Below are 57,671 nucleotides of genomic sequence, written 5' to 3' on the forward strand. Positions count from 1 at the left end.
AAGAGTTCGTTGTTTATACTACCTCCAGACATTTGGAGAATTGAGTTAATAATAGCTTTAAAAGAAAGCTTACGCGTTCTAGAGTGGTCAGTTGGATTTTTTACATAAGATGCTTTGTTAAGTAAAATTTGGTCAATAGAATCAAATAAATTTCTACGTAGTGTGTTAGGTTTTAAATATTTCATGCGGTTCCTCCTGTGAAAAAATGAATGTACTTAATCACAAGGGATTTTTTGCTAAGTAATTAGCAAAAAATCCGCACACTATGAAATATTTGTCAAGCTATTTTAAATTTTTTTCTTAACTTAATGCCATTGCGTTAGAGCGCGCCCATGGCGCGCAAACCTAAAAAAGAGCTCTTGGATAAACCAAGAGCTCTAAAATACAATATAACAATGACAGTCGGGCTCATTTAAAGAAATCTCCTTTGGAGATTTGAGCCCTCCAGTACATTTTTGTGAAAGCTTTCAGCTTCCCCAAAAATGTAATTTAGAACTTACCAGCAGTAGCAGCTTCCTCAACTGAAACTGCAACTTACATTATTCATGTCATTGTTTGAAACAATTGCATAGATAATAAATGCAGCTAGAATAACTGCATTTACAACAATATTTTGGAAGGTAATTGAAATCAATTACTAAATCTTTGTAAAAATAGCTGTTTCCTCTTCAAGCTCTCCAGCTATCTTCTGGTTCTCGTCCATACGTTTAGAAATATTATCCATATCATATACCAGATTCTGAGTGCTTTCGGCTGCAGAAGAAACGCCCTTAACACCATCTTCTATGGCCGAGGTAATACTACTAATGGATTCTGCTATCTCAGTGAATGTATCTTTAAATCCTTCTGTTATATCAGTAAAATCAGCCATAACCGATTCAATATAATCAGCATTATCCTTATACTTTTCACCATCTTCTACGAAACGTTCAAATTCTGGAAGAATAGAATTCTGCATGTAATCTACCAACTCATTTGCATTATCTGCGAGGTTATGAACCGCATTAACTACTACAGAGTTAATCTCCTGAATATTAGCAGCAGTCTGACGGCTGTTTTCTGCAAGACCACCAATCTCATCTGCAACAACAGCAAAACCTTTTCCTGCCTCTCCCGCTCTGGCAGCTTCAATTGAAGCATTTAAAGAAAGCAAATTGGTCTGGCTTGCGATACTCATAATATCATCTGTAAGTGAGTTTACCTGATCTACACTTTGGCTATCTGTAATAGCCTGATTTAAAGCTGCAAGAATGTTATCAACCTTTTTATTTGTTTCATCCATGTTCTCTCGAGCATTCTGTTCCATAACATCAGCATGCTCCTTCATAGTCTTAGAATATTCGTTGATTTCACGGCTCTTATTCGCCATCTCATCAACTTCGATTCTTACCTGCTCTGTGTTGTTATTTATCATGCCAGCACTATTTGCCACCTCCTGCATGGTAGCAGAAAGCTCTTCTGTTAATGCTGACAAATCCGAAGCACTGTCATTTGATGTTTTGACACTTCCCATAACATCATTAACTACCTTGTCCATGGCTGTTGAATTGTTAGTAATCATGATAAAAATACCCTGAAGACGTTCTATAAACTCATTAATACCACGACTAAGCATTCCTATTTCATCGTTGGACTCAATAGTTAATCTTCTTGTCAAATCACCTTCTCTACTATTTATACCATCAATAATTTCATGGAGTTCTGATTCTGCCTTAGTAACAGGGCGCAATATTTTTCTTGCAACAACTATAACAGCCGCAATTACTGAAATTATACTTATAATTACAATTATCAAACTTGCAAAACTTGCAACCATGTTTGCGGTAGATAAAGCCTGTCTTTGAACATCTGATTCAGTGTGAATTGCTGCAATGACATTATCTATATCCTGATTAAGTTTCTGTGCACTTTCAGCTACCTGTCCGTTTGCAGTAGCATATGCATCCTTCGTTCTCTGATTAGCACTCTGTGCCAGAAGAATCATTATAGAATCCTTAAAGCTTTGGAAGTCAGCTTTCATAGTTTCAAAATTTGTATCTTCAGCCGCAAACTGATTTCCATACTCGACCATGGCATTATCTAATACAGCTTCCTCTTCTTCTATCTTTGATACCACTGAAGTCATTGTCTCAAAATCAGTAGCAACAATATGAGAAAGAGCAAGTGAATGAATATCCTTTGCTGTTTGGCCAATTGTATCAAGTTCTGTAATAGCAACCATATATTCATCTGCAATTTTTGTAGCAGTATGATTAACCTTGCTCAAATTATAGAGTGCCATAACATTTGAAAAAATAGATAGAATTCCCAATAAAAGGACTGGGATTAAAATATATAATCTAATACTTGTTTTCTTACTCATCCTGACGCCCTCCTATTGCTTATTTTCCTCTGAATTTTCTGTTGTAGTTTCTTCTATAATTTCCTCTGTTGTTTCTTCTGTTGTTTCTTCTGTTGTCTCTTCTGTAGCTTCTTCTACAACATCTTCAGTTGCTTCTTCTTTATTTTCTTCTGGAGCAGCTTCACCTTCTTCTGTTACCAGGTCACCAGTAGATTCCTCTCCAGTAATTTCTGTTACCATTTCATTTAAAAGAACCTGAACATCTTTACCCGAAGGATTACCCTGGCTCATAAGCGTTCCAAAGTTAGCTGCCGGATCCCAATAGGTTCCGCCAACTCTCTGCAAGCTTGAATATTCTGCCTGCTGTTGTAATGCCTGAATAGCTTTAGATTCTGCAACAGCACCTGAGCCTGAAGCATTTGTATTAGATGGTCCCTGTCCTCTCATTTCAAATCTTAAAGTCTGATTTTGCTCATTGGTCATCCAATCTGCAAATTTCGCTGCCCAAGCCTGATTTTTAGAATAAGAATTAACGCCTACAAGCTTATATCCTGCATAGCTGGACATCTGAACCTGCTGTCCTGCCACAGTATACGTAGGAAGCTTGCATGCAGCATAATTATCACCCCAAGCTTCCTTTATTCCATTTTCATCCCAAATACCACTAACACCAGCAGCAAAGGTGCCATCAGCTGCCCCACCTACAAATCCATCATTACTCTCACATGTAAATGCTGGATTTCTACCAATTGCAGCCATAGCCTCTGCAACATCTCGACCAGTTATATTTGTGTATTTTGCATTCCAATTGCAGTAGGTAGAAATTCCGTCATCATTAAGACCAATCTCCATGTCTGTGTTTCCAAAAAACGCATACATGTACCAACCAGAATTCATCTCCATAAATACCTTTTGTCCTGCAGCACCTGCAGCTGCCATAAGACTATCCATAGACTGAACTGCTTCATCACTTATAACCGCTTTATTATAAAATAAGAAATATCCATTATCTGCTGTCAATGGGTAAGCATATAATGTTCCATTTACGGAAGCAGCGTCACTTGCAGCTGCTAAATTTCTACCTGAAATCTCACTGTCATTTTCAACTTTTTTAAGGACACCAGAAGCAACTAAAGCCATGAGCTGATCATCAGCAAAAGTGAATACATCTGGAGCATTTAACACATCTCCAAGTATTTCATCCTTAGCACTGGATTCACTATGAGCCTCAAAGGTAATTTTGAAATTTGCCATACTACCATACTCTTTAATGAAGCCACTAATTATTTGATTAACCAGCTCTTCATCTTCATCGGCTCCCCAAACTCTTAGAGAAACATCACCCGATGGCAATCCAGTCTCTTCCTCAGGAGCTTCGGCTGTTGCTGCAGTCTCCTCCTTGGAACCACATCCTGCGAAAAGAGCTGTGATTAACAATAAAGAAACAAAAAAACTAAAAAACCTTTTGCTCATAGAAAAACCTCCTACATGCATAAATCAATTGATAGCAATACACTAGCATATAAATGTTACAGAATTGTCAACAAGGGCAATAAAAAAGAGCCCTCAGGAAGCCTGAGAGCTCTTTAAAAATTTAAGTATAATTAGAACTTACCAGCTGTAGCAGCTTCCTCAACTGAAACTGCAACTGCAACTGTAGCACCAACCATTGGGTTGTTACCCATACCGATAAGACCCATCATCTCAACGTGTGCAGGAACTGAAGATGAACCAGCGAACTGAGCATCTGAGTGCATACGTCCAAGAGTATCTGTCATACCGTATGAAGCAGGACCTGCTGCCATGTTATCTGGGTGAAGTGTACGTCCTGTACCACCACCTGATGCAACTGAGAAGTACTTCTTACCCTGATCTACGCACTCCTTCTTGTATGTACCAGCTACTGGATGCTGGAAACGTGTAGGGTTTGTAGAGTTACCAGTGATAGAAACACCTACGTTCTCGTGGTGCATGATAGCAACACCTTCCTGAACATCGTCAGCACCGTAGCACTTAACTGTTGCACGAAGACCATTTGAGTATGCCTTCTCAGAAACGATGTTAAGCTTAGCATCATGATAATCGTACTTTGTCTCAACGAATGTGAAACCGTTGATACGTGAGATAATCTGTGCAGCGTCCTTACCAAGACCGTTAAGGATAACACGAAGAGGCTTCTGGCGAACCTTGTTAGCCTTCTCAGCGATACCGATAGCACCCTCAGCAGCAGCAAATGACTCGTGACCTGCGAGGAAGCAGAAGCACTCTGTCTCCTCCTCAAGGAGCATCTTTCCAAGGTTACCATGACCAAGACCTACCTTACGGTGATCAGCAACAGAACCTGGAATACAGAAAGACTGAAGTCCCTCTCCGATTGCAGCAGCTGCATCAGCAGCCTTACGGCAATTCTTCTTAATAGCGATTGCAGCACCTACAGTGTAAGCCCAGCAAGCGTTCTCGAAGCAGATAGGCTGAATCTTCTTTACCTGCTCGTATACATCAAGACCAGCGTCCTTTGTAATCTTCTCAGCTTCTTCGATTGAGCTGATACCATACTTATTAAGAACAGCATTGATCTGATCAATTCTTCTCTCATATGATTCAAATAAAGCCATTTTAGTTTCTCCTTTCCTTTATTATTCCTGACGTGGATCGATAATCTTAACAGCATCGTCAACACGTCCGTACTGGCCCTTTGCCTTCTCCCATGCTGTGTTAGGATCATCACCCTTCTTAATGAAGTCTGTCATCTTTCCAAGAGAAACAAACTGGTATCCGATAACTTCGTTATCAGCATCAAGTGCGATACCTGTTACATAGCCTTCAGCCATCTCAAGGTAACGAACACCCTTTTCCTTTGTTGCGTACATTGTACCAACCTGTGAACGAAGACCCTTTCCAAGATCCTCAAGACCAGCACCAACTGCAAGTCCGTCATCAGAGAATGCAGACTGTGTACGTCCGTAAACGATCTGAAGGAAAAGCTCTCTCATAGCTGTATTGATAGCATCGCAAACAAGGTCTGTATTAAGAGCCTCAAGGATTGTCTTACCCTGAAGGATCTCTGCTGCCATAGCAGCTGAATGTGTCATACCTGAGCAACCAATTGTCTCAACAAGTGCTTCCTCAATAACACCATTCTTAACATTTAAAGATAATTTGCAGGCACCCTGCTGTGGAGCACACCAGCCTACACCGTGTGTGAAACCGCTAATATCAGAAATCTGCTTAGCGTGTACCCATTTTCCCTCCTCAGGGATAGGAGCTGGTTCATGCTTTGCGCCCTTTGCTACAGGACACATGTTTTCTACTTCTTTTGTGTAAATCATTGTAGAACTCCTTTCTTCGTTCGATATAATGACCATTAAAATGTAATTGCTACTTACATTAATGACATAATTTGGAACGTGCTTATGTACATAAGCACGCTATCGAGAATATTTTCTCATTTTTTGTTTATTTAGTAAAGTACTCTTTTGCACTTTTTGTTAAAAATTTGACTAAGAGTTATGCATAGAACCTAACTCATCATTCTATTCATAAATTCTAATGTCCGTAATGGCACATTGGTCACCTGTAATAGAAAAATATAGTTTTTCTGGCATAAGAAGAAACATAGTTTTATTCTTGATTTTAAAATCAGAATTTTCAATGGCCATCTCCAGAGTGTCGCCAGATATCCTAAACGAAATATGGCAGTCCATTCCCTTTTTATTTTTCTCTTTCCAAGTATCCCAATTCTTAAACTCCCTAGTTTTTTTAACTGTAGGATCATTGGTAGCAAGTGTTGAATCACTCTTTAGTTCACCATTCATTTGAATAAGAGCATATTCCAAATAATTTTCCCCATCAACCTTGCCATCATCTGAAGAGTACACGACTATAAAAGGGCAATTCCAAATGAAATTTGCCATTGGAAGGCTCATTGTATGGAATTCACAATTCAATCCATCCGTTATAAGAGTACCAACAGACGATGCCGATCGGAAACGATCAATCTGAAGATTAGGTAAATCTCCTTCAAGTCTGTTAATGTAATTGTTGGCTGGAGCAATTCGTGTGAACTGATCATCTGTAAATATCTCTTCTGTACGTTCTATATTAATGTTACTAATATTACAATATTCACCTGTGATGCCTATATAAGCGTACTTTGAATTCTCAGGTAAAGCCATAATAACATCTATAACTTCAGAATCACTTGATATGCTTATCTTTAGATGATCCCCACATTTAGCTGCAGTCATCTCATAGGCAGCACCGTAAAACTCCGAAATGCTTCCACTTTTTTGAGAAATTGTAACTTCCATGTTCTTAGCCTTAGTGGAATTATAGTGCCCATTAAACCAAATCTCCCCAAATTCTAAATACCCAAACGCGCTTATACTCTTCTCATCAGAATGGATTCTTCCATCGTAAGCATCAAAAACAATAATTGAAGGTGCCGAAAATCCCGTTGGCGAATCGCTATTAAGGCTCCATTCAAAACCGATTTTTGTAATCTTATCATCAATAAGAATTCCCTTTGTAACATTACTTCTATATTCATTAACAGAGAGGTATTCATCAGGCTTATTATCTATATCTTCCACATTTTCACGCAACTTATAGTCCTTATCGCTGTCAATAAGACTAATCATAATAGCTGCAAAACGTGGATCAAATGTTGTTCCTGATTTTTTTAAAAATTCTTCTCTAACAATCACTTGAGGATACGCATCCCTGTCACTTTTTCTTGAAGTCAGATTGTCATAATAATCTGCAACAGCAATTATTCTGGCTATCTCTGGAATCTCGTCTCCTTTTAAATTTTCAGGATATCCGCTTCCATCATATTTTTCATGATGAAAATGAGCACCATCCTTTAAAAAAGGATATTCTGTGATATTAGACAATATATCCGCACCAATAATTGTTTCTCTTCTATAAATCTTCAATTCTTCTTCATTTAGATTGTTTCTTTTGTTTAAGATGCTTTCAGGAAGACCAACTTTTCCAATATCATGTAACAGTGCAGCATAATATATTTCATCACATTCTTTGTCACTCTTCCCACAGGTTTTTGCTATTGCCTTTGCATAATTTGCAACACGAGTAGAATGGCCCAATGTAAATACATCCTTTGCCTCTACAGCCCCCATGAATGCAGAAGATGTTTGTTCAAAAAGACGTTGCATACTCTCCTGCTCTTTTTTCAAAAAGTCAATCTCGCTACGCTTGCCCTCCTCCATTTCTCGATTAAGATTAAATAAAGCTACTACGTAAATAAATATGCAAGTAATAATAATTCCTATATTGGTCATTGATGTTCCCGCTATAAATAATTGAGCAATGGAGCAGATTAAAGGAACAACAATAAAAAGAGTATTTGAAAGATTAATTATCCAATCTAAATATCTTTTATATTTTATAATTGCAGTCAATTGAATCAAAGGCACGAAGAATGGGAAAATATAACTTATAATATATCCCGGTCCTCTGCTATAAATATTATTTGAATCAAATGTATAATATATTCCTGATAAGCCACAGAAAATACAAAGTATAATTCCAATAATCATAAATATCGTGCAAAAATCCAGTCGTAGCGGAGTCTTCTTCATCTTTCCTTCATTCTTATATAAATCAATAAGATATAGATTGAATGCCAATACAATAACATCAGTAAATAGGTAATCCATGAAAATAGAAAGACGATGCATGAAAAGACCTAATTGGGATATATCACCATTGTAGAAGTATGAAAGTCTATCAGAATAAAGCAAAGCCATTGCGCTTAATTCCAGAAACAGCAGCACAATTCTTCTGCTTAATGGCAAAGCTCTAGCTACAACAACAAAAATTGCTATTGTTCCGCATATACTGCTTAGAGCCAGCATCAGATCCAATTGATGTTTGATAAAAAATTCTAACATCCTTCTTTCATCCTCTCTACAATGAGTGTAATTTTGTAAGCTTGGTATATAGACTTCTACATTCAGATAGGAAACTGTTTGTATTATCTGCTATATAATCTAAATCATTACGATTTCCTGCAGCCTCCAAAGACTCTGCAACTGCCACCAAATCATTAGCGCCTACAATTGAACAGGAGGTTCTTAAACTATGCATTTTAATAGTGTATAACTTGATATCTAAATTCTTATAAGCATCTTCTATTCCGTTAACATATTTATTTATGGCATCCATAAATGTAAGCAATGATGTCAGATATTGACCAGCCCCACCATTATCTCTAATTCCATCTCGTACATTAAGTTCCTTAATGTTATAAAGCCATTCTTTATCTTTTGGAAGTTCAGAATCCTCTTCATAACCTTCCGTATCAGATAGCTTCATGTAAATTTTTGTAGGAATGTGCTTTAAAATTGTTTTTTCCAACAATTTGCTATCAACAGGTTTTAACAATACACCATTAAAACCTTTAGACTGATAGAATTCTTCATCCTCCATTGGTATGGAAGAAATAGCATAAACAGGAATATCGGGAACAATATCACGTACACGTATTAAAAGTTCTGAAGCAGTTATATCAGGCATATGACATTCCATCAATACAAGGTTATAGCTTCCAAATTTTATTTTCTCAAGGCATTCTTCACCTGTTGTGGCTGTTCCTACAAACATCTTTGTTTCTTTCAGAATGTTCTTGATAATATTCAAGCTTTTCATATTGTTATCTACAACAAGAACTTCCGCCTCTGGAGCAACAAAACTAGGAATATAAAGTCCATGGGTTACCCTGTCCTCTTTTTCCTTAAATACACTTACTGGTGTTGAATTAACTATTTTTTGTCTAACCTTAAAAGTGAAGGTTGCCCCCTGCCCCTCTTCACTGGAAACCTCGATTGTTCCATTCATTAGATTAGCGAACATTCTAGATAAAGTAAGTCCCAATCCAAATTCATAAGGAACACCTACCGTCATATATCCAATAGTTTCAAAGGAGTTAAATATATCATCCTTGAATTCATCACTAATTCCTGGTCCTGTATCCTTTACAGAAATGTTCAAATCACAATAATTATTCTCTATTGAATCAACTGTTGCCCGTATAGTCACACCGCCATCAGAAGTATACTTAACCCCATTATTAATCAATGTCCAAATAATCTGGCTTAATTTATCAACATCTCCAAAAAGGCGGACTGGCATCTTTTCATCCACTTCGAACTCAAAAGATAGGCCTTTTTCATTGCAAAGATGTCTCGTTATTGATATTGCGCTTTGCATAGCCTCCACAGTATCGTATTCCTTTTCATTAACTGTAGCCTTTCCTGATTCTATATTGGATATATATATTAACGAATCAATTAACTCCAATAGATTTTCAGATGCATTTTTTATTTCAATAGCATCATTAATAACTGAGAAGAAATATTCATTAGAAGAAACTGTAGGATCTCTTCTAAGAATCATTTCATCGGCACCCATAATCGTAATCAATGGGGTCCTAAGGAAATTTGAAATATTAGCAAGGAATCGTTCTTTTACGCTATTTGCTCTTGCCAGTTCATCAGTGGTTTCCTGTAATTTTTCATACTGTTTACTTATAGTTGTTTTAAACAATATTCTCCATGCCAAAACACCACCTATAATTAGGAACAATAATAAAATAACAGCCTGAACAAAAGCCATTTCATAAAGTAATGGTTTCTTTTCAATGAGAAACTTTTTTTCCCGAAGAATTTCGTTTCCACTTTGATTCAACATTTGAAGATGTAGATTGTATGTTCCATATCTAAGACCGGTAAATTCCAACGGTCTAAGTTTATTAAGAAGCTCAGTTGCCCCCTGATCCTTCACTCCCTCTAGACATATATGTATTTTAGGATTAGTTTCAGAATAATCCAAAATAGCTGGAACAAAAGCAATTCGATTAGCCCCTGCTGGAATGATATATTTTCCATTTTTATCGGGATAAATGAATTTTCCGTCACATATAACCGAACGTAATTCAAAATTTAAATCAACATGTTCTTCCACAAACTTTTCTATGTTAATTTTACAAACACCCTTACGACTTGATACATATAAATTTGAATTCTCATCTAAAGAACTGTAACTATTTCCCGTAGGAATACTTGGCAAGCCATTCAAAAGATTATAATGTTTATATTCATTAACATTATCATCAATCATACTCTGAGCATTTACGCAATAAATACCATCAGAAGCAAGAACCCATAAGTCCTTACCATTTTCTTTAAAATATACATCATAACAATTGTTGTAAGGGAAAGATGTTACATTAACAATAATGTCATTTTTAATATATTGTATGGAGTTTGAAGTAATTACCCAAAATACTTCCCTTGTTTTGTCCCAGATAATTCGCATAACAATATCAGAGGTCAAACCATTGTTGATACTATAATGTCTTAGACCTCTTTCGTTCAAAATATATATTCCGTTTCCATTTGTGCCTATATATAAATCTTTATCTTTTTCATAAAGAGACAAAATACTGTCATCTATTCTTAAGCTTTCAATATTCTTCTTCGATTGGACTTTAAAATCCTTAATATAACTTATTCCTTTATTACCACCAACTACTATTGTGCCATCGGATAACTCTAATGAGCAGCGAACCTGCACACTAGGTAATCCCTCTTTCGTAGTAAAGTTTATAATTTCACCACTTTTTTTCTGACATACAAGGCCTAATCCATTGTTGTATACGCATAACCATAAATTATCCTGTGAATCACTCATTATATGCCGAACACAAGATTTTCCTATATACTCTGTTAGTTTATTTGTAACTTGATTTCCATAAATATCTAATATATAAAGGCCTTCCTCTGTTCCCATATAAAAGTAACCTTTATTTATATAATTTGCGTAAACCACAAGATTATTAAAATCATAACGACTGGTAACGCTGGTAAAATTGCAGGTAACTATTTTCATAACACCTGCTGTAGATGAAGCAATCCAAAGATTCCCCTGGTAATCAGACGTGAGCATTTCTATATCCGTATTCAGCGGAAGATCTTTTATTTCCTTGAAATTTTTATGTTCATCTATATAACCAATAGAAGTGTGTGATGCTGCCCATACCCTGTCGCAATCAATACTAAGCCAATAAATGTAATCTAGTGACCTGGCATTAATCTTTCGTAAATCCGAATAGGAATCACCAAAATTTCCGTAGTAGATTAATCCCGATTCTGTACCTATATATACCTTTCCAACATCATTAGGATCAGCAATAATTGTGGTAATAAAATCCAAATCTAAATCTGAAGCTCTAAGAATTTGTTCTACTTTTCCATCTATAAGTTTGAATATATTACCATTATCGCAATATCCATATATATCGCCATAATAATCTCGTGTAAGTCTGACTATCCTTCCAGAATCTAATCTACTGTCATCAATATATTTAATATTGTCATCTTTATCGATAACAGCAATACCTTTTGAGGTTCCAATAATAAAGTTTCCTCTACCATCCTCAATTATGGACATAATGCATCGGGAAGGCAGGCCGTCTTCATCTGTAATATGTCTTCTATTCCTCTGTTCATCAAGAATAACCAAGCCATTATCATTTGTACCCACCCACATACGGCCATTTCTGTCCTGATACAGGGTTCTACTATTAGTAAGTCCATCGTATGAATCGAGCCTTTCAAAATCAGCTCCGTCATATCTTATTATTCCACTATATCCTCCTATCCAAATATAACCAGAATCAGAACACAAAATATAATTAGCATCTGAAGTAGGTAGACCATTTGTCGAATCATATACTTTTGCCGTATATCCAAAACCGTTGAGCTGATTAGAGGCAGCATATCCACCGCCGCCTTTTTTCTCCGTTTTCTCCTGCTTTGTCTCAGTATCTTTTCCATAGACATAAGGTTTCTTTTCGAAAGAAACCATCAAAGCAAAAATCAATATTAATAATGGCAATACTTTTATTCTTCGACTCATACTATAAATTGCCCCCATCAATATCTTCTAAAATTACTGTTGTTTATAACTGTTTTAACATCACTGATACATTCCAATAATGCATCAACACATTTAGGATCAAACTTTTTTCCCGACTCAGATTTAATAATCTCTATAGCTTCATCCAATGTGCAGGAGATTTTAAAGCCTCTAGGTGAGATTAATTCATCAAGCTCATTAGCCAGTCCCATAACTCTTGCTGACAGTGGTATAACTTCTCCGTGAAGTCCCTCAGGAAAGCCCTTTCCATCCCATCTTTCATGGTGATAAGCTGCCATATTTCTGGCTTCTTTCAGATACGTATCATCATTTACTATTGTTATAGCCTTTTCCATAATGCGTCTTCCGTAAACCGTATGTAATTTGTATATCTCCTCTTCCTCATTAGTAAGTTCATCTCGCTTATTTATAATAGAATCTGAAATCTGAATCTTTCCTATATCATGAAGAGGCGCAGACATTTCAACCTCCTCCATATACTCATCAGAAAGTTTCTCAGAATAATAGCCCTTTTTCTTTAAACCATTTAATATAATTCGAACATATGCTGCTGTATTATGAACATGATAAGTAGAATTGATGTCTCTACTCTCAACAATACCTGCCAAAGTAATAATAAGCCCCGTCTGAGTTTTTCTTGTTGTATCCGCAAAATGCCGTAAATCTCTAACATATTCAGCCATTTCTGATTCCATTTGACATATAGTTCTATAAAGCTGTTCTACCTCATCACCTGTGCAAATGCCTATTGAACGTGTCTTTCGAACATTTTCATCTAATGCATTTTGATCGCCATGGCTATCCAGGAACTCACATGCAGCCTTTGTAATACAATTAATAGGAATAACAAGCTCATATCCTGCCTGAGTAAAACCAAAAATCAAAATCATAACAACAAATCCGGAAAAACATAGGAAAATTTTTATCAAATAATCCCTGGCATATTCGGAAAGAAATGACATATACACGTCAGAAATAGCATAACAAACTATTTCCCCATTGGAATTTCTTACAGGGTAAGAAGCAAACATAACGGATTTATCACTATTAAACATAATCTCATTGATTACTTCTTTATTTTTAAAATAATCATTGTACTTAGAAAACTCATCATAATAAGGAATGATTATTCCATTATCTGAAAGAGTAACCCCTTCTTTTCCTACCTGAAATAGGTATAAAAAACCATTCTGTTCAGGAATAAAAAATGAAAGTTTTACAACACCCTGTGTGTTGTTTAACAGCATATTCATTTGATTTTCTACATCATGATACCCTTTGGCTTTGTCACCCCACTTTACATATTCATATATTTCATCACCATCTAAGATTGATGCAGCGTTTTCTACTATTGCAAAAGCCTCATCTGAATACTCTTCTTTACAATCTTCATAATAGAAAGTAATACTAATCCAAATCATAATAATGCTTAGTAAACAAATTGTTGTAGAAAGCATAACACTTATTTTTTTATGAATAGCTTTATTGGTACTTATATTTCTGGCTTCTTTGATTTCCTGTAATGTTAATGGTTTTTGTTTCCATCCATAATTTGCAATATAGTCTCTCGTTCTTTCTGGAATAAGATGGAAAAATAAGGTAGCCAATCCAATAGCAATACCTTTATCAACGATATTTAGTAAAAAAACAGCAAAAATAACAACAAGCATATAGCTAAATTCATTTTTCACATTTACATACTGGAATATTTCTTCAACATATTCTTCAAAAGGAAGGCCAGAAATGTAGTTCTGAATAAAAACTCCGAAAACAGAACATACCAGTGCTGCCGTTAGAACAGAATATAGAAATTTTAGAATTTTTGAAGACTTTGAGTAACGGAAAAACCATCCTGCTAAAATAGCGATAATGACTGTAATTAAAGAATAATATAGATATCCAGGAGAAAAAATATTTAAAAGCATGCTTGTTATCAAACTAACAATAATGCCAGGCAAAACGCCTCCAAGAAATGTGACAAAAATGGTTCCTACAGTATCTAAGTACATAGGAATATCCATTTTTAAAGCAAGATAATTTAAGCAGACATTCAATAATATACCTGCAACACTAAAGATAATAAGATAATATTTGCTATAGTTTCTTTTAGTATAGTGAAAGCTCAAAACCACACCCCCGCAAAAAACCTAGAGTACACAGTACATAAATATCTTATAACAATAATATGTTTATTTTGTTTATTAAATATTAAAAATGCCTGTCCAAGAGATTGGTATCCTTCTCCTAATTTATTAGTGGAAGGATTCAATCACCTGGGCAGGCGTATTAATATATTAATATTGATTTAGTTTAATTCTTTTTTACAATATTATCCTGTGACTTAAAAATACTGTCAGATTCGATGACACCACGAACTGGTGAAAGAGGATAAATATTAGAACGAGGACAAACAACTGTGCCAGGATTAAGTACAGAATTGCAACCAACCTCTACATTGTCTCCAAGCATAGCTCCAAATTTCTTAAGACCAGTCTCAATCTGCTCTCCATCACGAGCCTTTACTACAACTAATGTCTTATCAGACTTAACGTTTGAAGTAATAGAGCCAGCTCCCATGTGAGATTTGTAGCCTAATACTGAATCACCTACGTAATTGTAGTGAGGAACCTGAACATTATTGAAAAGAACAACATTCTTAAGCTCTGTAGAATTTCCTACTACGCAGTTTTTACCAACAATTGCTGAACCTCTAACAAAAGCACACTGACGAACCTCAGCATCCTCATCAATAATAAGTGGGCCATTAAGATATGCTGAATCAAAAACCTTTGCAGACTTTGCAACCCAGATATCCTCTCCACGCTGTTCAAACTTCTCTGGATCAAGAGTAGGTCCTAACTTCTTAATGAAATCAGAAATCTCTGGAAGAACCTCCCAAGGATAATCCTTGCCCTCGAATAAATCTGCAGCAATAGTTTCATTTAAATTATACATAGATTTAATTTTAGCTTGTTCCATTGTAAACTCCTATCTTAATTAGTTTTGACCATTAAAGTTCTCAAAATCAAACTCTGTTCTAAACTCATCATTAAGTTTTAATCTCGCATCAAAGAATAAACCTTTTTTGCTTAAAAATCCAGTAATAACATCAGTACGTTTTTCCTTGATTAATTTTGTAAACTGATCTTCTGGAATATCTACACCTGCTACCTTACCTACAAAGAAGCTGCAGCTGTCCACGTTTCCTTGAACATTATTCTTACATTTATATCCAAAATGATTCTTGATAATAGGACTGCCGCACTTAGGACATGTTAATCCTGGCATCTCTTTTGTTTCATCTTCAAACACAAATCCTATTCCAGTTACCTTGCCATTTTCATCCTTTGATAATGTAAGCTTGGCATCAAACTTAGTACCCTTTTTAGATTTGAAACCAGAGATAGTCTCAGTAATGCCATTGGTAAGAAGCTCCTTAACCTGAGACTCTTTAAGCTTCACACCAGCTACCTGACCAATATTAAATTTGCAGGAATTATCTGGGTCGTCTTTATTGTAATTGCTGCATCCGTATCCAAATGGAGTAACCACAATCTTACCACCACAGATTGGGCAGGCAACATCCTTGATTTCTTTTGCCTCCACATTGTCAAAATCAAAAGAGATTTCGTGCTTTCCTGATTCTTCATTCTTCTTTAAAACAAGGCAGGCGTCAAACTTTTTACCAGACTTCCCCTTAAATCCTCTGACTGTCTTTGTACTTCCTGTTGAAAGCAACTCCTTAACATCAGCATCTGTAAGCTTTTTAGATGCAATTTCACCAATTACAAAATCACATTTGTTCTCTTTATCAAAATACTTTTCGCATGCAAATCCAAAATTAGTCTTTACTATTTTGCTTCCGCAATCAGGACAAACAATATCAGGAACAAAATTAGGCTCAGCATTATCAAAATCAAACACAACCTCAGTCCTACCAGACTCTTCATTCTTTTTAAGAATTAGTATCGCATCAAATTTCTTTCCAGATTTTCCTTTAAAGCCTCGTAAAGTATCTGTTTTGCCTTCTGTCAAAAGCTGTGTAGCAACCTGTGGGCTAATATTCTTTCCTGCAATAGTCTTTCCAATGTAGAATTTGCAGGAATTTTCATCTGAAGAGCTGTAGTTTACACAGCCATAGCCTGACATTTTTACAGCAATATCTCCGCCACAGTCTGGGCACTTGCAGCCTTCCAGCTTGGTAGCTTCAATTCCATCAAAATCGAAGGAAATTACCTTTTTCCCTTCTTCGTTAGTTTTAATTCTAAGCTTTGCATCAAATTTTTGATTAGTCTTTGATTTAAAACCACTAAGTACAGGTGTAACCCCTTCTTTAATAAGAGCACTGAACTCATCTACAGTAAGCTTTCTTCCTGCAACCTCTCCGATTGAGAAATAACATTGATTTTCCTCCTGGAATCTATGCTCACAGGCAAAACCATAAGCCGTCTGGAAAATTCTTCCACCGCAGGCAGGGCAATTTAAGCCTTCTATGAATTCTGTAGGTGTCTCAGAAAAATCAAATGAAGTAACAAATTCTCCATCTTCGTTCTTTTCCATTTTAAGGACTGATTTAAAAGGCTTACCTGATTTACTCTTAAAGCCTTCTATTAAATCTGTCTTACCTTCAGTGACTAATTTCTTAAATTGTTCTTCTGGAACATCAACTCCAGCAACCTGTCCTAAATTAAATTTACATTTTATATTATCATCGAAGTAGTTTGTACAGCCATATCCGAAGGATGTGGTCGTAAGCTCTCCTCCGCATTTAGGACACTTGATTCCAAGCGGCTTTCTAGTAGCCACTCCCTTAGAATCCTTGCCAGTAAACTGATTAATGTTCATAGCAATGGTCTGTGTCAAATCCTGATCAATCATATTCTTTGTTTCATTTCGAATATAATCTTCCAGCTGACTGCGATAATCTGTAAATTCTACAGAACCATTTATAATTCCTTCCAATCCCTTTTCCCAGTTTGCTGTCTGCTCTGGCTTTAAAAGTGATGGTGTTGTAAGAAGAACAACCTCGTAAATCATTTCACCAAGCTTTTCTGGTGTGATGACCTGAGTCTTATTATTTTGATTAAGGTATCCAATACGTACTAATTTTTCGAGGATTTCACCTCTTGTAGCTGAAGTACCAATACCTGTAGTCTTTATCTGCTCTCTAAGCTCTTCATCCTCTATAAGCTTTCCTGCATTTTCCATTGCAAGAATAAGTGAACCCGAAGTATATCTCTTAGGTGGTGAAGTTTTGCCTTCTTTTAGATCAAAACCATTGACAGAAACTTCATCTCCGATATTTGCAGATTCTACAAATTTAACGAAATCTTCCTTAGAAAAGCTGTCTTCACTTTCCTCAGAATCCTCTCCATCATTATCTGCGGAATCCTTCGCCTTTGGAATACCTGCAATTTCTAAATAGCCAGGCTTAACAAGTACCTTTGCGCCAGCAAAGAACTTTTCATCTCCCACCTGAACAGTAACCTTTACGTTCTTGTACTCTGCAGGAGGATAAAAGATAGATAAGAAACGACGTACTATCAAATCATATACTCTCTGACTAAGTGGAGATAGTTTATCAATGCCATTGCACTGACCAGTAGGTATAATAGCGTAGTGATCAGTAACCTTGCTGTCATCAGTATATGAAGTCTTTTCTATACCAACAAACTTTTGATTACCTATAATGTCTTTAACGAAATTTGCTGTAGGGCCATAATTCTGAAGGCCATATAGATTCTTTCTGATTTCCTTTGCTACAGCTGTAGTAAGTACTCTGGCATCAGTTCTAGGATATGTAGTATATTTCTTTTCGTATAATTCCTGAATAATATCAAGAGTCTGTGCAGGAGAAATCTTGAATCTCTTGGAACACTCAGACTGAAGCTCCGCAAGGTTAAATAAAAGAGGAGCTTTTTTCTTTGAAATACCAGTATCTTTATCTACTAATTTGGCAGGAAGATTTGTTAATTCTGCAATTAATTTCTCCGCACTTTCCTTTTCTTTAAAGCCAGTTCCTTTGTCTCCGTATAACAATGGTGACTCGAAATATTTAGATCCATCTACTGCCTTCCACTCCGCTGGGAAAGCACCTTCTGAAAACTTTCCAATAACCTTAAAGAATGGATCTTCATTGAAATTACGGATTTCTCGCTCACGTTCTACTACCATGCCAAGAACACATGTCATAACGCGGCCAATAGCAATAGCTGAATAACCTGAAGTAGCAGCTGCATCATTTATTAATCTTCCATATTTAACTGAAAGAGCTCTGGAAAAGTTAATACCAAGACTATAATCCTCGATAGTACGCATAATACCAGACGCTCCAAGCCTTGCATAATCGCTCATAGGCTTTGCTTCTCGAATTCCACGAAGGATTTCATCATCAGTCTGCGAGTCAATCCAGACACGAAGCTCTGTCATTCCTTCACGAACGCCACCATAATTACGGATATTTTCCTCAATAGTCTGTCCTTCTTTTCCCGAGTCACCTGCCCAATAGACAGTATCAATATCCTCACGATGTAAAAGTCCGTTAACGACCTTATACTGATCCTTTGCAGACTCTACAACGCCATATTTATACTCCTGAGGAAGGAATGGTAAATCCTCAAGATTCCATTTTTTATATTTAATGTCGTATTCCTCTGGATATACCATCTGCACAAGATGTCCATAGCACCAGCTAACGACATAATCACCATTTTCAATATAACCATTATTGTTTCCGCTGACTTTTAAAACCCTGGCAAAGTCTCTGGCAACTGATGGTTTCTCAGTGATGATAAGCTTCTTTCCCAAGACATAACTCCCTTAAAATTAAATTCAAATTAAACAAAACTTAAAGCCTCTGCAAATCAGATTTGCAAAGGCTTCTACCTGTAAAATTCTATATAATTATATCAATTATAGCTCTGTCATGTCTACCAGAACAACAGATTTATTTTCATTAGAAAGCTCTACCAGCTTATCGTCAAACTTGGTAGCTGAGAATAGATAAACAGTGTTAGCTGTAATACGAGCCTTCTTCATAGACTCAAGCAATTCCTCATATCTCTTATAGCTCATCTGCTTATCAGCCCAGTTGCAAATACCAACTACATTCTCTCGGTTTGAGCTCTGACCGATGACATCGATATTGCCCTCTTTTCCAACCCAGGTACCAATCTTCACAAGCTTGATTGGAAGCTGATCTACCACATTGAGCAGGTGTAAGTACTCACGACAAACATCAATAAAGTAGTTCTGTAAGTATTTATCAAGATGAGGATAGATAAACTCATTGTAGAAAGACTCTGGTGTGCGAGAAATAAGTTCTGATAAATGTGGGTAAACAAATGTGAACCAGAAATTAATGTATGGATCCACAATTCTGTATACACCCTTCTTTGTATTGTCCCATCCGCCTGTTTCAAAAGAAACAACCTTATCAACTACATCAAAGGCAGCTAAATTCTTCATGTAAACAGAAATCTTGGCACGGGAATATCCTGTATCCTCAAACAAATCATTAAGTTTTTCATTTCCGCTGGCTATGGATCCAAGGATTGTGTTATAGCATGATAATTCGCGAAGCTCTGAAGAAATATATCCTTCTGCCTCTTTATAAAGAAAACCTGTAGGGCTGAGAATATGCTCACAGACATTTGCCTTGATATTCTTTCTGCCATCCCATCTTTCGACATAATCAGCCACACCTCCGATAATACCGTAGGTGCTGACACACTGTGCAACTGAATAGTTTGGAAAAGCACGGACTACATCAAGGAATGAAAGATTTTCCAGCTTAATAGAGTCATCCACTGATGACTTCAGAGAACCAACCACCTCAGGGAAGGTATTCTCTGCCCATACAATAGATGAGCTGACTACAATAATCATAACCTTACCAGGGTAGAGTTTACGGTTCTTTAAGGAAACAAGTGCATAGAAAAGTTCGGTGTTTTTCTTAATAGCAAATTGAGCTTCATCGATAATTACAACGAGCTTTGAGCCATCCTTTGAGCGGAAGTTCTTAAAGCTCTCTTCGAAGCTTGCGCTAGCCTTGAGAAAACTATATGTTTCACGCATCTGCTTATCTAAATAGAAAAGCTGCTTAGCATCTGAACACTGTCTGCTTCTGTAATAGAAATAAGACTTGCCTGTTGTAAAGGAATCCAAAAGGGCTTCCTTAGCGCTACCAGTTCTACCATACATAAGAACCAGATTATTAGCATTACTTTGGTAAATAGCATCTAACTTCTTGAGTTCGTTTGTTCTAGTAACCATAACAATTCTCCCTAGCAATTTTTTCACAAAAATATTTGTACGGCTACTATCATAACACATTTCACTTTAGCAGACTACACCAAAAAAGAATTTTATTCAAATTTAATAATTTGTAGATTTTTAATAGCTCTTTGCCTTCTCCTTCTCAAAGAATTCATTAATGGACTTAAGGACTTCCATAGGCTTCATTGTCTTTAATAAGTACTTTTCTGGCTTTAAATCAACTGCTGCCATAACAGATTCCCTGTCACTTTTATTTGTAAGGAACATAACTGGAATATGTGATGTAGCAGGATCTGACCTAAGCATCTCTAGAACCTGTGGTCCTGGTGTTACTGGCATTTCATAATCCAGCAAAATCAAATCGACTTTATTCTTTGCCAAAAATGTAATGGCTGCCATTCCAGAATTAACCATAAACACCTGATAGTATCCTTCCAACCAGCTCTTAATGGTTCTAAGCATGGTACCGTCATCATCAACAACAAGAATTTTCTTATTTTGAAGACGCTCATCCTCAGCCTGTAATACTTTATCCATAGCCAACGCCATATCTTTTACGTTAATTGGACGTAAGAAAGATGCAGCAAGAGGAGTATTTGGCATAAGATTCTTAACACTGTCTATATCATTTTGGGAACCAATAACAGACAGTGATATGTCTCCTTCTAGGGTGCTGTCCTTCAAATAAACAAACAAATCCTTTATTTCTCCAAAGTCATCGATATAAACAAGAAATACCGAAGGACGATTGGCGATCTGACTCAAAGCATCCACGTTATAGGATGCCTTAATGACATCAAAGCCATTGTCTGTCAGCTCCTTTGCAATTGATGAAACCATAAAGCTTTTTGAATCACCAACCAGAACAAGTCTCTTTTCCATAGTCAAATCCTCTTAAGAAAACAATAGTTACAACAACTCTAAAATTCTATCTCTATCTACCGCAACTGTTAATTGTTTGATTTTATTATAGGTATCCTTATAATCCTCAGGAATACTGTATTCTCCAAGCATTGAAAGAATATAATCTATAGCGTCATAATTATATGCTTCAGCCAATTCTTTAATATCCTTAAATGCTCGCTTCAAATCATCCTCTGGAATCAGTGGTTTGTCTGTATTATCCTCATCTTCCATAGCAGCCTTTAAATGTTCTTTATAGCTTCTGTATTTTTCAAGTAAAGCAGGTGTCCTTTCATGAAGAGCGATAAAATTACCTTCATTTCCTTCTGCCTCTAAATCTGCAGCCATCTTTGAAAGCTCCATAGCTCCGATTAATCTTGCCGAGCTCTTTAGGGCATGGACATAAACTGTATAATTTCTTAAATCACCATCATTCAAATATTTTTCAATAGCATCCGCTTTATTATCCAGAGAAACAAGGAAGTCTTTAACAACATTTTCAAGCACCTCTGCCCCACCGCAATTAGTGATAGCTTCCTTCAAATCAATTTCTTTAAGGTTAGCAAGGAAGCTTCCTTCCGGAATATCTAATTTTCCATCAGAATACTTTTCAAAACCATTGTCGATAGCTACGGATTCTATCTTTTCTGGAGGTAAATAAAACTCCATCATCTTTTCCAGCTCTACGGAGTTAACAGGTTTTGCCAGATAGTCATTAAAGCCTATATTCTGATACTCCTGCTTTGCACCTGATACAGCATTTGCGGTAAGGGCAATTACAGGTGTTGCCTTATTAATATTTCCATTTAAAACCTTCATCTTTTCAAAGGTTTCTATACCATCCATTTCCGGCATTCGATGATCCAGGAAGATGATATCATATTTCTTTTCTTTAACCTTATCTAAGGTTTCAAATCCACTAATAGCTGTATCTACATTTACAAGGGTCTTCTTTAAAAGACTCTTTATAACAGTAAGGTTCATTTCAGTATCATCTACCACAAGAATATTGGCAGTAGGTGCCTGGAATCTCTGATGATATTTTTCTGCTGAATTAATAAATTCCTTGTATTTGTCTTTGAAATCACCGATTTCATTCCAAGAAACAACCTCCTGTTTAACGAAAAATCTAAAGGATGAACCTTTGCCGTACTCACTTTCAACAATAAGCTTTGTATCCATCAAAGCTAAAAGCTTACGAACAATACTCATACCAAGGCCAGTGCCTTCGATTGTTCTATTTCTAATCTCTTCAATTCGCTCGAATGGGGAATAAAGCTTTGCTAAATCACTTTCTTTAATACCTATACCTGTATCACTTACCTCAAAGTGAAGAATTATATTGTTCTCATCACTCTTTTCATAGGAAATACTTAATGCTACAGTTCCTTTTTCTGTATATTTTACAGCATTAGTAAGCAGATTTGTAACAACCTGCTTTAGTCTAATTTCATCTCCAATGAGAATTGAAGGTATAGAACTATCTACATTTATTTCTAAATCAAGGCCCTTTTCTTCCGCTCTTGCCGCAATAAGATTTACCAAATCATTTACCACGGAAGCAAGATCGTACTGAACTGCTAAAATCTCCATTTTGCCAGCCTCAATTTTTGAAAAGTCCAAAATATCATTTACAAGAGAAAGAAGCGAATTTCCAGCTGATTTGGCATTATTGGCATACTCCAGTATCTGTTCATCAGTACATTCCCTGATAATCATCTCATTCATACCGATGATAGAATTAATAGGAGTACGTATTTCATGAGACATATTTGATAGGAAGCTTGATTTAGCTTCACTAGCCTGTTTTGTAATCTCAAGCTCTGTCTCCAGCTTTTGCTGTTTCTCATATCTTTCAATATAATCGGCCATTTCCAGAAGTGTAGACTTTGCATAATCCGACAACACCTCTATCTCATCGCCTGTTTTTATTTCCATATTGCTAATCTGTCTTATGACCTTCAGTTTGTCCTCATCCTTGGTAAGAACAAAAGAATGCATAAAGTCAGACATGAGCCCCAATGGTCCACCTATAGATGTCTTTGTATAGTAATTTGCAATGGCTGCCAGAGGAACACCAACACACATCATCAAAAGGCTCATCTTTATATCAAATACGATAGCCATATCATTCATTTTGTAATTGGCATCTGAAATATATGAGTAAACATCACCATTCATATTATCTATAGTTTCACTATTGTTTTGGACATCAATGGTATCAATCATCATTGCCTTCAAATCCGGAAATAAAATCGGTATAAAGAAGGCTACTGATATGCTCAATACTAACTCAACTGCAATAATAATTGTTGTTATTTTAATACTTACTTTTGTTTTTCTGTGGTATCTATGATAAAACTCATTTCTTTGATACTCCTTTGTATATCCATAAGCTAATGGAAAAAGAGTTTTAGAGGTATCTGATCCAAAATTAAAAAAAATAGCTAATATAAGAGTTGCAGTAGATACTAATATAAAGGTTCCACAAAAATAGCCTAAAATAACCATCCAAAATGGATCTGATAAATCATTTCTACTTACAACCGGAAAACAGAGTATTGCTATAATTGTTGTCAAAGTGGATGTTATCAGTACCGCTAAAACAGATTTGACAGCACTTTTAAACCAAAAATATTGAGAAAAAAGAGAATAACCAAACATAGCTATTAAAAAAACGGCCATAGAATATGCTTGTTCACTATTAAAAATCAAGGAAACAAGAAAACATACTATAAAAGAAAACATGCTTATAAGATATCCATATAAGCCTGCAATAAGCAAAAAAGGAAAAAGAAAAATTATTATATATATATACCCCAATTTGTACACAGGATGGGAATGAAAAACAATAGAAAGCACACAAATAAAAGTAAAAAAAGCCCATATAGTCGAACTAATTATTGTTAAATTTTTGTTAGCTACATATTTGCTTTTAATTGTCCCCATAAAAACCTCTTAAACCGCAGTCAAAAATACCCCTTCTTATCTTAGCATAAGAAGGGGTAATAACTTGTGAATTAGCTGTTAAATAAGTGTCAACAAACAAGTGCTAATATTCTATTTCTTTGTGATGTAGCCCTGAGCCTTAAGAAGCTCTGCGCAAAGTACAGCGCCGCCTGCAGCACCACGAACTGTGTTGTGTGAAAGTCCAACGAACTTCCAATCGTAGATGCTATCCTCACGGATACGTCCAACAGAAACGCCCATACCGTTCTCGTAATCAACGTCGAGAGATACCTGAGGGCGATTGTCCTCTTCCATGTAACGGATGAACTGCTTTGGTGCGCTAGGAAGCTTAAGCTCCTGTGGAACACCTGAGAAATTGTTGATTGCATCGATAAGCTGCTGCTTTGTAGGCTGCTTCTTAAACTTAACGAATACTGCAGCTGTGTGACCATTGAGAACTGGTACACGGATACACTGGCATGTAATCTTTACATCGTCAGCTGGAACGATAACGCCGTCCTCGATGTGGCCCCAAATTCTAAGTGGCTCCTTCTCTGACTTCTCTTCCTCACCTGAGATAAATGGGATGATATTGCCTTCCATCTCTGGCCAATCCTTAAATGTCTTACCTGCACCTGAGATAGCCTGGTATGTTGTAGCTACTACCTCATATGGTTCGAACTCCTTCCATGCTGTAAGAACTGGTGCATAAGACTGGATTGAGCAGTTTGGCTTAACTGCAACGAAACCACGTGTTGTACCAAGTCTCTTCTTCTGGAACTCGATAACTTCCATGTGCTGTGGATTGATTTCAGGCACTACCATAGGAACGTCTGGAGTCCATCTATGTGCTGAGTTGTTTGAAACTACTGGAGTCTCAGTCTTTGCATAAGCTTCCTCGATGGCCTTGATTTCGTCCTTAGACATATCAACAGCTGAGAATACAAAATCAACCTCTGAAGCTACTTCCTCAACCTCATTTACGTTCTTTACGATGATGTCCTTCACTGCTTCTGGCATTGGAGTAGTCATTTTCCATCTTCCACCTACTGCATCCTCGTATCTTAGTCCGGCACTTCTTGGGCTGGCAGCAATTGTAGTAACCTCAAACCAAGGATGGTTCTCTAATAGAGAAATAAATCTCTGACCAACCATACCAGTACCACCAAGAATTCCGACTCTTAATTTCTCGCTCATTTCAAACACTCTCCTTAAATTTGTTTTTCTGTCGCGGACATTTGTCCGCCACAGTCATTACATGGCATTATAAACTATTAAGGAACTCCTTGCAAGCCTTAATTTCCCCAGTCATAGCATCATGTCCAGGAGCACCTGTTGTAAGTCGCTTATTTACGCAGGTTTCCATAGAAATTGAATCGTAAATATCTTCTTCAAAAACTGGAGAAATCGCGTTTAATTCATCTAATGAAAGCTCATCGATAGACTTATCTTTGTCTATGCAGTAAAGAACAAGCTGTCCGATGATTCCGTGTGCGTCTCTGAAAGGCACACCTCTGTTAACTAAATAATCGGCAGCATCAGTTGCATTTGTGAACCCTTTCTTTGCAGATTCAGCCATAACCTCTTTATTAAAAGTCATTGTGGCAAGCATTCCATCAAAGAGAACTATACAATTCTGTACTGTCTCCATGGCGTCAAATGCCATCTCCTTGTCCTCCTGCATATCCTTATTGTAAGCAAGAGGGATTCCCTTCATTGTAGTGAGAAGTGATGTAAGGGCTCCATAAACGCGTCCTGTTTTTCCTCTTACGAGCTCTGCAATATCAGGATTTTTCTTCTGTGGCATGATAGATGAGCCTGTAGAATAAGCGTCGTCAATCTCTACAAAACGATATTCATTGCTATTCCAGATAATAACCTCCTCTGAAAAACGAGAAAGATGCATTTGAATAGTGGCAAGGGCTGATAAAAACTCAATGAGGTAGTCCCTGTCAGAAACACCGTCCATAGAATTAAGAGTAGGACCATCAAACTCCAAAAGCTCTGCTGTCATATCTCTGTTGAGAGGATATGTGGTACCAGCAAGGGCTCCCGAGCCAAGTGGACAGTAATTCATGCGAACTCTGATATCGGAAAGACGAAGCACGTCTCTTCTGAACATCTCAAAGTAAGCACCCATATGATGTGCCAAAGTGATAGGCTGAGCCTTCTGAAGATGTGTGAAACCAGGCATAATAGTATCAATATGCTCTTCCATAATCTTAAGTATGGTCTCAAGTAAATGTGTAAGAGCCTGTGATGTAGCATCCACCTGGTCACGTGTGTAAAGACGCATATCAAGAGCAACCTGATCATTACGACTACGACCTGTGTGAAGCTTCTTTCCTGCATCACCGATTCTATCAATAAGATTAGCCTCTACAAAGCTGTGGACATCCTCATACTCAGAAGTAATTTCCAGTGCCCCTAAATTAACATCAGCTTCAATACTATCAAGACCAGCTAAAATCTGATCACGCTCTTTATCAGTGATAACGCCAACAGAAGCAAGCATCTTAACATGTGCTCGGCTACCGCGGACATCCTGAGCAAAAAGCTTTTTATCAAAACTGATAGAAGCATTGAAATCATAAACCATCTGATCGGTAGATTTTGTGAATCTACCTCCCCACAACTGTGCCATAACTAATCCTCCGTAATTCTTAATTCTGCTTTTTTTGTAACTGTCTTTCATTATATGAATAAACGCATCCACAGTAGTCCTGTCGATACATATCATATTCTGCTGATAACTCAGTAGAGCGTTTGAAGCCCTCCTTCTTTTTGAAGTCAGAAGGAAGCCATGACACTCCCGCTTCTTCGCCTATACGAATTCCGATTTCATTGAGAACCTGAGAATCTTTCATTGGAGATATTGTAAGTGTTGTCGTGAAAAAGTCAAAGCTTTTTTCAGCTGCAACTTCAGCTGTCCGTCTGAGACGGAGTTCGTAGCACTTATGACAACGTGCTCCCTTCTCAGGTTCGTGCTCCAAACCTTTTGCTATATCGTAAAAACGATTCTTATCATAATCACCCTCGATGAATTCGACCGGATGCTTTGTAGGAAAAGCTTTGATAAAACGCTGCTGTTCCTTCACCCTGTGATAATATTCCTCGTCTGGATATATATTAGGATTGTAGTAAAAAACCGTGATATTAAAGTACTGAGATAAATACTCAATACAATAACTACTACATGGCCCACAACAGCTATGTAGTAATAAAGAAGGCACGCGGCCTTCTTTTTCAAATTGATCTATTAACTTATCTAATTCTTTTTGATAATTAATCTTTACCATCTATTTGCCCAAATAAATAAAAATGCAATGGCGAAAACATAGATAAACGCCATAAGTACCATGAATCCAACCTGTGAAGCAAGGATACCTATAACAATCTGCGCAATGAACACAAGACCGTGAATCCAGATTGGAATTCTGTTAAGACATGCCGCAAGAGCAGCCTCAAGAACTACCATTACACAAGCAATAACAACATTAATATCGAAAGCTACACAAGAAACTACAATGGCAACTACCGAAAAAACTACCAGCCATATAAGTGATATTAACGGGAGATTCTCCTTGTTAACATACTTAGTTAACGCAGATGAAGGTATTGTTCTTTTAGTATTTCTAGCCATGATATTCTCCTAACCTTTTTATACAAATTTTTACAAATGTCATTATAATAAAACGGCATGATTTTCTCAACAATTTAATTGATTTTTTTACCTAATTATATTAGACTAAAAACCGCAGAAATTTCAGTTTCATAAAGGTTTACTTGCGCATTGTTTTTGCTCCGATAGCTCAGTTGGTAGAGCACCTCACTCGTAATGAGGGGGTCGTCAGTTCGAGTCTGATTCGGAGCTTTTTTCATATATATAAGGAGGATATAATTTTGGAATTCATTCAATTTGATCACGTATCAAAAAGCTACGATAAACAGCTTGTTTTAGATGAGCTGGATTTATACATTAAGGAGAACACTTTCGTGACTCTTCTTGGTCCATCAGGTTGTGGTAAGACTACTACCCTTCGCCTTTTAGGTGGATTTGAAAAGCCAGATTCAGGACGTATCTATCTTAATGGAAATGATATCACTATGCTTCCAGCAAATCTTCGTCCTATAAATACAGTATTCCAGAAGTATGCGCTCTTCCCTCACATGACTATCGAGGAGAACATCGCCTTTGGTCTTAATATCCAGAAAAAATCAAAGGAATACATTTACGACAAAATCAAATATGCTTTGAAGCTTGTTAACCTTGATGGTTTTGAGAAGCGTTCCATTGATTCACTTTCAGGTGGTCAGCAGCAGCGTATCGCTATTGCCCGCGCCATCGTAAATGAGCCAAAGGTACTTCTTTTGGATGAGCCTCTTGGCGCCCTTGATTTAAAGCTTCGTCAGAATATGCAGTACGAGCTTATGAAGATTAAGCAGGAGTTAGGCATTACCTTCCTTTACGTTACTCACGATCAGGAAGAGGCCCTCACTATGTCTGATACTATCGTTGTTATGAACCAAGGATATATTCAGCAGATTGGTTCTCCAGAGGATATTTACAATGAGCCAGAAAATGCTTTCGTTGCTGATTTCATTGGCGAAAGTAATATCATAGAAGGAATCATGATTAAGGATGAGCTTGTTTCCTTCCTTGGTGTTCAGGTTCCTTGTGTTGACCGTGGTTTTGGAACTATGAAGCCAGTCGACGTTGTCATCCGCCCTGAGGATGTAGAGCTTGGAGCTCCAGGTAAGGGCTTCATGGATGGTGTCATTACAGACTGTCTCTTCAAGGGTGTTCACTACGAGCTTGATGTTCAGTGTGGTGAATACGAGTGGCTGGTTCACACTACCAAATATTTCGAGGTTGGCCAGCACGTTTCTTTAAATGTAATACCATTTAACATCCAAATTATGAACAAGCCTGAGTCAGAGGACGAGGAGGTAATGAAGGAAGATGATTAATCGCTTTAGAACAAGCTTCCTTGCAGCCCCTTATGCAGTCTGGGTACTGATATGCACTATCCTTCCACTTTTCTATATATTAGGATATGCACTGACAAACGATGCAGGAAGCTTCACACTTTCTAATCTTTTAGCAATCACTGACGCAGTACATTTGAAATCACTTTGGCTGTCTATCGAGGTTGCTTTTGTCACAACAATAATCTGCCTGATTATTGCTTACCCTGTTGCGCTTATTTTGCACAACCTGAAAATCACAAATAAAGGCTTTGTAGTTTTCCTGTTTATCCTTCCAATGTGGATGAACTTCATGCTTCGTATCTTGGCATGGCAGATTATCCTTTCCAACAACGGAATCTTAAACAGTATTCTTTCAGCTGTTGGCCTTCCAACAGTACACATTTTATATACTAAGGCAGCCGTAACACTTGGTATGGTTTACGATTTCCTGCCTTACATGATTCTGCCTATTTACAATGCATTATCAAAGGTAAGTGATTCCGTAGTAGAGGCTGCTGCCGACTTGGGCGCCAACTGGTGGACCACCTTTATTAAGATTACAGTTCCTCTTTCAAAGGATGGAATCATTTCGGGAATCATCATGGTATTCGTACCTGCCCTTTCATCTTTCGTTGTTTCCAACCTTTTAGGTGGAGGAAAGGTTCTGCTTATCGGTAACGTAATCGAGCAGGAATTCACACTTGCCAGAAACTGGAATTTAGGTTCTGGACTTTCAATCATCCTCATGATTTTCGTACTTCTTTCTATGTCTATCATGAACAGGATTGATGATTCTGAGAATGGAGGTATGCTTGTATGACAAAGGTTAAAAAAGGCGCATCCTACTTCTATCTCGGACTTGTGTTTTTGTTTTTATATGCACCAATTTTAGTGCTTATTGTTTTATCCTTTAATGATTCTATGTCACGTACTGTGTGGGGCGGCTTCACTTTTAAGTGGTACATGAACCTCACTTCAAACGACAATATTATGGGAGCCCTTGGCACCACAATCAGAATCACACTTACTTCTTCTATACTGGCCACCTTACTTGGCACCTCAGCTGCCATCGGTATCCACTACATGAAGAAGAGACATGCAGCTATTATGCTTGGCGCTACTAATATTCCACTTTTAAATGCTGATATTGTTACAGGTATTTCACTGATGCTTCTGTTCACCAGATTCACTCCACTTGGAGAGTTTTCAGTAGTACTTGCACACATTGCGTTTTCAGTGCCGTATGTAATCTTTAATGTACTACCAAGACTACAGTCACTTTCTGAGGCCTGCTTTGAAGCAGCCATGGATTTGGGCGCTACACCATCTTATGCATTTTACAAAGTAGTATGGCCAGAAATTTTCCCTGGAGTTTTATCGGGATTTTTAATGGCTCTTACAATGTCACTTGACGATTTCACCATCACCTATTTCACAAAAGGTGCCGGTGTTAATACCCTTTCAACAATGCTTTACACACAGCTCAGAAAGGGAATTCAGCCAGAGCTATATGCCCTGTCTACTATCCTGTTCTTACTTGCATTTATTCTTTTGCTTGTAATGAACTTCAAAAAGGATGTTAGAAAGGAGGCTGTTAAATAATGAGACATAGATTAATTAGCCTTCTTAGTGTTTTTGTTTTATGTACTGCTTCTGTGCTTAGCTTCACCGGTTGCGGTTCTGATGCAGACGCCACAGATACACTTGTTGTTTTAAATTATGGAAAATACATCGAAGCTGATGTTCTGAAAAGATTCCAGAAGGAAACTGGAATTAAGGTTAAATATGAGGAGTATGAATCTGTTGAAGATATGTACGCCAAATATAAAGCAGGCTCCATCAATTATGATGTTATCTGCACTTCCGACTATATGATTGAGACTATGCGCCAAGAGGGGGAACTGATTCCTATCGATTACAACTCTCTTCCAAATTACGCTAACATTGATCAAGATATTATCGAAGCATCAGGAGCCTTCGATCCTACTCACAAATACACCGTTCCATATTTCTACGGAACTGTTGGTATCCTTTACAATACCAACATGGTAGACAAAGAAACTGTTTCATCCTGGGACTGTCTTTGGGACCCAGCATATAACAACCGCATCGTAATGATTAACTCACAGCGTGATGCATTTATGGTTGCCCAGAAGAAGCTTGGTTACGACATCAATACTACTGATAAAAAACAGCTTGATGACACCTTCAATCTTCTCTGTGATGAAAAGAAATATGTATATGCCTACCTTCAGGATGAGACTTATGAATGCATGATTTCCCAGGACGCTGCCATGGCAGTATGCTACTCTGGAGAAGCAGCCATGGGTATGGAGTACAATGAAGATTTAGATTACATTGTACCTAACGAAGGTGGAAATCTTTGGATTGATTCATGGTTTGTGCCTCGCACCTGTAAGCATTATGATGCAGCCATGAAATGGATAGACTTCATGTGTGAGGAAGAAGCTGCTACAGAAAACTTTGAATACGTATGGTACGCTACTCCAAATACAAAGGTAGCACAGCATGAGGATGAAGAAACTTTAGCTGATGAGACTGTGTTCCCAACTAAAGAAACACTCTCACGCTGCAAGCTTTATGAAGCCTACGATAAAGAAACACTCGACTATACCACTACTCTGTGGAAGAAATTAAAAGCTTACTAAAGAATACGCAGGTTACGCTCTCAATCCTTAGTAATTACTCCGTCGAGCTGAAGAAAGCTCTCCTTGAGTAATTCTAAGAGATTGATAGCTACCTGCTTTTTTTGTGTGATTTATTTACTTTACAATAGTAACCTCGTCGTTATGTACGTTATAAAAGTAGAGATTATCCGAAAGGAAATCTTCCTCCTTCAATTCATTGCGGTTTACGTAAAAAATCAAATTCTTTATTTCTACTGGATCAATATTTGGACACTCAACCGATGGAATCATTATGAGTTCATGGACTGAGCAAGGGATGATATAAACATCCGACTTCTTACGGGCCGCAAAAGCCTTAAGCAAATCTCTGTAAATAAGTACTGCAGCTCCATGCATTGCTATATTATTTGTAGCAACATATAGTGGCAAGTCGTTATCCTCTTCCTCTGCTACAGACTGAAGTTCTTCATTATCTGTATAAGATGCTATAGTATTTAATATTCCACGAATCTTCAATCCTAGTAATCTTGGAGTGTTCTCTAGAGCTAAGCCCATAAGTGCATCTACATCTACACCCCAGGATGTCATCAACTCATTGGTAATAACCTTACATTTCAAGGAGTCGTCATCATTGGTATGTGCGATATAAAATACCACTGCCAAATCCAAATATTCCTTATAAGGAACAGTCTCTAACAGTTCTACATTTTTGTCTTTATTTATAAGCTTAAAGACAATATTCTTATTAAATTTTTCGTATGTCATTTAGCCTCCGCTATATGACACAAATCAAATGGGAATAAAAAACGAAAAAAGTCTGCATGTGACCATGCAGACTTCATTATATCATCTAAAAAATATAAATCAAGCTCTTTCTTTATAACTTTTCGCCATATCTTTCATTTCCTTGGCATTAGTCATAACCGCCTCTGTAATAGCGCTTCCGCCAAGCATTCTTGCAAGCTCATCTACTGTCTCATCACCAAGAAGCTTCTTGATTCCTGAAATAGTATGTCCATTAGCTACACTCTTTTCAATAAGGAAATGTGTATCAGCCATAGCTGCAATCTGAGGTAAATGTGTTATACAGATAACCTGATGATTAGCGGCAACTGTAGAAAGCTTCTCCGAAACAGCCTGAGCTGTACGACCTGAAATACCAGCATCAATCTCATCAAAGATGAGAGTGTCAATTCCTCCATCAGAAGCTAATACTGTCTTTATTGCAAGCATTATACGGCTCATTTCACCGCCTGAAGCAATATCCTTAAGAGGACGAAGTGGCTCACCTGGGTTGGTGCTGATTACGAACTGACCATCATCAACACCATTATCGGTGTATTTATCCAAGCGAGTGAGCTCCATATCAAACTCACAATTTAGGAAATTCAAATCACTCATGGCAGCCTGCATTTTCACTGCAAGCTCCTTAGCTGCCTTGTGACGAATATCAGAAAGTTTTCCTGATAAAGCATCAAGCTCAGCAGTGGCATTCTCCACATTCTTCTTAAGCTCAGACAAATACTCATCAAAGCTTTCGAACTTTGCCTTCTTCTCCTGACGAGCTGCAAGCTCCTCTAGAATAATCTCGATAGAAGGACCATACTTATCCTTAAGGCGATTAATCTCATTAAGGCGAACCTCCACCTCGTTAAAACGGCCTGCATCAAAGGATGTATCCGCCATATAGCTTGAAAGTTCACGGTTAAAATCAGAAATAATACTGTCTGCATCATTTAACATCGAAAGTAAATCTGCAGCCTTCTCATCTATTGATTCGATATGACGTAAATCTGAAATCGCAGAGCTAAGAGCATCTGACGCGCCACCATCACCAGTCATTGCCTCATGTGCTCGCTGGAAATACTCCATAGTCTTGCTAAAATTAGAAAGACGTCTGTACTCATCCTCCAGCTCCTCATCTTCACCAGATTTAAGATTTGCAGATTCTATTTCATTTATCTCGTGATCCAAAAGAACTATCTCTCGTTCCTTTGAAATATCACTCTTCTTGGCATCCTCAAGCTCCTGCATAAGAGCACGATAATTCTTGTAGCTCTCAGCCACCTGATACTTTAAATCACCAATCTGATTCTTAGCAAACTCATCAAGAAACTCCATGTGTTTATGAGTGTTAAGAAGAGACTGATGCTCCTTTTGACCATAAATATCAAGAAGGATGTCTCCAACCTCCTTCATTTTGGCAGCAGGAACCTGCTCTCCGTTAATTTTGCCAACACTTCTAGACTCGGTAATCTTTCTACTCATAATTACCTCGTCATCATATGGCTCCACTCCTAAATCGCGAAGTGCCTCTTTAGTTTTTTCATCATTTACGAGATATACAGCCTCAACAAAGGCCTCAGAATCAGAATCTCTAAGAAAATCCTTAGATGCCTTGTCACCTAAACTAAGGTGAAGTGCTCCCAAGATAATTGATTTACCTGCTCCCGTCTCGCCTGACAGAATATTTAGCCCCTTTGAAAAAATAATTTCTTCCTCATCAATTAAGGCTAAATTTTTAACGTGCAAACTAGCTAGCATCTTATTCTCCTTTTTAACCCATCTCGCCAACCTTAGGAATTGCACCTTTCCTAATTAATGCTGCTCGATAATCCTCTTGAGCTTCCCCATGATGTATACTGTGTCATCTAAAGAACGGATGGCGCACATGATAGTGTCGTCACCGGCGATAGATCCGACAACCTCTGGAAAATCAAAATGGTCCATAGCTGCTGCCACAGCCATAGCCATACCAGAAACTGTCTTGATAACTAATATATTTTCAGCATTATCCATAGACACAAAACCATCTAAGAAAATGCGAATATATTTCTCATTCATATCTTCCTCTGTGGACTTAAATGCCACATAGCGAAGCTTTCCTGTACCATCGGCAATCTTTGTAAGCTTCATCTCGCGGATATCGCGGGAAACTGTAGCCTGAGTAGCATTAAAACCTGCCTCCTCAAGGCGAGCTGTAAGCTCCTCCTGTGTACCGATTTCATTTTTTACTATTAACTCTAAAATCTTAGCCTGTCTTTCAATCTTCATTTAGATCTCCTGCATTCTTGCTCTTATACGTTCCAAGAAATTAACATTTTCAAGCATTACCATATGTGATGTGGTGCCAGAACGATATATTCTGAGCTTTTCACCCTTTTTCAGAGTCTGACGAAGGGTGCCATCATAAACTATGTTTGCCTGAGGATCGTCATCATCGTGACGGGCCTCAATAGTCACCTCAACCTCATCTGATGAAGCAAGTATTATGCTTCTGGAATTAAGTGTATGAGGGTTGATAGGTGTAAGTATTAAACAATCTGCATGAGGGCTGACAATAGGTCCGTTTGCAGATAGATTATAGGCTGTAGAGCCTGTAGGTGTGGCCACAATAAGGCCATCACAATTGTGATTGTAAAGCTGAATTCCATTAACCTTTACAGTAAGATTCAACACATATAAACCTGCCGCAACTGGTGCAACCACAATATCATTAAGTGCTCTAAAGCGATTGCCAGAATCATTTGAACAATCACCCTCAAGCATCATTCGTGTATCTAACTTATAATTGTCGTTAAGGAGCTGATCAAGGCAGTGCTCGATATTATCAACTGTCATATCACAGAGATAACCGAGATGACCGCAATTCAAACCAACTATTGGAACATTACGATTGGTGACATTCTGAGCAACACGTACTACCGTGCCATCTCCACCAACTGTAATAATACATTGAACATCATCTGCTACACTGATAGGCTCATCAGAGCAGTCAGAGCATGTATCCAAATCTAAAATGCACATCCCGCCATGTGCCTTAATATAATCACGAATCACATTAACATATTTCTCATGTAAATCGCTAAAAGACCTTGCAACAATTAAAAAGTTTTTCATTATTTGTCTAAGCTACCATGAGCCGCTGCTACAGTGGCAACAACATCAATAGCATCCCCCTCTTTTTCTGAGTTAGAAATGTGAATCAAGTATTCAATATTACCTTCTGGCCCCTTGATTGGAGAGAATTCCAAATGGAGCACATAAAAACCAATCTCTTTAACAAAATCTATTATGTTATTTATTACTTCCTCGTGTACTGCTGGGTCACGGACTACGCCCTTCTTTCCAACCTTCTCACGACCTGCCTCAAACTGTGGCTTGATGAGACAAACCATCTCAGCATCATCATTGAGAAGTGCCTTTGCTGGACCTAAAACCTTTGTAAGGCTGATGAAAGAAACGTCCACCGAAGCGAAATCTAATTTCTCTCCTATATCCTCCAAAGTGACATAGCGAATATTAGTCTTTTCCATGCAAACAACTCGTGGATCCTGACGAAGCTTCCATGCAAACTGACCATAACCAACATCTACAGAAAATACCTTGCTAGCACCATTCTGAAGCATGCAGTCAGTGAAGCCTCCAGTGGAAGCTCCAATATCCATGCAAACCTTGCCATCTAATGTGATATCAAAATGAGTCATAGCTTTTTCAAGCTTCAGACCTCCACGGCTAACATACTTAAGCTGCTGACCATGGATTTCGATATCTGCATCAACATCTATTTTTGTACCTGCTTTATCCTCGCGGTTACCTTTGACAAATACATTACCTTCCATAATCATGGTCTTGGCCTTTTCGCGAGATGGGGCAAAGCCCCTGTCTACTAAAACAATATCAAGTCTTTCTTTCATTCTAATTTCCTATAATACTTCTAATATACGCTCTGTAATTGACTGTGCATCAATCTTGAGTTCCTTGAAAAGGAGTGTGATACTTCCATGCTGAACAAACTCATCCGGAATCGCAATCTTAAGAACTTTCCCTTTGTAATCTATGTCATTGAGATATGACTGCACCTGCTGACCGAAGCCGCCTGTGTACACATTCTCTTCCATAGTAACAATCAAATCGTAACGATCCTTAATAGCCTCCAGATATGCCTTATCAAATGGCTTGGCAAAACGAGCATTGCAAATACCAGCATCGATGCCATGAGCCTGTAAAAGCTGCTCTACTTCCTCAGCCTTCTTAACCATTGAACCGAAGGCAAGAAGCATAACCTTTGAACCATCCTTGATTTCCTCTGCTTTTCCAAGCTGAATAGGTGCACGTTGCTCCTTCAAACCACAATACGCCTCTCCTCTAGGATATCTAATAGCAATTGGTCCATTGTGATTAGATACTGCAAATTTCATCATATCTGAAAGCTCCCATTTATTCTTTGGAGCCATCACTGTCATATTAGGCATTGCTGTAAGGAAGGATACATCAAATACTCCCTGATGGGTGCTTCCATCTGAACCAACAAGACCAGCTCTGTCGATAGCAAATACAACGTGGAGATTCTGAAGACAAACATCCTCAAGAATCTGATCATATGCTCTCTGCAAGAAAGAAGAATAAACTGCAAATACAGGTGTCCTTCCACCTAAAGCAAGACCTGCCGCAAAAGTAACTGCATGCTCCTCTGCTATTCCCACATCAAAGAATCTCTCAGGGAACATATTTCTAAATCGCTTGAGACCAGCTCCCTCGGCCATAGCTGCTGTAATGGCAACTACCTCAGGATTTCTGTCTCCCATCTTACGCATAACAGTAGAGAAAACATCTGTGTAACCAGGATTATTGCTTCTCTTTGGAAGACCTGTCTCGATTTCGAATATGTCTGTACCGTGGAAACGTGATGGATGACGCTCTGCTGGCTCATAGCCATTGCCCTTCTTTGTGATGACGTGCACAAGCACTGGTCCGTTTATACGAACTGCCATCTTGAATGTATCAAGCATCGCTTTTATATCATGTCCATCAACAGGACCAAGATACATAACACCGAGATCCTCGAATACCATATTAGGAACCATTAATGACTTAATTCCATTTTTAGTACTACGAATCTTACGGATAATATTCTCGCCATTTGGCCACGACTCAAGTGATGAAAGAACATCATTTTTAAGACCAACATATTTTGAACTGGTACGAAGTCTCTCAAGATTAACCGACATACCACCAACATTTTTCGAAATTGACATCTCATTATCATTAAGAATGATAAGCATATTTGATTTCTGAAGACGTGACGCGTTATTAAGAGCCTCGTAAGCTAGGCCACCAGTCAAAGCACCATCTCCGATAACTGCCGCTACCTTGTAGTGCTCCTCAGCCAAATCTCTTGCAATACAATAGCCAAGGGCTGCTGAAAGAGATGTAGAACTGTGACCTGTATCAAAACTATCGCAATCGCTTTCTTCTCGTTTTGGGAAACCACTCATACCACCGTACTGACGAAGATGATCAAATTCGCCTGCACGACCAGTAAGAATCTTATGAGTATATGCCTGATGTCCAACATCCCAGATGAGCTTATCCTGTGGGAAATCAAGTAATAAATGTAATGCAATTGTAAGCTCAACCGTACCAAGGTTAGATGCAAGATGACCACCTGTCTTTGAAAGGTGCTCAATCAGGAATGTTCGGATTTCCTGTGGAAGTGCCTTAAGCTCTTCATCTGTTAAATTTTTTATATCATTAGGCTGCTTTATTTTATCAAGAACCATAAATTTTATTTGTCTCTGTATACTAAATATTTAAGAAGCTCATTTAAGAACTCATTCTTCTGTGGAAGGCTGTTAAGTTCCTCAAGTGCCTCATCTGTGAGACGTTTTACCTCTTCCTTGGATTTTTCAATACCTGCGAATGTAACAAATGTACATTTCTCATTTCTCTCGTCTGAGCCGATTGGCTTTCCAAGAGTAGCCTCATCGCCAATTATATCAAGGATGTCATCCTGAATCTGGAAGGCAAGGCCTATTTTCTTTGCTACATTTTCAACAGTCTCAACCTGTTCTTCTGTAGCACCAGCAAGCACCGCTCCTATCATCATGGAAGCCTCGATAAGTGCTCCTGTCTTAAGCTCATATATAAAGTCCAGCTTTTCCTTTGTCATTTCAAGCTGTTGTTTTTCTGATTCCACATCTACTACCTGACCACCTATCATACCGAAAACTCCGGCCTTTCTGGCAAGAAGCCTCATAGCCTCAGTGACCCTGATAGTATCAATATCAGCATCATATGCATTTAATGCTGTCTCAAAGGCGTAGTTTAAAAGTGCATCACCTGCAAGAACGCCCATAGCCTCACCATAAACTGCGTGAGTGGTTGGCTTGCCGCGGCGAAGCATATCATTATCCATGGCTGGTAAATCATCATGAACAAGAGAGTATGTGTGGATGAGCTCAATTGCTGCCATAAATGGCTCAATTACATCACCCTCTCCTCCAAATAACTGGAAAGTCTCGTTCATAAGAATTGGGCGAAGCCTCTTACCTCCAGCCGTGACGCTGTACTGCATCGCATCAAAAATAGTGCTCTGCATTCCTTCAACGTCTGGTAAAAATCTGATAACTACATCCTCTGCCGCCTCTGCCCTAAGGTTAAGTTCGTTTTTAATATCCATGCTAGTCTTCCTCTTCAAAAACCTCTAAACCGCCATCTTTGCTGATAGCCATTACAGCTTTCTTTGTCTGTTCGATTTTGGCATTGGCATGCTGAAGTTCCTCCATGCCTGCCTTATATAGCGCAAAGGAATCATCTAAAGATATGTCTGATGACTCCATCTTTGAAATGATTTCCTCTAATGCTTCAAAGCTCTGTTCAATTGTAGTTTCCTGATTATCCTTTTTCTGAGCCATATAATCTCCTGTCTGTAACCTGACTGGTGAGCTCACCGTCCTTGATTCTGATGCTGATACTATCACCTACAGAAATCTGCTCTACTGTGTCCACCCTGTTTCCAGCCTGATCTGTAATATATCCGAAGCCAGCTGCCAGCTTCTTTGCTGGCGAAAGTCCATCAAGACGACCGGATAATGCAACAAGTCTATTCTCATATCTGTCAAGTTTTACCTGAATCAGATTCTGTAGCCTGATGGAAATATTAGCAAGCCTTTCTTCATTGGCTTTTATTTTATTCTCTGGACGAAGAAGCTGTATGCGCTGTTTGTATCCAGTAAGTCGCTCCTGATATGCCTGAATCTTAAAATCCATATTTCTTTCAAGCTTGTCCGAATAACGAGTAATTTGATTGGCGAAATCCTGATATACAAAATTAGCAAGCTCTGCCGCCTGAGATGGTGTTGCTGCACGTCTATCTGCAACAAAATCCGCAATGGTAACATCTGTCTCGTGACCAACTGCGGAAATGATTGGAGTGTTTGCCCTGAAGATTGCTCTGGCAACCTCCTCTTCATTGAAGGCCCATAAATCCTCAATAGAACCACCGCCTCTTCCGACGATGATAACATCAAGATTCATCTCATCCAGACACTGAATACCTGAAATGATGGATGGTGCCGCTCCCTCACCCTGTACCTGTGCAGGATAAAGGATAATCTGAACGAAAGGATTACGAGTCTTTGATACGCGAATGATATCATGAACTGCCGCACCCGTTGGAGCAGTAACCACACCTATTTTCATAGCATGTGTAGGAAGAGGCTTTTTATACATGGCATCAAACATACCACTCTCTGCCAGTTCTTCCTTCAGTGCCTCAAAACGCTGGTATAAATCGCCAACGCCCTGAAGCTCGATTTCATTAGCATATACCTGATATTTGCCCTGTGGACTATAAACTCCCACGTAGCCTGTAACTACTACCTGGTCACCGTCCTTCATGGCAAATTTCAATCCCTTTGCTCTCTTCCCTGCAAACATAACGCAGGAAATTGCACTCTTTTCATCTTTCAAAGTGAAATAAATATGGCCAGTGTGATTATATTTGCAATTGCTGACCTCACCTGAAAGAGAAAGATTTCCAAGCATAAAATCGTCGGAAAACATCCGCTCGATATATGTATTTATCTGGGAAACACTATATACATTTTTATTCATGTCTTTAAACTAACTTAGCTAATGCTCCGTTTACGAAACCTGCTGAGCTGTCTGTACCAAACTCGTCTGCTAAAGAAACTGCCTCATTGATAGCTACACCTACTGGAAGTGCCTCGTACTTGATCTCGTATAAAGCAAGACGGATAAGTGTAAGATCCACCTTTGCCATACGTGTAGTCTTCCAACCATCAACTGACTTATTGATAAGATCATCAATCTCTGGAAGCTTTGCGATAATAGCTTCTGACTTAGTCTTGATGTATTCCTCATCCTCAGGTGTCTTATTGTTCTTTGCCAAATCCTCTGTCTCGGCATTGTTACGACCCTGAAGGAAGGTATTTATAACACTTTCCATGTCATCAGTGTCATGAAACTCGTTCATGAAAACTGCCTTGAATACTTCTTTTCTGACTTCATGTCTATTCATAAATAAATACTCCTAAAAAATGTTGATATTTAGAATAATATAGGGATGCCATCATAACGATAGCACCCCATAATTATACATTAATATGCATAAAAAATAAATAACTGCTGGACTAGTTGTTTGAAGAAACACTAACTGTAGCGATACGAATATCTACAGCTGTAACAACAAGACCTGTCATAGTCTCAACGGCCTGCTTTACCTTCTCCTGAACCATGCCTGAAACCTTTGGAATCTCATAGCCATATTTCATATTGATAGCCATGCGAACTACAATCTTTCCTGGGTCTGAATCAACGACTCTGATAGCCTTTGCAAGCTTACCCTGTCCAGCCTTTGAGATATTATCTGCTGTAAGATTACCAGCTAAAGACTCAACGCCCTCAACCTCTACAGCACCAAGACCTGCGATGATTCCAACTACCTCCTCAGAGATATTAACACCGCCGTCACCATTAACATTTATTACAAAATTCTTATTTTCTGCCATGTCTGCCTCCTAAATACTTATAGAAAAACTAGAATAATTATAGCAAACTAGGGGTAATTGGTAAACCTGTTTTCAAATTCATTTTATTTCCACAGGCTCATCCCTGTATTTCAGTCTGATTTCTTCAATCTGATCGTAGTATTTGTCAAAGGCATCTACTACTTTTGGTGAAAACTGTTGGCCACGCTGAATAATTATTTCGGTTCTTGCTCTTTCTGCTGGCCAAGGCTCCTTGTATGAGCGCTTGCTTGTAAGGGCATCATATACATCTGCCACCGAAACAATCTGTGCATAAACGGAAATTTCTTCCCCCTTAAGTCCCTGTGGATAGCCTTTTCCATCCCAGCGCTCGTGGTGCTGATGCGCAATTTCTCTTGCCACATCTAAAATAACTCCGTTGCTATGTGATAAAAGCTCATTACCATAAGAGGAATGCCCCTTTATAATATTGTATTCTTCATCCGTAAGCTTTCCCGGTTTTTCAATAATCTCATTTGGAATCATAAGCTTACCGACATCATGCAACATGGATGCAATTTTAATAATGTCTATATCTACATCATTATCTAAAAGCTCAGACGCCAAAATACCAGTATACTCTGAAACTCTGCGGACATGCTCTCCTGTCTCACCAGATTTTGCCTCTGAAATAGTAGCAAAATTCCTAATAATTTCAGTTTGGTTTTCCTGAAACTTTTTCATGTATTCTATTTTATTTGACTGTTCTCTCGACAGATATACATTTAATTTTGAAAAACCTGCAGAAAAAGCACAGGCTAAAATTACTATTCCATCCAACCAAAGCACTAGCACATCCTTCTCTTCTGAAAGAACATACTGGAAAAAATACATTGCACAATAGCAGCTATCTATTAAGAAAAACAACGCAATGTTATAGAAAAGCACAGGCTTCCAGTTTAGTGAATATAAATGAGTGGATACATATTCCACATCGTTTTTATGTACCATCATAAGTAGAATGACGGCAACAGCATATACAATTAAATAACTTATTTTTGTAGGAGATATAATCAGTGCGAACCTGTCCTGAAGAACATACTGAATAAACCATGTTGAAGAAATAACTACAGGTAGCTGCATTATTTTTGAATATAGAATTAAAGGTATGATATAAGCTATTGCATCATAAAATAATACAAATAATGTATAAGCACCAAAGAAACTGGCACTGGTTTCATCAATAACAGGTCTTATAAGAACAGCGAAAAACCATGAATAGAGAAGCTCGGCAATTATAGAAACTATTGGTCCTGAGATAAAAAAAAGAACTATACCCAGCCCAATTTTTTGCAATCTTGTGTATTTGTCCCTCACTGTCATCAATGAAAAAAGGACAAACAGAATCGCAGGTATGAATCTTGGCCAATGATATAGTACTAGTTCCATGCCACACCTCCACTGCTTAATTCTAGCAAAGAAGTGTGGCATAATTATGAATATTATTAGAATCCGATATTGTTCACAACTCCAACGGAAACATAGTTGTTTAAGACAGCGTGATAATCCGAATCCTCTTCTGCTTCAGGAGTGTAGACTCCCTCAACCATATATCTGATACCGCCATCGTCCAGTTCTTCTACCACGTTGTAGTGGTCCTTGTAAAACATTCCCTGTGAAACAGTTCTGTTGTAAAGGATTCCCTTGCAGTTTGAAAGAGGACAATCCGGGAAGTTAACATTGTGAATGTGACCAGGCTTTAATGGCTGGTCTAAGAGTCTTTTTAGGATTTCGCGAATATATTTATCAGTGACGTCCTGAAAATGACAGCCCTCGGAAAAGGCTATGGCATGATATCCCTGAAATGTGGCCTCAAAGGCAGCGCCAGCTGTGGCTGAATACTGAATATCCGATGCTACATTAAGGCCAAAATTAATGCCTGAGAGAACCACATCAGGCTTTTCTGGCATAACATTAAGACCTCCTACCCTGACACAGTCCCCCGGTGTGCCACTGCAGGAATATGCATGAACACCTTCGATAGGAAAATCCTCAAATGGGTATATATCAATAGCACTGTGAAGGCTGATGCTGTGGCTGGCGGCGCTTCGCTGGCTCTCCGGAGCCACAACCCAAACCTCTCCAAATTCTCTGGCTACTCTGGCAAGTCTGATAATGCCTGATGCCTCGATGCCGTCGTCATTTGTAATTAGAATTCGCATATGTATTCTCCCACTTAACCAAGCTTTTTCTTTTGCTGGTGACCTGTCATTTTAACTAGAATCGGATATGGTACAAGATGTGAAAATGTAGTAGCTAACTTCATTCTAAGTGAAGGAACAATAATCAGCTTCTTTCTATCCATTCCTTTTAAAGCTTCCTTAACGCACTGCTGAGGTGTGATTCCCTTAAGAGAGAAAACTACATCAGCATTCTCATTAAACTCAGTATCTACTGGACCTGGGCAAAGGGCACTAACCCTTACCTCACTGCCCATTTCTTTAAGCTCCACCGCAACTGCTCTGGTGAGACTGACAACATAGGCTTTTGAAGCATAGTAGCCTGCCATATAAGGACCACCTGGCAGAAGACCTGCTGATGATGCCACATTTAAAATATGGCCTGAACCTGCTTCCTGCATATTTTGAAGGATACCCTTGAATAAAATATGCATGGCCACATCATTAACCTTGAGCATCTGAAGCTCTTTTTTAATATCTGTCTGAATAAAAGCTCCAGCTAAGCCAAGGCCTGCGTTGTTAATGAAAACATCGATATTCTCATCCTGAAGTGTCTCCAAAAGTTTAAAGCATTCCTTTTTCTTGCTGAGATCCACCGGGATGATTTCCACTGGTACTGAAACCATCTCCTTTAGCTCTTCAAGACGTTCTACTCTACGTCCTGTAACGATAAGCCTGTAGCCTCTGTTTGCGAGCTGAATGGCAAACTCCTTTCCGATACCAGATGTAGCTCCTGTAATCAGTGCAGTTTTCATTCTTTGATATTCCCCTTTTCTATATTGCTTTGAATAATATCATTAACTACTTCGAAAAGCTTCTCAGAACCAAGCTTTGTTTTGTCCTGTCTGCCGTAAACCTGTGCCGATGTGACACCGTGCTGTCTCCAGTCTTCTCCACCATTGCTGTTGTTAAGCATCAATGGCTGCAAATTATCCATTGCATGGGCAAACTTTGATTCTGAAGTCTCATAGGCTTCGAATTCATCAAAAAGAGCTATAAGCTCAGCCTTCTGATCATCTGGAAGAAGTGAGTAAATCTTTTCCTTGGCTGCATCTTCCCTAGCCTTCTGGGTCTGGAGATTGACCTCGTCATAAGCATAGGTATCGCCAGCCTCTATCTCCACAATGTCGTGAATCAGGCACATGAGCATAACCTTTGAAATATCCACTTCTTCGTTGGCGTATTCTCTTAAAAGATATGCCATGATAGCCATATGCCATGCATGCTCAGCATCATTTTCATTGCGGCCATGGCCTGACAGGTGAGTCTGCCTGAATATATTCTTCTCTTTGTCAATTTCTAGTGCAAAATCCAATTGCTTCTTAAGTCTTTCGTCCATGGTCACGTCCTTGTTGAAATATATTAATCTTCTTCCTCTACACGGAAAAAATTATTGTACTCTATCTGTGCTTCTGCTAGTTCACCTCTTCCGAAGGCGCAAAGCTTCACATCAATTGAATAATCTGGGAAGTCTTTATTGAATTTATCATATGCTCGGCAACACTGCTTGGCAGATTCCGCTGCTGGATGTGCTAAATTCCCCCCGAAGATTCCAGAACTGATAAGTGGAAATGAAATACTGTGATAATCATTTTCCTTGAGTGTAATCAATGAATTGTAGTATGCATCGAATAATTCCTGATAAGCCTTAGGTGTAACAGAAAAGTTAGGACCTACAGCATGAATTATTGCCTTTGCATTTGTAAGTCTGAAGGATGGTGTGATTACAGCATCTCCATCATTTAGTGGTGTGTCAATCTTTTCGCAGGCATCTGTAAGCTCATTCATTCCCGCCTTTGAAAAAATAACTCCACAAATTCCTCCCCCGGCCCATAAGCCTTTGTTTGCAGCATTAACTACTGCATCCACCTCCTGCTCTGCACAAGATCCGTGGATTAATTCAATATTGCTCATTTTATTCCCCCATAATACTTAAAAAATTTCTTATACCAAATATATTACCACAACTTAATGGTTTAAGTTAATGTCAAACTTTATAAGGTTCCCCTCAAACTTTATTTATACCTTATAAGTCTTCTCTACATACCAATTTGTAAACGAAATTGTGAACAATGTTAAAAAGCATCCTGCCCAAACATCCGTCGCATAATGTACTCCTAAGAGCATACGTGAAATCATGGTAGAGCCTGTTATAAATATTGCAAGAACCCAAAAGGCTACATCCCACTTCTTACTTCTAAGTTTTGGAACAAATTTCTTTAAATAAACCAAAATAAAGCTAAGAGCCGATTGCGCTGCATGACCTGATGGAAATGACGAATCATGTTCAATAGGATGATGTACATACCAATAAGTAAACTGGCTATCAGGGTCTGTCAAAGTGATAAATCGTGGTCTATTGAAGCCGTACTTGATAATAGTTTGCCCTAAAACAGCTACAAGTGTGGCAACAAGTCCGACCATCATTACTTTTCTGAGCTCTACCACCTGAGCATAACTGCATATATATCTATTTGCCCACATTGAGAAACGAATAAAAAGCATGTCTAATATAAAGATTACTCCCAGCCATCTACTATTCAACATACCTACAGACAGTAAATTAAAGCCCACAAATACAATCAAAGAAAGCCATCCCAATATGATGGACACTACTCTCTTTTTGGCTACTCTAATAGTAAGAAAATTGCTGATTGCAAAAAATATTCCTGCCATAGGCGTAGTAAGCAGACCAACTATTTCAAAAAATCTCGCATAGGAACTATCAAATCTGTAAACAGCTTTTGCGATAGGTAAATCATAGAAAGTAAAAATACTCATTCCCAGTACAAAAACTATAATCCATAATGCAGAATTCCACACAACTCTTTTTATACTAGATTTGTTTTCACCCATGCCATACCACCTTAAATAATCCCCCAACAATCCTTATTATATCTACTATAATTAATATTTACTCACATCATAGGTACACTATTTGCGCATGTGTACCTACTAAATCAAACCTATTCCGATTTGATAGGTATATATAAACAAAAACCGTACCCATTAATTAAGATATCATCCTATTCAATAGGTACACATTCACGTAAACCATGCCTACTACATTCCATAATCATCTATTCAATAGGTACACATTCACGTGACCCATGCCTACTACATTCCATAATTATCTATTCAGTAGGTACAAATCTACATAAACCATGCCCACTACATCCCATAATCATCTATTCAGTGGGTACACACCTACATAAGCCGACATTAAAATCTACTCTCCTATAGCCTCATCATAAAATTCCACGAAATCTTTAAACATTTCCTGATCCAGTCTATTTTCTCCATTTCGACGGTCTAAATCCTTCTTTGCTGGATCATCATATAAATGATTATGACCTCGGGTCTCAAATTTAACAAAAACGAAATTTGGGTCATCCTTGTGATTCTCATAGAACACATCATAACTGTATTCCATACCAATCACGTCATCATCTGTGCTATGAACTACCATTACATGAGCATCTGAAGCAGCAAAGCCATCCAATGCAGTATTTCTCGCATATTTTCCGTAATGAATCAACTCATGGAGCTTGATAAATGGCATCATGTAATCGATAACCTCGCCAGCTGTTCGTCTACCAAAGGATTCGAACATATCCGAAGATTTATTGAAGCCAGCGCATTCAATAACAGCCTTCACCTCTGGATGATATGTCAAGACATTGCAGGAACTATATCCACCCCAGCTGTGTCCCCAAAGCACTATTGGAAGATCAGGTATTTCCTCATTATCTTCAACAAAAGAAATGGCATGCTCTAAATCCACTACACCCTGTGGAGCTGCTCCTATTCCATCTCCCTCGCTTTTATCACAGCCTGTTGCATCATACGCAAATACGTAGTAACCATTTTGAGCAAAATAATTTGCAACATCCATATAAGAATTATGACCACCGCCATAACCATGTGCGATTATAACAATTCCTCGTTGTTCGTCACCTGCAGAATATAAATAACCAGCTAGCTTCTGCCCCTTGTTAGATGTGAAGGAATACTCTTTACAGCTGAGCCCATCATAATTTTCCACATGTAGCATGTTTTCCTCTTTTGTATCGCAGCGCACATTAAGATTACTATCATAAACATATGAACAGAATACGCCCCAGCCTACAATCACCAGTAAAACCAGCGCCAGCAAAACACCTACAACAATTTTTAAAATCTTCTTTTTCTTAGTCATTCTCAAAACACTATCTCCCTTAATTTTGTTTTATAAATATTCTAACAAAAAACCCCTTATCACACTACTGTCACACTTAATATCACATAAAAAAACGGGACCCTAAAGTCCCGTTAATTCTCTACTATCCCACTAGTTCACGAACAAGCTTTACACAACCTGCCGCATCCTCGGAATAACCATCTGCACCAATTTCATCCTTGAAAGATTCTGTAATGCAGGCGCCTCCGATGATAATCTTAGACTGACAGCCTTTATTTTTAGCTTCGATAACAACATCTGCCATCTTCATCATTGTTGTAGTCATCAGTGCTGAAAGTCCTATAATTTCAGCATTCAGCTCCATTGCCTTATCTACAATATCAATAGCAGGAATATCCTTGCCCATATCAATTACGTTGTATCCATAATTCTTAAGCATCAATGCGCAAAGATTCTTTCCAATATCATGAATATCTCCCTCTACTGTCGCGATAACTACAGTAGCCTTTGGCTCGCCAGATGCACTTGCAAGAAGTGGCTCGATTAATTTCATTCCAGTCTCCATCGCATTAGCTCCGGCAATAAGCTGAGGAAGGAAATATTTCTTCTTATCATAGAGCTCACCTACCACATTGATACCCTTTATAAGATGCTCCTCGATAATAACCTGTGGATCAACTCCGTCAGCAATGGCTTGGTTTACTTCTTCAACAATCTGTTCTTTTTTACCTTTAACAACGCACTGGGCGATAACGGATAAGCCCTCGCAGGCTGATGCAACAGTAAGCCCACCTCCTGCACTAGCACTGGTACCACCAGCAGGTGCTGCCGCTGCAGCCTTTGCTTCCACAACTGGAAGAGCAGAATATTTCTCTAAAGCTCCTGGCTTATTCATCAAAGTATCTGCTGCCGCTGCGCAATACATCAGCATTTCCTGATTCGGATTTGCGATAGCCATGGTAAGTCCACGACTGACAGCGATAGTAAGATAAGTCGTATTTACGAATTGACGATTAGGCATACCAAAGGAAATATTCGAAAGACCACATACAGTTGGAAGTCCTAATTCGTATTTACAATAATCAATTGTTTCAAAACACTGTAAGCCTGCTGTTCCTTCAGCACCAACTGTCTGAACCAACACATCTACCACAGCATCTTCCTTCTTAAGTCCAAGCTCCACGGCCTTATTTAAAACTGTATTGATATGCTGCTTTTTCTCATCCATATCTTTTGGAAGACCAGCACCAGAAAGAGGAAGCGTGATAAACATTGCTCCGTACTTCTTTGCAAGCTTCAGCATTGGTTCCATCTTCTCCTGTTCTGCAGAGATGGAATTAATAAGGGCGCGACCTGGATATATACGAAGTGCTGCCTCCATAACGTCCACGTGGCTGGTATCAATACAGAGAGGCAAATCAACGGATGAAGTAACCTCATAGATACTATCAAGCATCATCTGTTTTTCATCGATACCGTTCATACCCATATTTACATCAAGGATATTTGCGCCGCGTTCCTCCTGCTCTCTGGCAAAATCCACTACCATAGAAAGTGAGCCATTGCGCAAGCTTTCCTGGAATTTTTTCTTTCCTGTTGGATTGATTCGCTCACCGATTACCATAAATGGACCATCCAAATCAATCCATGTATTCATACGCTCTGAGGTAACCACACGAAGCGACTTATCAACAACCTTATGTGGTGCCTTATCCTTAAGACGTGAAACCAACTCTCGAATATGCTCCGGAGTAGAACCACAGCAACCACCAAAAAGTGAGGCTCCAGCTTCGTATAATTTCTCACAGGCATCAGTAAATTCTACTGGTCCCATTTTATAAACTGTCTTTCCATTTTCAAGTTCGGGAAGACCAGCATTAGGCTTACACATAATTGGAACTGTAGCAACTGGTGCAATCTGCTGCACCAACTCCAGCATAGCATCAGGACCAGTACTGCAATTCATTCCAATACAGTCAACTCCCATAGACTGAAGCACGATTGTAGCTGTATCGGGTGATGTTCCATAAAGTGTCTTTCCATCTGGATTATAGGTAAGTGAAACGATAATAGGTAAATCACAGGTCTCTTTAATGGCAAGAACTGCTGCACGGCACTCCTGAAGACTCATCATAGTCTCAACAACAAATAAATCCACACCTTCTTCCAAAATGGCACGAACCTGTTCCTTGTAGCAATCCACTAAATCCTCAAACATTAAATCTCCAAGAGGATAAAGCTGTTTACCTGTCATTGAAATATCAGCCGCCACAAACTTTCCTTCAGGACAAATTTCACGGGTAAGTCTCACCAGATTACGGTTGATATTAACCAAATCCTCTGCCATACCGTACTCATCAAGCTTAATTCTTGTACCTGTAAAGGTAGGTGCAAGCACGATATCTGAGCCTGCATCATAATATGCCTTCTGTACCTCCTGAATAGCCCATGGATTATCAAGAATCCATTTTTCTGGACATACACCAGCTGCCATTCCTCTCTTCTGAAGCTCAGTACCTGTGGCACCATCAATAAACACTGTTCTCGTTTCAAGTAACTGTCTAAATTCGTTTCTAGTCATTAACATTACTCCTCAATTGCATGTCTTACATAATCCAAAAACTCTACGGCCAATGGGCCAGGTGTGTATTCCTTATTAATTAAATATCCAAACTCAATCTGTCCTCCCTCATTGAACAGCTCAATGCCTGGAATATACTCACTCTCATAATTTATGAAAGACTCAGCACTAAGATTTGCCAGATGATTCTTCTCTAACATATTGTGCATAACATAATCACTATTCGTAATTACGGATATGTCCTTACTTATATCGATATCATCCCCATCAGCTGTCTGCCATTTACCATATCGAAGATATGCATCATTCTCAGACTGGATAAACTTAAGTCCGCTAAGCACCTTTGAGTGCTTTTTCCTTGCATAGGCCTTGTCTTCTGGTTCGAAATAAACCATACCATTCATGGTCTTCAAGGTAACAAATCGCAAATTATACTTCTTTATCAAATATTCCACCTGAGACTTTGAATCCGGAAATACGTAGATAAAGCTAAGCTCATCATCGGAAAGACGAACTCTCTCGATAAGAGACTGTGTACTGTCTGCGTGTATATAGAAGCACAAATCATCCTTTTTATGCTGCTCATAAAACTCAGAAAAGCAGTTTGACAGCCAGGAGCTGTGATTCATACCTATGCGAACCACATTCTTCTGAGCATTGGCACTTTCTGATTCGAGTCTGTCAAAATCCATAACGAGATGACTGGCCTTCTGATAAAAAGCTCTGCCCTTTTCAGTAAGAGCAATTCCCTTACTTACTCTCTTAAACAATGGGTATTCCAACTCCTTCTCCAAAGAAAGAATAACCTTGCTAACGCTTGATTGCGTTGTAAACAAAATCTTTGCCGCCTCACTAAATGAACCCACATCAGCAGACACAACAAAGTATTTTAGCTGTTTGATTTCCATTATTTATCCCTCACCCTAAAGATATGTATTCTCTACTGGAATACCTATCACTTTACTATGCTAAAGAGTATACCATAAGAAAAGGAGCAGTCCAATAAGAACTGCTCCAAAACATTCAAAGTTAATAACATTAATTATTTCTGATCAAACTCAATTGAATCAATAATTGCTGAAAGTGCATCAGATACTGGAATATCAATTGCATCATCACCACTATTAGTTACTGTAAACTCAAAGGTTAATGCTCCATCCATGTAATCTCTGCCAAGTGCTGAACAATGAAGTCCAGAATTAGAATCATCACTAACTGGCATAGCAGCATAGTAGCTGGTTACATCCTCTGTTCCAGGAAAGATACTCTCACTGTAATTTGTATCGCTTCCCCAAGCATCACCAATTGCCTTTATTGCTTCCTTACCCTTATTATCAACTGTATAAGTAGCTGTAATCATGCATGTTCCAGCACAGTCTCCTGTATATACGAAGGTTGTTATTGGGCCAGCCTGATTTACCTGAATAACATCTGGGTTATACTTTACCTGCCAACCATTTGCATCAGTGTATACAAAGTCATCACCATTCTTACCATTTACGTAATTAACAGCGTTGAAGGTATCAGCATCTGCATCCTCAACTTGCTCAAATACAAGCTCGAGGCCATCAGAAAATGCTCCGACAACTTTGCCATCTTTAAATTCCTTAACTGTAAATACATCATCGATTGGATCTACGCTTCCAATATGGAAGGTTACATCATCGTAGCCAACTTCGTATTCAAAATACATCTGTGTTCCTGTAACACCATCATCAATGCTTCCTGAACCATCCCCATAGAATACATAGAAATATGTCTTATCTGGATTCTCAGCCTCAGCAGCATAATTTACATATACACCCTTTGTGAAATATGTAACTGCTGACATTGCAACTTCTTCATCATCAATCTTAGCTGACTTGAAAGTGTCAACATATGCTGACTGTCCACAGCCAACCATGCCCATTACCATTGTAAGAGCCATTCCAAGTGTAACTGCTTTTTTCATTACTGAATTAAACTTTGTCATCTTTCCTTCTCCTTTAAAATGATTTTTATTCTTTTATTGTTGTTCTCTTGTTTACATGCACATACTATCACTTGCAATATCACACTAGTGTCACACACACAAACGCAACAATAAAAGAAAGAGAGAATACGCCTGTGTAGTCGCATTCTCCCTTATTATCTACTTTATTATTCTGCTTCCTGCATAAAGAAGACTTTTATCTTATTTAAAAACTCATCCTTAGGCATGGTCTTTAAAAAATATCCCTGTGGTTTCAAGCCCACCACTGACATTACACTTTCCTTGCTGTCATTTCCAGTAAGGAAAATTACCGGAATATCCTTTGTCTCTTCCTCTGCCCTTAGCATTTCAAGAACCTGTGGACCATTAGTAACTGGCATTTCATAATCCAACAAAATCATGTCTACCTTATTGGAAGCAAGCCACTTTATGGCTCGCATTCCTGAGGTAACCATTGACACCTTGTAATCGTCCACCATCCACTCACGAACCAGGCTCATGTAATTTGGATCATCATCCACAATAAGAATCTTTTTCTTTAAGTCACCTGTGGATGCCTGGCTAGCGTACTTATTGACCATTGCTATATAGTCATCGTAATCAAGTGGCCTTGGCAAAGTCCCGTAAATCAAGTGACCTGGAAATCCTGCAGCTATCTCCGCTGTATCTACAGGCTCTCCTATTAAAATTATTTTCTTATTATCATTTTCAAGATTATCAACTAAAAATGTCTTTATATCTTCAGGCAACACCTCATCCTTTTCCATATAAAAAGTGACCAAGGATGCGTCTGCCCACTGTGCATGTATCTTGTTTAAATCCATTGTAGTGAAAACAGCTTCTATATTAGCATCTGCCATTTTCTTAAGTAAAACCCTGATTATAAATGATTCCTTTTCTCCAAGTATCAATATATGTCCCATTACACCCTCCAACAAGGATATTTATACTGCGGCCTTAATACACAAGAGAGTCTCTAATCCATCCCAGTCATACTGATGCAAAAGACGATTTACCTCATCAACAATGTGCTGATTGCTTTCAGGTAACTGATAGAGACTCAGCTCCTCCAATATCATCTCAACAGCATCAATGTCGCAGGTAGGTACAATCTCTCTTAAAGCATCGAAGGCTTCCCCTAGCTCTTCCTTTGAAATCGGCTTCTTAATAGCCTTCCTTCTCTGCTTCTCCTGAACATATCTATTCAAAATAACCTTATAACTTCTGTATTGATTCAATAAATTATAAACATTCTCGTCTATAACAGCCAGATTTCCAGACTTACCTGCCGCCTCCAATTCATAGGCTAGCTCTCCTAATTCCTTCGCCCCAATGATTCTGGCTGAGGTCTTTAGTGCATGAACCTTAATAGTAAAATATGGAATATCCCCATTCTTATAGGAATTCTCAATGTCCGCAGATTTAAAATCAATATCCTCATAAAATGAATCCAGGAACTTTTCAAAATCTCTTAAGCTACCACAATAGTGCAAGCCATCAGAGATAGATATACCAGCTATCTCAGATAAACCTATAAGTTCCTGTGGAACAGAAATATCAACTAATCCTACGTCCATTTTCACTCCTAAAACGATTAATATATATACAATATACCAATAATTGACCAAATAATCATCTATTTTCGATACAATTATGATAATTTTTTAGCTAATTCTTATATCTGTAAGAGCAACCTGGTCTCCACTGATTGTTACATACACATCCTTTGTTCCATCTTTAATGGTGGTTACATTCTCAATTGTGATTCCCATGTTTTCAGTAGAAAGACTGATGTTGTTTCCCTTTCTAACAAAGGAGATTGAACACTCCATCCCCACCTTATTTTGCTCCTTCCATACATCCCAGCCTGGGAAAGTCTCCTTCTTCTTCATTGAAAACTTGTTTTCAGCAACAGCCTCATCAGAAGAAATCTCCCCATTTATTTTGATTAATGCAAATTCTCTGTAATTTTCTCCATTTACCTTCTTGTCATCTGAGGAATAGAGAACAATATATGGGCAGTGCCATACAAGACTGGCAGAAGGAAGACTCATTGTATGGAAATCAAGCTTCATCTTATCCTCCAGTAGCACTCCCTTTGTAGAAGAAGAACGATACTGATCAATCTGTACATTTGCCAAATCGGATTCCATTCGATTTATATAGCTTTCAGTCTCCACAATCTTTGGAATATCCACTTCTCTTATCTTCTCATTGCTGATATCCACCTTTATATCGTATAAACGGCAGCCTTCTCCAGTAAGAGCAATATAAGCCGCCTTCGAACGATCAGGCAAGGCCACTATGACATCAACCTTTCCTTTTGGACTGAAGAGCTCCAGCTTTATATGATCCTCGTATTTGGCAGCAATTATCTCATAGTTGCCCTCCACTTCATTTATATCTGTCTCTGTTAGCGACTGAACATGAAGATTCTTGGCTGCAGTGGTAATAGCCTTTCCATCAAACCATACCTCTCCATATTCCAGATAATGATATGCATCAATTGCCTTTTTGTTTTCATGAACATAACCATCAAAAGCATCAAAAAGCAAAACAGCAGGCTCACTGAATCCGCCAGAGCGCATTTCATTTTTCTTCACCTTAAAGCTAATTTTAGTAAATTCCTGAATCATCGGAATTCCTACAGTAGTGGCATCACGATAGGCTCCACATTCCAGCTCTTTCTCTATCAAAGACGGAATATCCTTGATGTCATAGTTGTTCTCCATATCAAGAATTCGAACCATAAGGGCAGATATTTCCGGATCAAATTTTATCCCTGCCTGCTTAATGAATTCCTCTCGAATGGTCTGAAGTGGAAGTGGACCTCTATAGCTTCTTCTAGAGGTCATGGCATCATAAGCATCAGCCACACCCACTATTCTTGCGATTTCTGGAATGGTATTCCCCTTTAACTTCAGAGGATAACCACTTCCATCATATCTCTCATGGCTGTAAAGAGCCGCCTCCTGTAAATAAGGATATTCTTTAATACTTGAAAGAATATCACTACTGAGCACTGGAACTCGCTCAATTATTTTTCGCTCCTCATCAGTAAGCTTTTCCTTTTGTTCCAACACCTCATCAGGTATACTTACCAAACCAACATTATGAAGAAGAGCTGCATAATAAATCTCATCACACTCTTCCTCCGATTTTCCCATCATCACAGCTATTTCTCTGGCAAGTCTTGAAACACGAGCAGCGTGACCAACTGAGTACTCATCTCTTTGTTCGACTGCTGCCATAAATGCTGTGGCAGTCTGGTCGAAAAGACGCTTGGCACTCTTCTTCTCTTCTTCCAAAATCTTCATCTCATGATTATGTGCATTCAATACTGTCTCGTTTATATCAAGATAGGTAAATATGTATAGGAAAATTGAAACCATGGCCATTGACATATTTACAATAGATATTCCGTATGCAAACACCTGAACAATAGCTATTACAATAGGAACAAAAATGTAGGCAACCATTGCTCCGTATATCCATTTACTCATAATATGTCTATATTGTTGGATAACTGTATACTGAATAATTGGGCAGACAACTGGAATAATGTAGCAAATAAGAAAACCAGGTCCCCTGTGATACAAATTATTCTCATCAAAGTAATAAAACAAGCCTGTAATCTGAGAGAACACAACAAGAATCATTTCAAGTATAGCTAGAATACTTACAATGGTAATTCTCACTGGGATTCTCTCTAGCTTTCTGCTTTTTACCAATAAATCCTTAAGATACAAATTAAATCCATAGACAATACATGGTGTTAAGAAAAAAACAAAGAAATTGCTTACTCTAACCATTATGAAGCCCATGGCGCTTGTATCTCCTGAGTAAATATATGCTAATCTGTCAAAGAAAAGCAAAAAGGCCGCTACAAGCTCCATAAAAATAAGAATGAACTTGGTTCGCTTATCCAAAAATCTTGTAATCAAAAGCATCAGAACAAAGCACAGGCAGGCTGCGCTTAGTGCAAACATAATATCCAATTGATAAGCTCGAAATAGATCAAACATAGGTTATCCCCCACATTTATTATTTGTTCTCAAGCCATTCTTCCATGGCATCCCAGTCGAAAACTTTAAGCATTTTTGACAAATCGTAAATACGAATAGCATCCTCTTCTGGAAGCTTGTATTCCATAAGTCCATCCAGAATCATCGATACAGCATCAAAATCCATCTGTGGAATCACCTCAGCAAGAGCATTATATGCATCACTTAGCATATCCTCTGGCACAGGTTCTTTTCCATCATCATCTGCCATTACTCCATTGATAGCTTTTAGCTTATCCTTAAATTCATTGTACTGTTCCATGAAGGCGGCATTATTAGCATCAATAAACTCCACATCATTTCTATTTCCCGCATCCTCAAGCTGAGCTGCAAGATTCGAAAGCTCCAAGGCGCCTATGATTCGACATGAACTCTTTAACGCATGAATCTTAATAGTGTATAGTCTGACGTTACCTTCCTCGTATGCATCAGTAATTACCCTTGTATTGGAATCGATGGTATCAAGGAACAAATCAAGAGCGAAAATAAAGCTTTCAATTCCACCTGAATTCTTAATACCGTCATCGACAGAGATTCCCTCCACACTATTAATCCATAACATGTTTTCAGGAAGTTCTTTAAGCTCCTCTACTGTTTCATCTCTTGTAAACTTCTCTACCATTGATTCTGGAAGATGACGAAGAATTGTCTTCTCCAAAATTTCAGGTTCAACAGGCTTTGCCAAATAACCATTGAAGCCCTTTGAAACATAGAAATCCTCTCCTGCTGTGGAATTGGCAGTAAGTGCGTAAACTGGCACCTCTGGCTCAAACTCACGAATCTTCTCCAAGGTTTCTATTCCATCCATA

General features: G+C 38.3%; 45 protein-coding genes, 1 tRNA gene and 1 pseudogene (1 of these 47 running past the window's edge). 5 read left to right on the forward strand and 42 right to left on the reverse strand.

What is annotated here, in order from left to right; translation table 11 throughout:
• From BMZ41_RS09005 to BMZ41_RS09085, 17 genes and pseudogenes are all read right to left on the reverse strand, one after another.
• A pseudogene (locus BMZ41_RS09005) lies at nucleotides 1–185 on the reverse strand (hypothetical protein); the annotation flags it as partial.
• Between the two features lie 452 nt (nucleotides 186–637).
• Nucleotides 638–2,362 carry a methyl-accepting chemotaxis protein gene (locus BMZ41_RS09010; RefSeq protein ID WP_090528845.1) on the reverse strand — a complete coding sequence of 575 codons (1,725 nt, stop codon included), beginning with the start codon at nucleotides 2,360–2,362 and terminating at the stop codon, nucleotides 638–640.
• A gap of 12 nt (nucleotides 2,363–2,374) precedes the next feature.
• Complete coding sequence (locus BMZ41_RS09015) at nucleotides 2,375–3,814, reverse strand: extracellular solute-binding protein (protein ID WP_090528848.1); 1,440 nt, start codon at nucleotides 3,812–3,814, stop codon at nucleotides 2,375–2,377.
• A 131-nt stretch (nucleotides 3,815–3,945) separates the two neighbouring features.
• Nucleotides 3,946–4,956, reverse strand: coding sequence for a GGGtGRT protein (locus tag BMZ41_RS09020; RefSeq protein ID WP_090528851.1), 1,011 nt, complete (start codon nucleotides 4,954–4,956; stop codon nucleotides 3,946–3,948).
• A 21-nt stretch (nucleotides 4,957–4,977) separates the two neighbouring features.
• A complete protein-coding gene (locus BMZ41_RS09025) occupies nucleotides 4,978–5,670 on the reverse strand; it encodes an iron-sulfur cluster assembly scaffold protein (RefSeq protein WP_015549537.1) in 693 nt (230 codons plus the stop codon).
• 204 nt (nucleotides 5,671–5,874) lie between these two features.
• Complete coding sequence (locus BMZ41_RS09030) at nucleotides 5,875–8,256, reverse strand: HD-GYP domain-containing protein (RefSeq protein WP_090528855.1); 2,382 nt, start codon at nucleotides 8,254–8,256, stop codon at nucleotides 5,875–5,877.
• Nucleotides 8,257–8,272: 16 nt separating this feature from the next.
• On the reverse strand, nucleotides 8,273–12,283 hold the full coding sequence (locus tag BMZ41_RS09035) for an ATP-binding protein (protein ID WP_177184195.1): 4,011 nt from the start codon (nucleotides 12,281–12,283) through the stop codon (nucleotides 8,273–8,275).
• Between the two features lie 17 nt (nucleotides 12,284–12,300).
• The gene (locus BMZ41_RS09040; RefSeq protein ID WP_090528861.1) at nucleotides 12,301–14,430 is read right to left on the reverse strand and encodes an HD domain-containing phosphohydrolase; all 2,130 of its coding nucleotides are present in this window, start codon (nucleotides 14,428–14,430) and stop codon (nucleotides 12,301–12,303) included.
• A 184-nt stretch (nucleotides 14,431–14,614) separates the two neighbouring features.
• A complete protein-coding gene (locus tag BMZ41_RS09045; protein ID WP_090167520.1) occupies nucleotides 14,615–15,283 on the reverse strand; it encodes an acyltransferase in 669 nt (222 codons plus the stop codon).
• An 18-nt stretch (nucleotides 15,284–15,301) separates the two neighbouring features.
• Nucleotides 15,302–19,111, reverse strand: a complete 3,810-nt coding sequence (locus tag BMZ41_RS09050; RefSeq protein WP_090528864.1) for a DNA topoisomerase III — start codon at nucleotides 19,109–19,111, stop codon at nucleotides 15,302–15,304.
• 105 nt (nucleotides 19,112–19,216) lie between these two features.
• Entirely contained in the window at nucleotides 19,217–20,578 is a 1,362-nt protein-coding gene (locus BMZ41_RS09055) for an ATP-binding protein (protein WP_090528866.1), read from the reverse strand.
• Nucleotides 20,579–20,698: 120 nt separating this feature from the next.
• Complete coding sequence (locus BMZ41_RS09060) at nucleotides 20,699–21,463, reverse strand: response regulator (RefSeq protein ID WP_090167528.1); 765 nt, start codon at nucleotides 21,461–21,463, stop codon at nucleotides 20,699–20,701.
• Nucleotides 21,464–21,490: 27 nt separating this feature from the next.
• Nucleotides 21,491–23,770 carry an ATP-binding protein gene (locus BMZ41_RS09065; RefSeq protein WP_242942041.1) on the reverse strand — a complete coding sequence of 760 codons (2,280 nt, stop codon included), beginning with the start codon at nucleotides 23,768–23,770 and terminating at the stop codon, nucleotides 21,491–21,493.
• 774 nt (nucleotides 23,771–24,544) lie between these two features.
• Entirely contained in the window at nucleotides 24,545–25,630 is a 1,086-nt protein-coding gene (gene asd, locus BMZ41_RS09070; protein WP_090528869.1) for an aspartate-semialdehyde dehydrogenase, read from the reverse strand.
• 67 nt (nucleotides 25,631–25,697) lie between these two features.
• Entirely contained in the window at nucleotides 25,698–27,077 is a 1,380-nt protein-coding gene (gene argH / locus BMZ41_RS09075; RefSeq protein ID WP_090528871.1) for an argininosuccinate lyase, read from the reverse strand.
• Nucleotides 27,078–27,096: 19 nt separating this feature from the next.
• Nucleotides 27,097–27,732, reverse strand: coding sequence for an epoxyqueuosine reductase QueH (locus BMZ41_RS09080; protein ID WP_090528874.1), 636 nt, complete (start codon nucleotides 27,730–27,732; stop codon nucleotides 27,097–27,099).
• Nucleotides 27,726–28,076 carry a hypothetical protein gene (locus BMZ41_RS09085; protein WP_090167536.1) on the reverse strand — a complete coding sequence of 117 codons (351 nt, stop codon included), beginning with the start codon at nucleotides 28,074–28,076 and terminating at the stop codon, nucleotides 27,726–27,728. Before BMZ41_RS09085 ends, BMZ41_RS09080 begins: the two co-directional genes overlap by 7 nt.
• A 158-nt stretch (nucleotides 28,077–28,234) precedes the next feature.
• On the opposite strand from BMZ41_RS09085, the gene BMZ41_RS09090 reads away from it, so the two are divergent.
• From BMZ41_RS09090 to BMZ41_RS09110, 5 genes are all read left to right on the forward strand, one after another.
• Nucleotides 28,235–28,307 (forward strand) — tRNA-Thr (locus BMZ41_RS09090).
• 29 nt (nucleotides 28,308–28,336) lie between these two features.
• The gene (locus BMZ41_RS09095) at nucleotides 28,337–29,404 is read left to right on the forward strand and encodes an ABC transporter ATP-binding protein (protein ID WP_177184196.1); all 1,068 of its coding nucleotides are present in this window, start codon (nucleotides 28,337–28,339) and stop codon (nucleotides 29,402–29,404) included.
• Complete coding sequence (locus tag BMZ41_RS09100) at nucleotides 29,397–30,224, forward strand: ABC transporter permease (protein WP_090167540.1); 828 nt, start codon at nucleotides 29,397–29,399, stop codon at nucleotides 30,222–30,224. The genes BMZ41_RS09095 and BMZ41_RS09100 overlap by 8 nt, the downstream gene beginning before the upstream one ends.
• Nucleotides 30,221–31,006 (forward strand): ABC transporter permease, encoded by a 786-nt coding sequence (locus tag BMZ41_RS09105; RefSeq protein WP_090167542.1) that lies wholly within the window; start codon nucleotides 30,221–30,223, stop codon nucleotides 31,004–31,006. The genes BMZ41_RS09100 and BMZ41_RS09105 overlap by 4 nt, the downstream gene beginning before the upstream one ends.
• Complete coding sequence (locus tag BMZ41_RS09110; RefSeq protein WP_090528879.1) at nucleotides 31,006–32,073, forward strand: ABC transporter substrate-binding protein; 1,068 nt, start codon at nucleotides 31,006–31,008, stop codon at nucleotides 32,071–32,073. Before BMZ41_RS09105 ends, BMZ41_RS09110 begins: the two co-directional genes overlap by 1 nt.
• Before the next feature lie 114 nt (nucleotides 32,074–32,187).
• Here BMZ41_RS09110 and BMZ41_RS09115 read toward each other — a convergent pair whose 3' ends face one another.
• From BMZ41_RS09115 to BMZ41_RS09235, 25 genes are all read right to left on the reverse strand, one after another.
• Nucleotides 32,188–32,817, reverse strand: a complete 630-nt coding sequence (locus tag BMZ41_RS09115) for a DUF5688 family protein (protein WP_090528882.1) — start codon at nucleotides 32,815–32,817, stop codon at nucleotides 32,188–32,190.
• A gap of 99 nt (nucleotides 32,818–32,916) precedes the next feature.
• A complete protein-coding gene (gene recN / locus BMZ41_RS09120; RefSeq protein WP_090167548.1) occupies nucleotides 32,917–34,596 on the reverse strand; it encodes a DNA repair protein RecN in 1,680 nt (559 codons plus the stop codon).
• A gap of 54 nt (nucleotides 34,597–34,650) precedes the next feature.
• A complete protein-coding gene (gene argR / locus BMZ41_RS09125; RefSeq protein WP_090167551.1) occupies nucleotides 34,651–35,106 on the reverse strand; it encodes an arginine repressor in 456 nt (151 codons plus the stop codon).
• Entirely contained in the window at nucleotides 35,107–35,952 is an 846-nt protein-coding gene (locus tag BMZ41_RS09130; RefSeq protein WP_090167553.1) for an NAD(+)/NADH kinase, read from the reverse strand.
• On the reverse strand, nucleotides 35,952–36,749 hold the full coding sequence (locus BMZ41_RS09135) for a TlyA family RNA methyltransferase (RefSeq protein WP_090167555.1): 798 nt from the start codon (nucleotides 36,747–36,749) through the stop codon (nucleotides 35,952–35,954). The genes BMZ41_RS09130 and BMZ41_RS09135 overlap by 1 nt, the downstream gene beginning before the upstream one ends.
• A gap of 9 nt (nucleotides 36,750–36,758) precedes the next feature.
• Nucleotides 36,759–38,615 carry a 1-deoxy-D-xylulose-5-phosphate synthase gene (gene dxs / locus BMZ41_RS09140; RefSeq protein WP_090528885.1) on the reverse strand — a complete coding sequence of 619 codons (1,857 nt, stop codon included), beginning with the start codon at nucleotides 38,613–38,615 and terminating at the stop codon, nucleotides 36,759–36,761.
• Nucleotides 38,616–38,620: 5 nt separating this feature from the next.
• The gene (locus BMZ41_RS09145) at nucleotides 38,621–39,514 is read right to left on the reverse strand and encodes a polyprenyl synthetase family protein (protein WP_090167559.1); all 894 of its coding nucleotides are present in this window, start codon (nucleotides 39,512–39,514) and stop codon (nucleotides 38,621–38,623) included.
• Between the two features lies 1 nt (nucleotide 39,515).
• Complete coding sequence (gene xseB / locus BMZ41_RS09150; RefSeq protein WP_090167561.1) at nucleotides 39,516–39,749, reverse strand: exodeoxyribonuclease VII small subunit; 234 nt, start codon at nucleotides 39,747–39,749, stop codon at nucleotides 39,516–39,518.
• Complete coding sequence (gene xseA / locus BMZ41_RS09155) at nucleotides 39,730–40,950, reverse strand: exodeoxyribonuclease VII large subunit (RefSeq protein ID WP_090528888.1); 1,221 nt, start codon at nucleotides 40,948–40,950, stop codon at nucleotides 39,730–39,732. Before xseA ends, xseB begins: the two co-directional genes overlap by 20 nt.
• 4 nt (nucleotides 40,951–40,954) lie before the next feature.
• A complete protein-coding gene (gene nusB / locus BMZ41_RS09160) occupies nucleotides 40,955–41,377 on the reverse strand; it encodes a transcription antitermination factor NusB (RefSeq protein ID WP_090528890.1) in 423 nt (140 codons plus the stop codon).
• Between the two features lie 112 nt (nucleotides 41,378–41,489).
• Complete coding sequence (locus tag BMZ41_RS09165) at nucleotides 41,490–41,867, reverse strand: Asp23/Gls24 family envelope stress response protein (protein ID WP_090167567.1); 378 nt, start codon at nucleotides 41,865–41,867, stop codon at nucleotides 41,490–41,492.
• 78 nt (nucleotides 41,868–41,945) lie between these two features.
• Entirely contained in the window at nucleotides 41,946–43,274 is a 1,329-nt protein-coding gene (locus tag BMZ41_RS09170) for an HD-GYP domain-containing protein (RefSeq protein WP_177184197.1), read from the reverse strand.
• A 56-nt stretch (nucleotides 43,275–43,330) separates the two neighbouring features.
• Entirely contained in the window at nucleotides 43,331–44,047 is a 717-nt protein-coding gene (gene surE, locus BMZ41_RS09175) for a 5'/3'-nucleotidase SurE (RefSeq protein WP_090528896.1), read from the reverse strand.
• Nucleotides 44,048–44,061: 14 nt separating this feature from the next.
• The gene (locus BMZ41_RS09180) at nucleotides 44,062–44,820 is read right to left on the reverse strand and encodes an SDR family NAD(P)-dependent oxidoreductase (protein WP_090167572.1); all 759 of its coding nucleotides are present in this window, start codon (nucleotides 44,818–44,820) and stop codon (nucleotides 44,062–44,064) included.
• A complete protein-coding gene (locus BMZ41_RS09185; protein ID WP_090528899.1) occupies nucleotides 44,817–45,404 on the reverse strand; it encodes an HD domain-containing protein in 588 nt (195 codons plus the stop codon). Before BMZ41_RS09185 ends, BMZ41_RS09180 begins: the two co-directional genes overlap by 4 nt.
• 23 nt (nucleotides 45,405–45,427) lie before the next feature.
• Nucleotides 45,428–45,979 (reverse strand): macro domain-containing protein, encoded by a 552-nt coding sequence (locus BMZ41_RS09190; RefSeq protein ID WP_090167576.1) that lies wholly within the window; start codon nucleotides 45,977–45,979, stop codon nucleotides 45,428–45,430.
• Nucleotides 45,980–46,084: 105 nt separating this feature from the next.
• Entirely contained in the window at nucleotides 46,085–46,921 is an 837-nt protein-coding gene (locus BMZ41_RS09195; protein ID WP_090528902.1) for a phosphatase PAP2 family protein, read from the reverse strand.
• Nucleotides 46,922–47,294: 373 nt separating this feature from the next.
• Complete coding sequence (locus BMZ41_RS09200; RefSeq protein ID WP_090167582.1) at nucleotides 47,295–48,263, reverse strand: alpha/beta hydrolase; 969 nt, start codon at nucleotides 48,261–48,263, stop codon at nucleotides 47,295–47,297.
• 124 nt (nucleotides 48,264–48,387) lie between these two features.
• Nucleotides 48,388–50,826 carry a homocysteine S-methyltransferase family protein gene (locus BMZ41_RS09205; RefSeq protein ID WP_090528905.1) on the reverse strand — a complete coding sequence of 813 codons (2,439 nt, stop codon included), beginning with the start codon at nucleotides 50,824–50,826 and terminating at the stop codon, nucleotides 48,388–48,390.
• 5 nt (nucleotides 50,827–50,831) lie between these two features.
• Complete coding sequence (locus BMZ41_RS09210) at nucleotides 50,832–51,734, reverse strand: LysR family transcriptional regulator (protein WP_090528909.1); 903 nt, start codon at nucleotides 51,732–51,734, stop codon at nucleotides 50,832–50,834.
• Nucleotides 51,735–51,868: 134 nt separating this feature from the next.
• Nucleotides 51,869–52,798 (reverse strand): hypothetical protein, encoded by a 930-nt coding sequence (locus tag BMZ41_RS09215; protein WP_090528911.1) that lies wholly within the window; start codon nucleotides 52,796–52,798, stop codon nucleotides 51,869–51,871.
• 167 nt (nucleotides 52,799–52,965) lie between these two features.
• Nucleotides 52,966–53,721 carry a response regulator gene (locus BMZ41_RS09220; protein WP_090167592.1) on the reverse strand — a complete coding sequence of 252 codons (756 nt, stop codon included), beginning with the start codon at nucleotides 53,719–53,721 and terminating at the stop codon, nucleotides 52,966–52,968.
• 21 nt (nucleotides 53,722–53,742) lie between these two features.
• Nucleotides 53,743–54,375: an Hpt domain-containing protein gene (locus tag BMZ41_RS09225; RefSeq protein ID WP_090528914.1), complete on the reverse strand. Its 633-nt coding sequence runs from the start codon at nucleotides 54,373–54,375 to the stop codon at nucleotides 53,743–53,745.
• Between the two features lie 87 nt (nucleotides 54,376–54,462).
• On the reverse strand, nucleotides 54,463–56,823 hold the full coding sequence (locus tag BMZ41_RS09230) for an HD domain-containing phosphohydrolase (RefSeq protein ID WP_090167596.1): 2,361 nt from the start codon (nucleotides 56,821–56,823) through the stop codon (nucleotides 54,463–54,465).
• 19 nt (nucleotides 56,824–56,842) lie between these two features.
• A protein-coding gene (locus tag BMZ41_RS09235; protein ID WP_177184198.1) for a hybrid sensor histidine kinase/response regulator crosses the window boundary here: on the reverse strand, nucleotides 56,843–57,671 show its 3' end. The gene runs 3,383 nt beyond the window's last position; only the last 829 of its 4,212 coding nucleotides appear in the window; its start codon lies beyond the right edge, outside the window — the gene reads right to left on this strand; it ends in the stop codon at nucleotides 56,843–56,845.

Origin of the sequence: Pseudobutyrivibrio sp. UC1225 (assembly GCF_900115215.1) — a bacterium.
GTDB lineage: Bacteria > Bacillota > Clostridia > Lachnospirales > Lachnospiraceae > Pseudobutyrivibrio.

Excerpts from the sequence above, each read along its gene's own strand:
- BMZ41_RS09010 (WP_090528845.1), bottom strand. The coding sequence starts at position 2,362 with ATGAGTAAGAAAACAAGTATTAGATTATATATTTTAATCCCAGTCCTT.
- BMZ41_RS09015 (WP_090528848.1), bottom strand. The coding sequence starts at position 3,814 with ATGAGCAAAAGGTTTTTTAGTTTTTTTGTTTCTTTATTGTTAATCACA.
- BMZ41_RS09020 (WP_090528851.1), bottom strand. The coding sequence starts at position 4,956 with ATGGCTTTATTTGAATCATATGAGAGAAGAATTGATCAGATCAATGCT.
- BMZ41_RS09025 (WP_015549537.1), bottom strand. The coding sequence starts at position 5,670 with ATGATTTACACAAAAGAAGTAGAAAACATGTGTCCTGTAGCAAAGGGC.
- BMZ41_RS09030 (WP_090528855.1), bottom strand. The coding sequence starts at position 8,256 with ATGTTAGAATTTTTTATCAAACATCAATTGGATCTGATGCTGGCTCTA.
- BMZ41_RS09035 (WP_177184195.1), bottom strand. The coding sequence starts at position 12,283 with ATGAGTCGAAGAATAAAAGTATTGCCATTATTAATATTGATTTTTGCT.
- BMZ41_RS09045 (WP_090167520.1), bottom strand. The coding sequence starts at position 15,283 with ATGGAACAAGCTAAAATTAAATCTATGTATAATTTAAATGAAACTATT.
- BMZ41_RS09055 (WP_090528866.1), bottom strand. The coding sequence starts at position 20,578 with ATGGTTACTAGAACAAACGAACTCAAGAAGTTAGATGCTATTTACCAA.
- BMZ41_RS09060 (WP_090167528.1), bottom strand. The coding sequence starts at position 21,463 with ATGGAAAAGAGACTTGTTCTGGTTGGTGATTCAAAAAGCTTTATGGTT.
- asd (WP_090528869.1), bottom strand. The coding sequence starts at position 25,630 with ATGAGCGAGAAATTAAGAGTCGGAATTCTTGGTGGTACTGGTATGGTT.
- argH (WP_090528871.1), bottom strand. The coding sequence starts at position 27,077 with ATGGCACAGTTGTGGGGAGGTAGATTCACAAAATCTACCGATCAGATG.
- BMZ41_RS09080 (WP_090528874.1), bottom strand. The coding sequence starts at position 27,732 with ATGGTAAAGATTAATTATCAAAAAGAATTAGATAAGTTAATAGATCAA.
- BMZ41_RS09085 (WP_090167536.1), bottom strand. The coding sequence starts at position 28,076 with ATGGCTAGAAATACTAAAAGAACAATACCTTCATCTGCGTTAACTAAG.
- BMZ41_RS09100 (WP_090167540.1), top strand. The coding sequence starts at position 29,397 with ATGATTAATCGCTTTAGAACAAGCTTCCTTGCAGCCCCTTATGCAGTC.
- BMZ41_RS09105 (WP_090167542.1), top strand. The coding sequence starts at position 30,221 with ATGACAAAGGTTAAAAAAGGCGCATCCTACTTCTATCTCGGACTTGTG.
- BMZ41_RS09110 (WP_090528879.1), top strand. The coding sequence starts at position 31,006 with ATGAGACATAGATTAATTAGCCTTCTTAGTGTTTTTGTTTTATGTACT.
- BMZ41_RS09115 (WP_090528882.1), bottom strand. The coding sequence starts at position 32,817 with ATGACATACGAAAAATTTAATAAGAATATTGTCTTTAAGCTTATAAAT.
- recN (WP_090167548.1), bottom strand. The coding sequence starts at position 34,596 with ATGCTAGCTAGTTTGCACGTTAAAAATTTAGCCTTAATTGATGAGGAA.
- argR (WP_090167551.1), bottom strand. The coding sequence starts at position 35,106 with ATGAAGATTGAAAGACAGGCTAAGATTTTAGAGTTAATAGTAAAAAAT.
- BMZ41_RS09130 (WP_090167553.1), bottom strand. The coding sequence starts at position 35,952 with ATGAAAAACTTTTTAATTGTTGCAAGGTCTTTTAGCGATTTACATGAG.
- BMZ41_RS09135 (WP_090167555.1), bottom strand. The coding sequence starts at position 36,749 with ATGAAAGAAAGACTTGATATTGTTTTAGTAGACAGGGGCTTTGCCCCA.
- dxs (WP_090528885.1), bottom strand. The coding sequence starts at position 38,615 with ATGGTTCTTGATAAAATAAAGCAGCCTAATGATATAAAAAATTTAACA.
- BMZ41_RS09145 (WP_090167559.1), bottom strand. The coding sequence starts at position 39,514 with ATGGATATTAAAAACGAACTTAACCTTAGGGCAGAGGCGGCAGAGGAT.
- xseB (WP_090167561.1), bottom strand. The coding sequence starts at position 39,749 with ATGGCTCAGAAAAAGGATAATCAGGAAACTACAATTGAACAGAGCTTT.
- xseA (WP_090528888.1), bottom strand. The coding sequence starts at position 40,950 with ATGAATAAAAATGTATATAGTGTTTCCCAGATAAATACATATATCGAG.
- nusB (WP_090528890.1), bottom strand. The coding sequence starts at position 41,377 with ATGAATAGACATGAAGTCAGAAAAGAAGTATTCAAGGCAGTTTTCATG.
- BMZ41_RS09165 (WP_090167567.1), bottom strand. The coding sequence starts at position 41,867 with ATGGCAGAAAATAAGAATTTTGTAATAAATGTTAATGGTGACGGCGGT.
- BMZ41_RS09170 (WP_177184197.1), bottom strand. The coding sequence starts at position 43,274 with ATGGAACTAGTACTATATCATTGGCCAAGATTCATACCTGCGATTCTG.
- surE (WP_090528896.1), bottom strand. The coding sequence starts at position 44,047 with ATGCGAATTCTAATTACAAATGACGACGGCATCGAGGCATCAGGCATT.
- BMZ41_RS09180 (WP_090167572.1), bottom strand. The coding sequence starts at position 44,820 with ATGAAAACTGCACTGATTACAGGAGCTACATCTGGTATCGGAAAGGAG.
- BMZ41_RS09185 (WP_090528899.1), bottom strand. The coding sequence starts at position 45,404 with ATGGACGAAAGACTTAAGAAGCAATTGGATTTTGCACTAGAAATTGAC.
- BMZ41_RS09190 (WP_090167576.1), bottom strand. The coding sequence starts at position 45,979 with ATGAGCAATATTGAATTAATCCACGGATCTTGTGCAGAGCAGGAGGTG.
- BMZ41_RS09195 (WP_090528902.1), bottom strand. The coding sequence starts at position 46,921 with ATGGGTGAAAACAAATCTAGTATAAAAAGAGTTGTGTGGAATTCTGCA.
- BMZ41_RS09200 (WP_090167582.1), bottom strand. The coding sequence starts at position 48,263 with ATGACTAAGAAAAAGAAGATTTTAAAAATTGTTGTAGGTGTTTTGCTG.
- BMZ41_RS09205 (WP_090528905.1), bottom strand. The coding sequence starts at position 50,826 with ATGACTAGAAACGAATTTAGACAGTTACTTGAAACGAGAACAGTGTTT.
- BMZ41_RS09210 (WP_090528909.1), bottom strand. The coding sequence starts at position 51,734 with ATGGAAATCAAACAGCTAAAATACTTTGTTGTGTCTGCTGATGTGGGT.
- BMZ41_RS09215 (WP_090528911.1), bottom strand. The coding sequence starts at position 52,798 with ATGACAAAGTTTAATTCAGTAATGAAAAAAGCAGTTACACTTGGAATG.
- BMZ41_RS09220 (WP_090167592.1), bottom strand. The coding sequence starts at position 53,721 with ATGGGACATATATTGATACTTGGAGAAAAGGAATCATTTATAATCAGG.
- BMZ41_RS09225 (WP_090528914.1), bottom strand. The coding sequence starts at position 54,375 with ATGGACGTAGGATTAGTTGATATTTCTGTTCCACAGGAACTTATAGGT.
- BMZ41_RS09230 (WP_090167596.1), bottom strand. The coding sequence starts at position 56,823 with ATGTTTGATCTATTTCGAGCTTATCAATTGGATATTATGTTTGCACTA.